54 protein-coding genes and 1 pseudogene (1 of these 55 only partly in view) are annotated in these 55,771 nt (G+C 72.1%); 16 read left to right on the forward strand and 39 right to left on the reverse strand.

The window, feature by feature from the left end; translation table 11 throughout:
• The 5 genes from IE140_RS12100 to IE140_RS12120 form a co-directional block, all read right to left on the reverse strand.
• Nucleotides 1–28 carry the 5' end (the start) of a type II toxin-antitoxin system VapB family antitoxin gene (locus IE140_RS12100; protein ID WP_003967677.1) on the reverse strand. The gene continues 269 nt to the left of window position 1, outside the view, so the window shows 28 of its 297 coding nt (coding positions 1–28); it begins with the start codon at nucleotides 26–28; its stop codon lies off the left edge, out of view.
• 193 nt (nucleotides 29–221) lie between these two features.
• Nucleotides 222–1,754 carry a M28 family metallopeptidase gene (locus IE140_RS12105; protein ID WP_150196903.1) on the reverse strand — a complete coding sequence of 511 codons (1,533 nt, stop codon included), beginning with the start codon at nucleotides 1,752–1,754 and terminating at the stop codon, nucleotides 222–224.
• Between the two features lie 308 nt (nucleotides 1,755–2,062).
• On the reverse strand, nucleotides 2,063–2,740 hold the full coding sequence (locus IE140_RS12110) for an HhH-GPD-type base excision DNA repair protein (RefSeq protein WP_373296158.1): 678 nt from the start codon (nucleotides 2,738–2,740) through the stop codon (nucleotides 2,063–2,065).
• Between the two features lie 85 nt (nucleotides 2,741–2,825).
• Nucleotides 2,826–4,112, reverse strand: a complete 1,287-nt coding sequence (locus IE140_RS12115; protein WP_150196902.1) for an RNA polymerase sigma factor — start codon at nucleotides 4,110–4,112, stop codon at nucleotides 2,826–2,828.
• Between the two features lie 18 nt (nucleotides 4,113–4,130).
• Complete coding sequence (locus IE140_RS12120) at nucleotides 4,131–4,541, reverse strand: YciI family protein (protein ID WP_093440861.1); 411 nt, start codon at nucleotides 4,539–4,541, stop codon at nucleotides 4,131–4,133.
• A 279-nt stretch (nucleotides 4,542–4,820) separates the two neighbouring features.
• Between IE140_RS12120 and cbiE the strand changes: the two genes are divergently transcribed.
• The 4 genes from cbiE to IE140_RS12140 all read left to right on the forward strand — a co-directional run bounded on the left by cbiE (nucleotide 4,821) and on the right by IE140_RS12140 (nucleotide 7,697).
• Nucleotides 4,821–6,092 carry a precorrin-6y C5,15-methyltransferase (decarboxylating) subunit CbiE gene (gene cbiE, locus IE140_RS12125; protein WP_150196901.1) on the forward strand — a complete coding sequence of 424 codons (1,272 nt, stop codon included), beginning with the start codon at nucleotides 4,821–4,823 and terminating at the stop codon, nucleotides 6,090–6,092.
• Nucleotides 6,089–6,838: a precorrin-4 C(11)-methyltransferase gene (gene cobM, locus IE140_RS12130; protein WP_150196900.1), complete on the forward strand. Its 750-nt coding sequence runs from the start codon at nucleotides 6,089–6,091 to the stop codon at nucleotides 6,836–6,838. Before cbiE ends, cobM begins: the two co-directional genes overlap by 4 nt.
• A 20-nt stretch (nucleotides 6,839–6,858) precedes the next feature.
• Nucleotides 6,859–7,110 carry a bacteriocin immunity protein gene (locus tag IE140_RS12135; protein WP_150196899.1) on the forward strand — a complete coding sequence of 84 codons (252 nt, stop codon included), beginning with the start codon at nucleotides 6,859–6,861 and terminating at the stop codon, nucleotides 7,108–7,110.
• Nucleotides 7,111–7,283: 173 nt separating this feature from the next.
• Nucleotides 7,284–7,697, forward strand: coding sequence for an SCO4402 family protein (locus IE140_RS12140; protein ID WP_150196898.1), 414 nt, complete (start codon nucleotides 7,284–7,286; stop codon nucleotides 7,695–7,697).
• Between the two features lie 106 nt (nucleotides 7,698–7,803).
• Here IE140_RS12140 and IE140_RS12145 read toward each other — a convergent pair whose 3' ends face one another.
• The 3 genes from IE140_RS12145 to IE140_RS12155 all read right to left on the reverse strand — a co-directional run bounded on the left by IE140_RS12145 (nucleotide 7,804) and on the right by IE140_RS12155 (nucleotide 10,464).
• Entirely contained in the window at nucleotides 7,804–9,249 is a 1,446-nt protein-coding gene (locus IE140_RS12145) for an SPFH domain-containing protein (RefSeq protein ID WP_032776656.1), read from the reverse strand.
• 109 nt (nucleotides 9,250–9,358) lie between these two features.
• Nucleotides 9,359–9,868: an NfeD C-terminal domain-containing protein gene (locus IE140_RS12150; RefSeq protein WP_032767129.1), complete on the reverse strand. Its 510-nt coding sequence runs from the start codon at nucleotides 9,866–9,868 to the stop codon at nucleotides 9,359–9,361.
• A gap of 104 nt (nucleotides 9,869–9,972) precedes the next feature.
• Entirely contained in the window at nucleotides 9,973–10,464 is a 492-nt protein-coding gene (locus IE140_RS12155) for a peroxiredoxin (RefSeq protein ID WP_150196897.1), read from the reverse strand.
• 163 nt (nucleotides 10,465–10,627) lie between these two features.
• Between IE140_RS12155 and IE140_RS12160 the strand changes: the two genes are divergently transcribed.
• Nucleotides 10,628–11,380, forward strand: a complete 753-nt coding sequence (locus IE140_RS12160) for an alpha/beta fold hydrolase (RefSeq protein WP_100559852.1) — start codon at nucleotides 10,628–10,630, stop codon at nucleotides 11,378–11,380.
• 88 nt (nucleotides 11,381–11,468) lie between these two features.
• Nucleotides 11,469–13,196, forward strand: a complete 1,728-nt coding sequence (locus tag IE140_RS12165; RefSeq protein WP_189460367.1) for a SpoIIE family protein phosphatase — start codon at nucleotides 11,469–11,471, stop codon at nucleotides 13,194–13,196.
• A gap of 57 nt (nucleotides 13,197–13,253) precedes the next feature.
• Here the strand turns inward: IE140_RS12165 and IE140_RS12170 are convergent, their stop codons facing one another.
• The 6 genes from IE140_RS12170 to IE140_RS12195 all read right to left on the reverse strand — a co-directional run bounded on the left by IE140_RS12170 (nucleotide 13,254) and on the right by IE140_RS12195 (nucleotide 17,796).
• Nucleotides 13,254–14,105 carry a GNAT family N-acetyltransferase gene (locus tag IE140_RS12170; protein WP_150196895.1) on the reverse strand — a complete coding sequence of 284 codons (852 nt, stop codon included), beginning with the start codon at nucleotides 14,103–14,105 and terminating at the stop codon, nucleotides 13,254–13,256.
• Nucleotides 14,106–14,210: 105 nt separating this feature from the next.
• Nucleotides 14,211–14,459, reverse strand: a complete 249-nt coding sequence (locus IE140_RS12175) for a hypothetical protein (protein WP_032767125.1) — start codon at nucleotides 14,457–14,459, stop codon at nucleotides 14,211–14,213.
• A gap of 130 nt (nucleotides 14,460–14,589) precedes the next feature.
• Nucleotides 14,590–15,261 carry a phosphatase PAP2 family protein gene (locus tag IE140_RS12180; protein ID WP_308438370.1) on the reverse strand — a complete coding sequence of 224 codons (672 nt, stop codon included), beginning with the start codon at nucleotides 15,259–15,261 and terminating at the stop codon, nucleotides 14,590–14,592.
• The gene (locus tag IE140_RS12185; protein WP_150196894.1) at nucleotides 15,258–16,529 is read right to left on the reverse strand and encodes an MAB_1171c family putative transporter; all 1,272 of its coding nucleotides are present in this window, start codon (nucleotides 16,527–16,529) and stop codon (nucleotides 15,258–15,260) included. The genes IE140_RS12180 and IE140_RS12185 overlap by 4 nt, the downstream gene beginning before the upstream one ends.
• 82 nt (nucleotides 16,530–16,611) lie before the next feature.
• A complete protein-coding gene (locus IE140_RS12190; protein ID WP_093440832.1) occupies nucleotides 16,612–17,199 on the reverse strand; it encodes a toxin in 588 nt (195 codons plus the stop codon).
• Nucleotides 17,200–17,238: 39 nt separating this feature from the next.
• On the reverse strand, nucleotides 17,239–17,796 hold the full coding sequence (locus tag IE140_RS12195) for a hypothetical protein (protein WP_150196437.1): 558 nt from the start codon (nucleotides 17,794–17,796) through the stop codon (nucleotides 17,239–17,241).
• A 428-nt stretch (nucleotides 17,797–18,224) separates the two neighbouring features.
• On the opposite strand from IE140_RS12195, the gene IE140_RS12200 reads away from it, so the two are divergent.
• The 4 genes from IE140_RS12200 (at nucleotide 18,225) to IE140_RS12215 (ending at nucleotide 21,124) form a co-directional block, all read left to right on the forward strand.
• Nucleotides 18,225–18,548, forward strand: coding sequence for a MerR family transcriptional regulator (locus tag IE140_RS12200; RefSeq protein ID WP_032767122.1), 324 nt, complete (start codon nucleotides 18,225–18,227; stop codon nucleotides 18,546–18,548).
• A 290-nt stretch (nucleotides 18,549–18,838) separates the two neighbouring features.
• Nucleotides 18,839–19,042, forward strand: coding sequence for a cold-shock protein (locus tag IE140_RS12205; protein ID WP_032767121.1), 204 nt, complete (start codon nucleotides 18,839–18,841; stop codon nucleotides 19,040–19,042).
• A gap of 190 nt (nucleotides 19,043–19,232) precedes the next feature.
• A complete protein-coding gene (locus IE140_RS12210) occupies nucleotides 19,233–20,828 on the forward strand; it encodes a DEAD/DEAH box helicase (protein WP_150196438.1) in 1,596 nt (531 codons plus the stop codon).
• An 80-nt stretch (nucleotides 20,829–20,908) separates the two neighbouring features.
• The gene (locus IE140_RS12215) at nucleotides 20,909–21,124 is read left to right on the forward strand and encodes a hypothetical protein (protein WP_032767119.1); all 216 of its coding nucleotides are present in this window, start codon (nucleotides 20,909–20,911) and stop codon (nucleotides 21,122–21,124) included.
• A 40-nt stretch (nucleotides 21,125–21,164) separates the two neighbouring features.
• Here the strand turns inward: IE140_RS12215 and IE140_RS12220 are convergent, their stop codons facing one another.
• On the reverse strand, nucleotides 21,165–22,256 hold the full coding sequence (locus IE140_RS12220; RefSeq protein WP_150196439.1) for an acyltransferase family protein: 1,092 nt from the start codon (nucleotides 22,254–22,256) through the stop codon (nucleotides 21,165–21,167).
• A gap of 86 nt (nucleotides 22,257–22,342) precedes the next feature.
• A pseudogene (locus tag IE140_RS12225) lies at nucleotides 22,343–24,608 on the reverse strand (MMPL family transporter).
• A 204-nt stretch (nucleotides 24,609–24,812) separates the two neighbouring features.
• Here IE140_RS12225 and IE140_RS12230 point away from each other — a divergent pair.
• Nucleotides 24,813–26,042 carry a cation:proton antiporter gene (locus tag IE140_RS12230; RefSeq protein WP_150196440.1) on the forward strand — a complete coding sequence of 410 codons (1,230 nt, stop codon included), beginning with the start codon at nucleotides 24,813–24,815 and terminating at the stop codon, nucleotides 26,040–26,042.
• A 110-nt stretch (nucleotides 26,043–26,152) separates the two neighbouring features.
• Here IE140_RS12230 and IE140_RS12235 read toward each other — a convergent pair whose 3' ends face one another.
• Entirely contained in the window at nucleotides 26,153–26,590 is a 438-nt protein-coding gene (locus IE140_RS12235) for a universal stress protein (RefSeq protein ID WP_032767115.1), read from the reverse strand.
• Nucleotide 26,591: 1 nt separating this feature from the next.
• Nucleotides 26,592–28,127, reverse strand: a complete 1,536-nt coding sequence (locus IE140_RS12240; protein ID WP_150196441.1) for an APC family permease — start codon at nucleotides 28,125–28,127, stop codon at nucleotides 26,592–26,594.
• A 193-nt stretch (nucleotides 28,128–28,320) separates the two neighbouring features.
• On the opposite strand from IE140_RS12240, the gene IE140_RS12245 reads away from it, so the two are divergent.
• Nucleotides 28,321–29,091, forward strand: a complete 771-nt coding sequence (locus IE140_RS12245) for a peptidoglycan recognition protein family protein (RefSeq protein ID WP_150196442.1) — start codon at nucleotides 28,321–28,323, stop codon at nucleotides 29,089–29,091.
• 33 nt (nucleotides 29,092–29,124) lie between these two features.
• Here IE140_RS12245 and IE140_RS12250 read toward each other — a convergent pair whose 3' ends face one another.
• From IE140_RS12250 to IE140_RS12315, 14 genes are all read right to left on the reverse strand, one after another.
• Nucleotides 29,125–29,490, reverse strand: coding sequence for a PH domain-containing protein (locus tag IE140_RS12250; protein WP_032767112.1), 366 nt, complete (start codon nucleotides 29,488–29,490; stop codon nucleotides 29,125–29,127).
• A gap of 107 nt (nucleotides 29,491–29,597) precedes the next feature.
• Complete coding sequence (locus IE140_RS12255; protein ID WP_150196443.1) at nucleotides 29,598–31,550, reverse strand: ABC transporter permease; 1,953 nt, start codon at nucleotides 31,548–31,550, stop codon at nucleotides 29,598–29,600.
• A gap of 80 nt (nucleotides 31,551–31,630) precedes the next feature.
• Nucleotides 31,631–32,446: a molybdate ABC transporter substrate-binding protein gene (gene modA, locus IE140_RS12260; protein WP_150196444.1), complete on the reverse strand. Its 816-nt coding sequence runs from the start codon at nucleotides 32,444–32,446 to the stop codon at nucleotides 31,631–31,633.
• A gap of 85 nt (nucleotides 32,447–32,531) precedes the next feature.
• Entirely contained in the window at nucleotides 32,532–32,927 is a 396-nt protein-coding gene (locus IE140_RS12265; protein WP_030075662.1) for a TOBE domain-containing protein, read from the reverse strand.
• Nucleotides 32,928–33,099: 172 nt separating this feature from the next.
• Nucleotides 33,100–33,903, reverse strand: a complete 804-nt coding sequence (locus tag IE140_RS12270) for a VOC family protein (RefSeq protein WP_150196445.1) — start codon at nucleotides 33,901–33,903, stop codon at nucleotides 33,100–33,102.
• A gap of 109 nt (nucleotides 33,904–34,012) precedes the next feature.
• A complete protein-coding gene (locus IE140_RS12275; RefSeq protein WP_093438471.1) occupies nucleotides 34,013–34,216 on the reverse strand; it encodes a hypothetical protein in 204 nt (67 codons plus the stop codon).
• A gap of 61 nt (nucleotides 34,217–34,277) precedes the next feature.
• Complete coding sequence (locus IE140_RS12280; RefSeq protein ID WP_150196446.1) at nucleotides 34,278–35,252, reverse strand: TerC family protein; 975 nt, start codon at nucleotides 35,250–35,252, stop codon at nucleotides 34,278–34,280.
• A 24-nt stretch (nucleotides 35,253–35,276) separates the two neighbouring features.
• Nucleotides 35,277–36,092: an enoyl-CoA hydratase/isomerase family protein gene (locus tag IE140_RS12285; protein WP_150196447.1), complete on the reverse strand. Its 816-nt coding sequence runs from the start codon at nucleotides 36,090–36,092 to the stop codon at nucleotides 35,277–35,279.
• Nucleotides 36,089–37,216, reverse strand: a complete 1,128-nt coding sequence (locus IE140_RS12290; protein WP_150196449.1) for a cytochrome P450 — start codon at nucleotides 37,214–37,216, stop codon at nucleotides 36,089–36,091. Before IE140_RS12290 ends, IE140_RS12285 begins: the two co-directional genes overlap by 4 nt.
• Before the next feature lie 269 nt (nucleotides 37,217–37,485).
• Nucleotides 37,486–38,895 (reverse strand): cytochrome P450 family protein, encoded by a 1,410-nt coding sequence (locus tag IE140_RS12295; protein WP_150196448.1) that lies wholly within the window; start codon nucleotides 38,893–38,895, stop codon nucleotides 37,486–37,488.
• 103 nt (nucleotides 38,896–38,998) lie between these two features.
• Entirely contained in the window at nucleotides 38,999–39,589 is a 591-nt protein-coding gene (locus IE140_RS12300) for a GTP-binding protein (protein WP_093438481.1), read from the reverse strand.
• Entirely contained in the window at nucleotides 39,564–39,938 is a 375-nt protein-coding gene (locus tag IE140_RS12305; protein WP_032767104.1) for a DUF742 domain-containing protein, read from the reverse strand. Before IE140_RS12305 ends, IE140_RS12300 begins: the two co-directional genes overlap by 26 nt.
• Nucleotides 39,935–40,339 (reverse strand): roadblock/LC7 domain-containing protein, encoded by a 405-nt coding sequence (locus tag IE140_RS12310; RefSeq protein WP_010063113.1) that lies wholly within the window; start codon nucleotides 40,337–40,339, stop codon nucleotides 39,935–39,937. Before IE140_RS12310 ends, IE140_RS12305 begins: the two co-directional genes overlap by 4 nt.
• The gene (locus IE140_RS12315) at nucleotides 40,336–41,634 is read right to left on the reverse strand and encodes an ATP-binding protein (RefSeq protein WP_093438484.1); all 1,299 of its coding nucleotides are present in this window, start codon (nucleotides 41,632–41,634) and stop codon (nucleotides 40,336–40,338) included. Before IE140_RS12315 ends, IE140_RS12310 begins: the two co-directional genes overlap by 4 nt.
• A gap of 488 nt (nucleotides 41,635–42,122) precedes the next feature.
• Here IE140_RS12315 and IE140_RS12320 point away from each other — a divergent pair, with 488 nt between their 5' ends.
• From IE140_RS12320 to IE140_RS12335, 4 genes are all read left to right on the forward strand, one after another.
• Nucleotides 42,123–42,773, forward strand: a complete 651-nt coding sequence (locus tag IE140_RS12320) for a response regulator (RefSeq protein WP_150197056.1) — start codon at nucleotides 42,123–42,125, stop codon at nucleotides 42,771–42,773.
• A gap of 23 nt (nucleotides 42,774–42,796) precedes the next feature.
• The gene (locus IE140_RS12325; protein WP_229826754.1) at nucleotides 42,797–43,933 is read left to right on the forward strand and encodes a sensor histidine kinase; all 1,137 of its coding nucleotides are present in this window, start codon (nucleotides 42,797–42,799) and stop codon (nucleotides 43,931–43,933) included.
• Nucleotides 43,934–44,225: 292 nt separating this feature from the next.
• Entirely contained in the window at nucleotides 44,226–44,855 is a 630-nt protein-coding gene (locus IE140_RS12330) for a response regulator transcription factor (RefSeq protein ID WP_162600187.1), read from the forward strand.
• Between the two features lie 31 nt (nucleotides 44,856–44,886).
• Nucleotides 44,887–45,084: a hypothetical protein gene (locus IE140_RS12335; RefSeq protein ID WP_032767164.1), complete on the forward strand. Its 198-nt coding sequence runs from the start codon at nucleotides 44,887–44,889 to the stop codon at nucleotides 45,082–45,084.
• 131 nt (nucleotides 45,085–45,215) lie between these two features.
• Here the strand turns inward: IE140_RS12335 and IE140_RS12340 are convergent, their stop codons facing one another.
• The 7 genes from IE140_RS12340 to IE140_RS12370 all read right to left on the reverse strand — a co-directional run bounded on the left by IE140_RS12340 (nucleotide 45,216) and on the right by IE140_RS12370 (nucleotide 55,680).
• Entirely contained in the window at nucleotides 45,216–46,145 is a 930-nt protein-coding gene (locus tag IE140_RS12340) for an ABC transporter permease (RefSeq protein ID WP_150197057.1), read from the reverse strand.
• Nucleotides 46,142–46,909 (reverse strand): ABC transporter ATP-binding protein, encoded by a 768-nt coding sequence (locus tag IE140_RS12345; protein WP_150197058.1) that lies wholly within the window; start codon nucleotides 46,907–46,909, stop codon nucleotides 46,142–46,144. Before IE140_RS12345 ends, IE140_RS12340 begins: the two co-directional genes overlap by 4 nt.
• A gap of 19 nt (nucleotides 46,910–46,928) precedes the next feature.
• Complete coding sequence (locus IE140_RS12350; protein ID WP_150197059.1) at nucleotides 46,929–49,082, reverse strand: peptidase domain-containing ABC transporter; 2,154 nt, start codon at nucleotides 49,080–49,082, stop codon at nucleotides 46,929–46,931.
• Between the two features lie 11 nt (nucleotides 49,083–49,093).
• A complete protein-coding gene (lanM, locus tag IE140_RS12355; RefSeq protein ID WP_150197060.1) occupies nucleotides 49,094–51,958 on the reverse strand; it encodes a type 2 lanthipeptide synthetase LanM in 2,865 nt (954 codons plus the stop codon).
• Between the two features lie 98 nt (nucleotides 51,959–52,056).
• Nucleotides 52,057–52,257 (reverse strand): class II lanthipeptide, LchA2/BrtA2 family, encoded by a 201-nt coding sequence (locus tag IE140_RS12360; protein ID WP_032767099.1) that lies wholly within the window; start codon nucleotides 52,255–52,257, stop codon nucleotides 52,057–52,059.
• Between the two features lie 99 nt (nucleotides 52,258–52,356).
• Nucleotides 52,357–55,422, reverse strand: coding sequence for a type 2 lanthipeptide synthetase LanM family protein (locus IE140_RS12365; protein WP_150197061.1), 3,066 nt, complete (start codon nucleotides 55,420–55,422; stop codon nucleotides 52,357–52,359).
• Nucleotides 55,423–55,494: 72 nt separating this feature from the next.
• Nucleotides 55,495–55,680 carry a lichenicidin alpha family lanthipeptide gene (locus IE140_RS12370; RefSeq protein ID WP_030075698.1) on the reverse strand — a complete coding sequence of 62 codons (186 nt, stop codon included), beginning with the start codon at nucleotides 55,678–55,680 and terminating at the stop codon, nucleotides 55,495–55,497.
• Nucleotides 55,681–55,771: the final 91 nt, after the last annotated feature.

Consider the following 55,771-nt stretch of genomic DNA (forward strand, 5'->3'; position numbering starts at 1 on the left):
TCCCATTTCCGATGCGCTTGAAGATCACACGGAAAGCCTACCGGTCAAGAGCCACCGGGCGCAGCCACGGAAGCCCGCCGCTATCCCGGTGCAAAGGGCGTATAGCGCTGGATAGGGCGGGATACCGGGGCAGGGGACCTCCCTGCGGTGCTTACGGGCTCCGGTGCCAGGTGCCAGGTGCCGGACGCCAGGTGCCGGGTCCGGAGCCCGCAAGGCCGTCGCTACTCCGTCACGCGGCCGTGGCCCTCGCGCAGGCCGCCGCCGCTGCCGCCGCTGCCGGGCGTACCGGTGCCGGTGTCGGGGTCTACCGGGCGGGTCAGCGAGCGCAGGTCGTGCGCGTACGTCCCGACGGCGTTGGCGATCACGTCGATGTTGGTGTCGAAGTGACCCATGTCGATGTTGTCCAGGTCGTCGCAGGCCGAGTGGTAGCAGGGGTCGTACGCGATCCCCGCCTCGCCGCCGAAGACCTCGGCCTGGGCCGCCGTCTTGATGCCTTCCGCCCCGGTGTCCGTACCGCCGGACGGGATGCCGACCTCGATGAACGGGCCGTAGTCCGAGCGGCCGGTGAAGTCCGTGCCCTCGTGCGGCTTGCCCTTGCCGTCGAGGAACTCGTTGATGTCCCGCTCCAGTTGGGCCGAGCCCTCCGGGCCCGGACCCTCGCCGACCTCGTCGGAGTTGTCGCCGTCGAAGACGAACTGGACGCCGTTCGGCGAGGCGATCATGTCGAAGTTCAGATAGAGCTTGATCTGCTCACGCTGCTTCTCGGTGAGCGCCGCGACGTACTTCTCCGAGCCGATCAGGCCGTTCTCCTCGGCCGACCACCAGGCGAACCGCACCTTGTTGGCCGGCTTGCTCTTCGACTTCGCCAGCTTCAGGGCGACGTCCAGCAGACCGGCGGAGCCCGAGCCGTTGTCGTTGATGCCGGGGCCTTCGGTCACCGAGTCGAGGTGGGCGCCGAGCATCACGGTCTTTGCCGCGTTGCCGCCCGGCGTCTCGGCGATGACGTTGCGCGTGGCGCGGTCCTCCTGGAGCTCACGGATCTCGAAGGAGACCGTGACCTCGCCGGCCGCGAGGTCGGCGACGAGCTTCTCGCCCTCCTCCTGGGTGAGCCCGCCGGTCGGGATCCTCCCGGCGGCGACCTCGCCGAGCGTGCCGGACAGGGCGCCCTCGGTGTTGTTGTAGACGGCCGCTCCGGCCGCGCCCGCGTCGGCCGCGGCCGCCTGCTTCTCGGCGAAGGAGCAGCCGCCGCGCTTGATCAGCGCGATCTTGCCGGTGAAGTCCGCGGCGGCGTAGTCGGCGGCCTCGCAGCCGGTCGTCTCGTCGACGGGTACGGCGACGAGCTGCGCCGTCACACCGCCCTCCTTCGTCGACGGCGTGTACGTCATGGCCTTGATCGTCACGTCGCGGGGCGTCGGCGACACCACGGCGAGCTTTTCGGCCAGCGTTTCCGTGTAGGTGAAGCGGAAGTTCTCGTACGAGACCTTGTACCCGGAGCGCTGGAGCTGCCGGTAGACGTACGCGGCCGAGGCGTCGTGACCGAGCGAGCCGGCGGCCCGGTGGCCGTCGGTGGAGTCGGCTATCGCCTGGAACTGCTGGAGGTGCTGGTAGGCGTCGCGTGCGGACGCCTTCCTCACCAACTCCCGCGACAGCTTGGCCGCTTCCTTGCCGGGGTCGTGCGGCGCGGGGCGTCCGGGGTGCGGGGACGCGGCCAGGAGGAGCGGTGTGGCCAGGGCGGTGGCGGCCACGACAGCCATGGCTCTGCGACGTGTTGCGTGCACAGGAGTCCTTCCGGTCTGAACGGCTGGTGCCCCGAGCCGCTGGTACCTCGAACGGCTCGGTGACTGAACGGCTGAACGGCTGAACGAATGTGCTGCGAAAGCTAGCGAGTGCGGTGACGCCTGTGAACCGGTGTGGCTGATTCTGATCGGTGGGGTGAGGGTGTCGGCCTGTTCCGGTGCATGGTCATGTCACTTCCGCCCGGGGAACGTCCGCTTCCGTGTCCCTTGTTCTCAGTGACGTTCTCTCGGTGGCGTGCTCTTTGTGACGTGCTCTCTGTGACGCCCTACCTCTTCCGTGGCGTCCCGGGCTTCTTCGCCGCCTTGGCCGCCTTCGCCGCCGCCTTGGCCTCCTGTTTGTACGCACGTACCTCGGCCAGCGACTCCGGGCCCGTGATGTCGGCGACCGACCGATGCGATCCGGCCTCCCCGTACGGGCCCGCCGCCTCCCGCCAGCCCGGGGGACGTACGCCCAACTGCTTGCCGAGCAGCGCCAGGAAGATCTGGGCCTTCTGGGCTCCGAAGCCGGGCAGGGCCTTGAGGCGTTCCAGCAGGTCGTCGCCGGTCGCGGCGTCCCGCCACACCGCGCTCGCGTCGCCGCCGTACTCCGCGACCAGGAACTGGCACAGCTGCTGCACCCGCTTCGCCATCGAGCCGGGGTAGCGGTGCAGGGCGGGTTTGGTGGTGAACAGTTCGGTGAAGGCGTCCGGGTCGCAGGCGGCGATCCGCCCCGCGTCCAGGTCGTCGGAGCCCATCCGTTCCGCGAGGGTGTACGGGCCCGTGAACGCCCACTCCATCGGCACCTGCTGGTCCAGCAGCATGCCGACCAGGGCGGCCAGCGGGCTGCGGCCCAGGAGTTCGTCCGCCTCCGGGTTCTGGGCGATGTGCAGGGTGGTGGCGTTGTTCTCGCCCGGCCCCCTGCCCGGCCCTTTGCCCGTCTTTTCGCCGCTGTCGCTCGTGGTCATGCTGCCGATCATCGCGAGCGCGGCGGGCGGCGGCGACCGGGGCTGCGCCGATGGCCCCTTCCCTGTCGGCCGAAGGGAGTAACCCCTACGTGTCGGGCCCGTTCAGCCGGTCCGCGCGCCGGCGCAGGTAGCGGGCCTCGGGTTCGCTGAGGGTGGCGTCGGCGGCCGCGCGGTAGGCGGTACGGGCGGCGTCCGGGTCCCCGGCCCGTTCCAGGAGATGGCCGCGGACGGCGTCGAGCCGGTAGCGCCACTGCTCGGGGGCCCGCCCGGCCGGTCCGGCCCCCGCGAGCGCGTCGACCTCGGCCAGCCCTGCCCGGGGGCCGTGCACCATGGCCACGGCGACCGCCCGGCCCAGTGCGGCCGCGGGGTCGGGGGTGCGCCGTACGAGGACGTCGTACAGGGCGAGGATCTGCGGCCAGTCGGTGTCCTCGGCGCGCCCCGCCTCGTCGTGCAGGGCGGCGATCGCGGCCTGGAGCTGGTAGTCCCCGGCCGGCCCCTGGGCGAGCGCCTCCTCGGCCAGGGCGATGCCTTCGGCGATGGCCGTACGGTCCCAGCGGGCCCGGTCCTGTTCGTCGAGGGGGATCAGCTCGCCGTCCGGGCCGGTGCGCGCCGGGGTGCGTGCCTCGGTGAGGAGCATCAGCGCGAGCAGCCCGGTGACCCGCCCCTCGTGGGGGAGCAGCCGGCGGACGGCGCGGGCCAGCCGGATCGCCTCGCGGGCCAGGTCCGTGCGGTGGAGGTCGGGGCCCGCGGTGGCGGTGTACCCCTCGTTGAAGATCAGGTAGAGGACCTGGAGCACGGCGGCGAGCCGCTGGTCCCGGTCCCGGGCGTCCGGCTGCCGGAACTGCGTACCGCGCACCGTTCGCTTGGCCCGGCTGATCCGCTGCGCCATCGTCGCCTCGGGTACCAGGTGGGCGCGGGCGATCTCCGCCGTGGTGAGGCCGCCGACCGCGCGGAGGGTCAGCGCGATCTGGGCGGCGGGGGAGAGCGCGGGGTGGCAGCAGAGGAAGAGCAGGGTGAGCGTGTCGTCCTCGGAGGGAGCCCGGCCCAGGCTCGAAGTCCCGGGCCCTTCCCCGGGCGGCGGGGCGACGAACGCGTCGGCCGGGGTGAGGGCCGCCGCTGTCTCCTCGCGCCGGCGGCGGGCCTCGTCGCTGCGCAGCCGGTCGGTGAGGCGGCGGGACGCGACCCGGATGAGCCAGCCGCGCGGGTTGTCGGGGATCCCGTCCCGGGGCCACTGCTCGGCGGCCGCGATCAGGGCCTCCTGGACGGAGTCCTCGGCCGGGTCGAAGTGCCCGTACCGGCGCACCAGCGCGCCGAGGACCTGCGGCGCGTGGCGGCGCAGCAGGTCCTCGATGTCGTCGGACGCTCGGCCCACCTGGACCTTTCGGCTCGGTCAGTCGTCGATCCCGCCGCCGATCGGCCGGATCAGGACCGGGTACTCGGGCGCCCCGGCCGGCTGCGGACAGCGTGCCACGCGGGCGGCGATCTCGGTCACCCTTTCCAGGCTCTCGCAGTCGAGCACCCAGAACCCGGCGAGCAGTTCCTTGGTCTCGCTGTACGGCCCGTCCGAGATCACCGGGCGGCCCTCGGCGTCGACGCTGACGGCCCGGCCCGAGGCGGGATCGTTCAGCCCGTAGCCGGTGACCAGCTCGCCCGACTCGGCGAGGTCGTCGTTGATGCTGCCCATGTGGGCGAACATCGCCTGCATGGCCTTCTCGTCCCAGACCGGGCTGTCGGCGCTTCCCTTGCCGCTCTGCGCGTCGTAGTCCGCCTGGCTGCCCTGGACCATCACCAGATACTTCATGACTGTCGCCTCCGTGGTGGCTTCGCTCGTGGTGCGGTTTCTTCCTCCTGCACAGGGGACGTCGGGGCTGACGGGGGCTTCTCGACACCACGCGCGAAGTCTTTTCGGATTCACCCGGCGGGGTGGCGTTCCCCGGTGAGGTGGCGTTCCCCGGTGAGGTGGCGTTCCCCCGGCGGGGCGGGCGGGACGGGGCGTTCAGTAAAGTGCGGCTGCGCCTCGTTGCCGCTCGTTGCGCCCGCTTTCCACCCTCCTGAAACCCGAACGACGAGGTCCCGGCCCGTGCCCGCATCCCCCGCCCCGCGTCCGTACCCCGTCGCCGTCGTGGGGATCGGCGCGGACGGCTGGGCCGGGCTCTCCGGCACGGCGCGGGAGGCGCTGCGCGGGGCGGAGGTGCTGATCGGCGGGGCGCGCCAGCTGGATCTGCTGCCGCCGGAGTGCGCCGGGGCGCGGGTGGCCTGGCCGTCCCCGCTCCGGCCTGCCGTTCCCCGGCTGCTCGCCGAGCACGGGGAGCGCCCGATCGCGGTGCTGGCGAGCGGGGACCCGATGTTCTACGGGATCGGGCGGGCGCTCGCGGAGGAGCGGGGGCCGGAGGGGCTGCGCGTGTTGCCGCACCCGTCCTCGGTCTCGTACGCCTGCGCGCGGCTGGGCTGGCCGCTGGAGGACACGGAGGTCGTGACGCTGGTGGGCCGCCCGGCGGCGCGCCTGGCCGCCTCCCTGTACGAGGGGCGGCGGCTGCTCGTGCTGAGCGCGGACGCGGGCACTCCGGCGACGGTCGCGGCGCTGCTGACGGACCGGGGGTTCGGCCCGAGCAGGGTGCGGGTGCTGGAGCAGCTGGGCGGCGAGGACGAGGAGCATGCCGAGGGCGTCGCGGAGGCCTGGGCGCACGAGCCCGGGGACCGGCTGAACGTCGTCGCGATCGAGTGCCGGGCGTCGGCGGAGGCGCTGCGGCTCGGCGCGGTGCCCGGTCTGCCGGACGCGGCGTACGAGCACGACGGCCAGCTCACCAAGCGGCACATCCGGGCCGCCACCCTGGCCACGCTGGCGCCCGCGCCGGGGGAGCTGCTGTGGGACGTGGGCGGCGGCTCGGGCTCGATCGCGGTCGAGTGGCTGCGGGCACACCGGTCCTGCCGGGCGGTGAGCGTGGAGCGGGACCCGGTACGGGCCGAGCGGATCACCCGTAACGCGGAGCGTCTGGGCGTCCCCGGCCTGCGGGTCGTCACGGGCCCTGCGCCTTCGGCCCTGGCCGGACTCGACACCCCGGACGCGGTGTTCATCGGCGGCGGGCTGACCGCGCCGGGTCTGCTGGACGCGTGCTGGGAGGCGCTGCGGCCGGGGGGCCGGCTGGTCGCGAACACGGTGACGCTGGAGTCGGAGGCGCTGCTGGCCGAACGGCACAAGGCGTACGGCGGCGAGCTGGTGAGGCTGTCGGTCGCGCACGCCGTGCCGGTCGGCGGGTTCACGGGCTGGCGGCAGGCCATGCCGGTGACGCAGTGGTCGGTGACCAAACCCTCATCCTCAGAAGTGAGTTCGCACATGGGAGACAGACGATGACCGTGTACTTCATCGGCGCGGGCCCCGGCGCCGCCGACCTGATCACGGTGCGCGGCGCCCGGATCCTCGCCGCTAGCCCGGTCTGCCTGTACGCGGGCAGCCTGGTCCCCGTGGAACTGCTGGCCGAGTGCCCGGAGGGAGCACGCCTGATCGACACGGCGAACCTGGACATCGACCAGATCACCGCCGAGCTGGTCCGGGCCCACGCGGACGGCCACGACGTGGCGCGGCTGCACTCGGGGGACCCGTCGGTGTTCAGCGCGGTGAACGAGCAGATGAAGCGTCTGGACGAGGCGGGCGTGCCGTACGAAGTCGTCCCCGGCGTCCCCGCGTTCGCTGCTGCCGCCGCCGCCCTGAAGCGCGAGCTGACGGTCCCGACGGTCGGCCAGACGGTGATCCTGACCCGCATCGCCCAGCGCGCCACGGCGATGCCGGAGGGCGAGGACCTGGCGACTCTGGGCCGCAGCGGCGCGCTGATCGTGCTGCACCTGGCGGCGCGGTACGTGGACCGCGTGGTCGACGAACTGCGCCCCCACTACGGCGCGGACTGCCCGACGGCGGTGGTGGCGATGGCGTCCCGCCCGGACGAGATCATCCTGCGCGGCACCCTGGACTCGATCGCCGGACAGGTGAAGGCGGCGGGGGTGATCCGGACGGCGGTCATCATGGTGGGCCGCACGCTGGGCGCGGAGCAGTTCCGGGACAGCCACCTGTACTCCCCGGAGCGGGACCGGCACGTGTGCTGACGAAGGCGGGGGAGGGCGGCGTGCGAGGCGACGCGAGCGTGGGCACGAACGGCAGGATGAGCCGGGACGAGGCGCTGTCGTTGGTGCGGCGCCTGCGAGCCGAGTCCGGCGAGACCGGCGAGGCAGAGGTGGACGAGATCCTCGACGCCTTGGAACGCGGCCTCGCCTGCCCGCACATCAGCGACTACGTCTACTGGCCCCTTCCGGGCACCGACCCCACGCCTGAAGAGATCGTCGACCGGGCACTGGCCTATCGGCCGATCGCGCTCTGACACGGGGGGCCTCTTCCCGGTGGCCGGATTGGAGTGGACCGGGGCCGAGCCGGAGGTGACTGCGCGACGTGTCACGGACCGGTCCGAAGCCCCGTCGGAAGGCACGGTTGCTCGCGGGCGGTGAGCGGCACCGGAAAGGTTCGCGTCGCCCGGGTGCGCGTAGGGTCCCGTCCGTGGACGACGACAGGGTGATCATGGCGCGGGCCCGGATGCATCTGGTGCCCGCGGTGCTGGCGTTGGCGAATCCGCCCTGGCAGCGGGACGTGTGGCTGGATCCGGAGGTGTTCGAGGATCTGGAGTACGTCATCCACACGCTGTTCGACGACTTCTGCGATGCCGAGCATCCGGAGCGCTATCTCGGGATCGGTCTGCGCAGTGAGGAAGAGGTCGCGCTTCTGCGGGAGTTGGACCGTGCGCTGACCGTTGCCGAGGATCAGGCTCCGGGTGGTTTCGACGCGGAGATGCTGCGCGTCGAGGGGTGGGCGGAGGTGGTGGCCGTGGCCGGGCGGTTGGCGCAGGTCATGGTCGGCAATGACCTGCGGGAGGTCCTTGCGCTCCATGAGACTCGGGGTGTCGCCGAGGCGTAGGGCGGGCGGCCCGGTGGGAGTTCCGGGGGGAGTTCCGGTGGACATGGGTGTGCCCGGGGGCCACCGCGTGGCTCCCGGGCACACCCATGCGCGACGCGTGCTCGCGTCAGCCCTTGATCTCGATCTCGCCGTTCGCCGCGGAAGCGGAGGCGTCCGGGGTCGTGGTGGGGGCCGGGACCGTCGTTGTGCGGTTCTTCAGGTTCTCCAGGAGGGACGCGAGGTCCACGCCCGTCGTCGAGCTGAGCAGTTCCATGCCCTGCGAGACGTTGTCGGTGACCGTGCGGGCCAGCTGGCTCGCGCCGTCCGTGGAGATGACCGTCATCTTGTCGATGGCGCTCAGCGGCTCCGAGGCCTTCGCCACGACGCTCGGGAGGACCTCCACCAGCATCTGGAGGACGGCCGCGTCGCCGTACTGCGCGAACGCGTCGGCCTTCTTCTGCATGGCCTCGGCCTCGGCCGCACCCTTGGCGGCGATGGACGCGGCCTCCGCCTCACCCTCGATGCGGACCGCGTCGGCCAGCGCCGAACGGTGCAGCTTCTCACCCTGACCGGTCAGGCGCGAGCGCTCCGCGTCGGCCTCGGCCTCCTTGACCTGGGCGATGCGGCGGGCCTCCGCCTCCTGCTCGGCCTGGTAGCGGGCGGCGTCCGCGGGCTTACGGACCTTCGTGTCCAGCTCGCGGTCGGTCAGGGCCGCCTGGCGCTCGGCCACCTTCTCCTGCTCGGTGAGGACTTCCTGCTGGCGGGCCGCCTCGGCGAGCGGGCCGGCGGCGTTGGCCTTGGCGGCCGCGGCTTCCGTCTCGGCCTTGATCTCGGCCTGCTTCAGGTAGTACGTCCGCTCGGCGATGGCGATCTCCTCGGCCGCCTTCAGCCGGGCCTGCTCCGAGGCCCGCTTGGCGATGGCCTCGGCGATGTCCGCCTCCTGCTTGGCGCGGGCGGCCTCCGGGCGGCCGAGGTCCTCCAGGTAGGAGCCCTCGGTGGTGATGTCCTGGATCTGGAAGGCGTCCAGGATCAGGCCCTGGCCGGAGAGGCTGGCCTCGGCCTCCTCCGCGACCTGACCGGCGAACGCGGCCCGGTCCCGGATGATGTCCTCGACCGACATGCGGCCGACGATTGCGCGCAGCGCGCCGGAGAGCACTTCCTGGGTGAAGCCGACGATGCCGTCCTGCTGCTGGAGGAAGCGCTGGGCCGCCGCCCGGATCGCGTCCTCGCTGCCGCCGACCTTGACGATCGCGACACCTTCGAGGTTGGACTTGACGCCGCGCAGCGTCACCGCGCCGCGTACGGCGATCGGGATGTGCCGGCTGGACAGGTCCAGGGTGAACTTCTGCTGGACGAACGGCACGACGAAGACGCCGCCGCCCACGACGACCTTCTGGCCGCTGTTGTCGATGCTGGTCAGTCCGGTGACCGGGTCCGTCGACTTCTTGCCGCGGCGGCCGGTGATGATGAACGCCTCGCTGGGCCCGGCCACCTTGTAGCGCGTGATGACGACGAGGCCGAGCAGAACGAGGAGTACGACGATGCCGATGACGGCGATGACTACTGGACTCATGAGGTGTCCCCCCTGCCTCCCGTGGGGGACGGCAGATTGTTGTGGAGCGGGCCTTGCTGTGGAGTTGACCGACGTGGGGCGGTGGGGCGGGTGGAGGCGGTGTGCGTGGTCAGCGCTCCACCGGGCGGACCGCGACCGAAGTGGTCGACAGTGCCGCTTCCACCCAGATCTCGGTGCCGCGCGGCACGGGCGTCGCCGACTTGGCCGCGTACTTCACGGGCTGGTCGCCCAGCCGCAGCAGCACCTCGCCGTAGCCCTCGGCCGGGATGGCCGTCACGACGGATCCCGAGGTGCCCACCAGGTCGCTGTCGCGCGGCGTGGCGTGCGTCTGGTCGCGCATCAGGGCCTTGCTGAGCTTCCAGGTCAGCCAGCCCGCCACCAGGCCGGCGGCGACGCCGACGACGGTGGCCACGATCGTTCCCGCGCCGGTCGAGCCGAGCACGATCGCTCCGCCGAAGCCGAGCATCGAGATGAAGCCGGCGATCACCGGGAGCGAGAGCAGTCCGTCGAAGAGGCCGTCGAGCACGCCGTCGAGAAGGCCTTCGAGGACCCCGCCGAAGATCAGGGAGAGCGCGAGCAGCACGATCCCCGCAATGCCGAGACCGAGAAAGAAGGTCACGCGATCACTCCCCTGTTGTCGACTTCCCCCGAGTGTTTTCCGTCGATCTGGCTGGATGATCCCATACACCACCTGCTCCGGTCACTGCCGGGTTCCGGCAATCTTTACGCTTCTTTGATGCCGGACAGACGGTTCGTGAGGGTGTCGAGTGACTGGAAGGTCGCTCCGAGCAACGCCACGTGCTTCCAGCGCAGGATTCCGTCCGGCCCGATGAGGAACACCGCCCGCCGCACCCCGATGCCCGGCGCGGAGACCCCGTACGCCTTGGCGATCTCCCGGCCCTCGTCCGCCAGCAGCGGCATCCGCAGGTTGAAGGCGCGGGCGAACGACTCGTGGCTGTCCACACCCTGTGGACTGATTCCCCAGACGTCGGCGTCGAGGCCCTCGAAGGCCTCCATGCCCGAGGAGTACGAGCACAGCTGCTTTGTGCAGACCGTGGTGTTGTCCCCCGGGTAGAACGCCAGGACCACGAATCGGCCACGGGCGGCGGTCAGGCGGTAGTCGGCGCGCTCGAAGGTCTCGCCCGAGCCGGAGAGGACCCCGCCCGGGAGGGTGAAGTCCGGTGCTGCGCTGCCGAGTTGAGGTCCTGATGCCATGGTGGGCTCCTTCGGTGTCGTAGAGGGGGATGCCGGGTACGGACCGGATGGTTCCGTGGCCGTGACCGTACAGTGGACGGCACTTCACCCATCCGGAGCGGCCCCGGCGCCGAATACGGGGAGAGGGGACCACCGCGCCCCGCACCCGGACCTGGAGGTACGCGTGGCCCAACGACCGCCGTCGGCAGCGGTTCTCGTTCTGCACGGAGGGCGCGAGAACGGTACGGAGCCCCCGCCGCCGGGCCCGCTGAATCTGCCCGGCGTACGGATGCGGCCCTTCGTCCGGGCCGTCGGCCGGGCCGCCCGCGCCGCCGGCGGGAACGTGCTCGTGACGCCGGTGCGGTACGGCCACCGGGGCTGGAACGGCGACCGCGCGGACCCCTTCCACGACGCCGTGGCCGCCCTCGACGCGCTGCGGGAGGAAGCGGGTGACGACCTGCCGGTGGTGCTCCTGGGCCACTCCATGGGGGCGCGCGCCGCCCTCCGCGCCGCCGGGCACCCCCTCGTGCGGGGCGTCGTCGGACTCGCCCCCTGGTGCCCGCCGGGGGACCCGGTCACCCAGCTCGCCGGCCGTGACATCGTCCTCGTGCACAGCAACCGGGACCGGATGACCAGCCCCCAGGCCACCCAGTCCCTCACCGCCCGGGCCCGTCGCGCCGGCGCCCGTACGTGCATGGTCACCGTCCGGGGCGGCGACCACGCCATGCTCCGCCGGGCCTCCGCCTGGCACCGGCTCACCACCGGGCTGGTCACCGGACTGCTGGGTTCCGGCAGTCTGCCGGGTCCGGTCGGCGCAGCCCTCGCCCTGCCGCCCACCGCCGAGGCCACCGAGGGCACCCTCGACCTGGACCTCGATCTGGCTCCGGATCCCGGCCGGCTCCGGACCCGGGCCCGGACGCGCTCCCAGGCGTACTGACCGCGGGGACCCGCCTGCCGCCCTGCGGATGCGGTTCGGGAGGGGGCGGCCGACGATGGAGGCTCGGGAGCTTCGAACGGCGGGAGGCATGCTCTTGCAGGCCGACACGTGCGACGACGGCATGCCCTCGTTCTTCGACCCGAAGACCGTCGCGGCCCTGTTCGACGGCAATCCGGCCGCCGTCGCGGTGCTCGACCACGACCTCCGCTACACCTATGTCAACCCCGCCCTCGAACGGCTCAACGGCATCTCCGCCGCCTCCCACATCGGGCGGACCTTCTCCCAGGTGCTGCCCGGGCTGCACGGCCAGGCCGCCGCCCTGCGCGACGTGCTCGCCGACGGCAGTCCCCGGGAAGTGACGATCAGCGGGCGGACCTGGGCGCCGACCGAGGAGGAGCAGAAGCTCTGGCGGGCCACGTACCACCGGCTCGACGCGGAGGGGGAGGGCTGCGGGCTGATGGCGATCGTCGTCGAGATCACCGACATCGCCCGGCAGCGCGAGGAGCTGGAGCAGGCCCGCGGCCATGTCGCCCTGCTCTCCACCGCCGCCGTCCGGATCGGCACCACGCTCGACATGGACACCACCTGCCGGGAGCTGGCCGACTTCGTGGTGCCCGACTTCTCCGACGTCGCGGCGGTCGACGTGTTCCCGGCCGAGGTGGGGCACTCCGTACGCCGCCCGGCGCCCGGTGTCGTCCGGCTGCGGCGGGCCGCGCTGCGGGGCGACGGAGGCCTCGACGAGCAGGTGCAGCGGTTCGGCCATCCCGGGGAGTACGTCGACTTCGCCCCGGACTCCGCGGTGACCCGCTGTCTGCTGGACAACGAGCCGGTCGTCGACGACTGGGAGAACCACGAGCGCGGCCGCAGCACCGTCACCGCCGACCGGATCACCGCCTCCCTGGCGCTCGGGCTGCGCCAGGCACTCGTCGTTCCGCTGACCGCTCGCAGCCGGCCGCTCGGCGCGCTCACCCTCATCCGGGCCGAGGGCTCACCCCTCTTCGACGACCAGGACGTGGCCGTCGCCCGCGAACTCGCCGCCCGGGCGGCCGTCGACCTCGACCACGCCCGCCGGTACGACCACGAGCACAGCATCGCCCGCGAACTCCAGCGCTCCCTGCTCTCCGAGCCCTGGGGGCCCCACCCGCACGTCGAGATCGCCACCCGCTACCTCCCCGCCGACGAGGGCGTCCTGGTCGGCGGCGACTGGTTCGACGTCGTACCGCTCCAGGACGGCCGGCACCTCAAGGCGATGGGCGACGTGATGGGGCACGGGGTGGAGGCGGCCGTCGCGATGAGCCAGTACCGCTCGCTGCTGCGACTGCTGGCGGGCGAGGACCTGCCGCCGCACCGGATCCTGGAGCAGCTCGACACCATGGTGGAGCGGTCGGGGCTGGACCGGGCGGCGACCTGTCTGCTCGCCGTCGTCGACCGGTTCGGCGGGGTGTGCGAGGTGGCCAGCGCGGGTCATCTGCCCCCGGTCTTCATCGACCCGGGCGCCCGGGCCCGGGTGGTGCCGGTGCCGGTGGGACCGCCGCTCGGCACCGGGTTCGGCGGCTACCGGACCGCGTCCGTGCCCTGCGGCCCGGGGACCGTGCTGTTCATGTACACCGACGGTCTGGTGGAGCGCCGGGGCGAGGACATCGACGTCTCCGTGCAGCGGCTCGCCTCGCTGGCCATGCCGCCGGGCGGACGCCTGGAAGACCTGCTGGACCAGGTTCTCGACCGGTTCGGCGAGGACGCGGAGGACGACATCGCCGTCCTCGCGTCCCGGATCCGCGAGGGCCCTCCGGTGGTGCGGCCGACCCCGGCGGAGTGACGGCCGCCGTTTCCCTTTCCCTCGCCCCGGGCCCGGCAGGCTCCCCGGGCCCCGGTTTCAGCCCAGTTCCAGGCTCGTGATGCCGTACAGGCCCGGCCGGTCGATGGCCGGTTCCGGGCCGCTGTACATCCGCGCCGTGTCGAACGACGGGGTCAGGCCCAGCTCCCCGGCCAGCCGTACCGCGGGCGGGTTGACGTCGGGTACGTCGATGGCGACGGCGGTGTCCGGTGCGGTCGCCGCCAGCGCGCTGACCAGGGACGCCGCCACGGCGGGGGAGGCGGCGTACAGCGGGCCGATCCGGGACGCGGCGCGGCAGGCCCGCAGCACCCCGAGGCCCTGGAGCTCGCCGTCCCGGACCGCGGCGAGGGCCGTGCGGCCGGGGGCGGTGAGCCAGGCGGCCAGGAAGGTGTCCCGGGCGGCCGGGAAGTACCGCCGGTCGTAGGCGGCGAGCAGGTCGAACGGCACGCTCCGGGCGTCGATCAGGGAGGTGCCGGGCGGGGGCGCGATGTCCAAGGGGGGCGTTCCCTCGTACCGCGCGTTGCTCCAGCAGGTGCGGAAGCCGGAGCGGCGGTAGTTGTCCTGCTGCGCGGGCACCCCGTCGAGGCCGACGGTGCGCCCGGCGAGGCGGGCCGTGCCGGCCTGCCAGGTCCGCAGCCCGTAACCCTGTCCGCGCAGGTGGGGGCGGGTCAGATAGAAGCCGAGGAAGCCGTACGCGCTGCCGTAGCGGACGACGGAGACGGAGGTGACCGGTTCGCCGTCCAGCCGGCCGAACAGGAAGCCGCCGGGGTCGGTCGCAAAGAACACCCCGCCGTCGTGCAGGCCGGGGTTCCAGCTCTCCTCGTGGGCCCACGCGCCCAGCGTCACGATGTCCTCGGCGCGGGCGGCGGTGATCTCGAAAGGGTTCGGCACGGCACCTTCGTACCCCGGCAGGGCATCGTTCAGTGACCGACGACGGGGTGATTTCCGGCCTTTCGGGTGGGCTGCTGAGGAGTGGGCTGCCGAGGAAGGGTCCGCTCAGACCGCCTCCGGGTTCTCCTGCTTCCGGCCGCGCAGCTGTCGCAGGACGAGGGCGGCCGAGGTGATCAGCGGCAGCAGCCCCGCCACCGCGTCGGCGGTGTTGAGCTTGTCGTGCGTGCCCTTGGCGCGGCGGACCTGCTTGGACGCCCTGATGACCGCGAGCGCGCTGCTGCCCAGGCTCAGGACGAGCCCGGCCTTGCTGCCGCGCAGGCCCTTGGCGGACGTCGCGGAACGGTTCTTCGCCATCGGGGCACCTCCAGCCGGTGGGGCCGCCCGTTCGCGGGCGCGCCCTCCCCGTCCACGTAACCGGGTGTCCGCCACGCCCGCAAACGCGGGGCGGCCGCTGCGCGCTGCCCCGGCGTGGTCCGGTAGCTCCTCAGCCGAACGCGTACGCCACCGTCGTCGCCGCGCCCAGGCCCGCGCCCGCCAGGGTCTGGGCGACGGAGTGGTAGCCGAGGGCGACCCGGGACCAGCAGACCGCCGCGGTCAGCGCGTACGCGGCGGTCCACCAGGGGGAGTGCACGACGGCCAGGAGCGAGACGGCCGCCGAGGCCACCGCCGAGTCGACCGAGATCTTCCACATCGTGTTGACGGCCAGCAGGCCGATCGTCATCACCCACAGCGCGAGCATCGCGACGAGGATCCCGGTCGGCGCGTTCCCCAGCACCATCACCACCGAGCCGGCGCCGATCGAGCCCAGGATCACGAAGAAGATCGGCGCCCGCTTCGTACGGTCCACCACATGGCGGTCGCCCCAGGTGCCGCGCCCGCGCTCCCACTCGATGTACCCCGCCGGGATCAGCCCGGCGCAGAGCGCCCCGAGGAAGCCCCAGAGCAGCCCGGTCCAGTCGCCGCCCGCCGCCGCGAGGCCGATGCCGAGCATGCCCGCCAGCAGGACGTTGCGCGGCTGGAGGACGTCGGTGACGGTCCGGGCCACCGATGTCGCGGGCGCGGGCGTGTCGGTGCCCGTGCCCGTGCCCGTGTCCGTGTCTGTGTCTGTGTCCGTGTCTGTGTCCGTGGCGCCGGTGTCGTCGGTGGTGGTGCTCATGCGGTCTTCTCCGTCGTACGGGATGGGGCGGCCGGGTCGGCCGTGGCGGCGGCGAGCACCGCGCGGGCGCGGTCCTCGTCGACCGTGCGGTACGCGGCGGCGACCCGGACCAGCCGGGCCACCTCGCCGTCCTGGTCCGTGGCCTGCTGGGCGGCGACCGGCGAGGCGGAGCCGGCCGGGGCGCCGGAGGTCTTCGCGAGGAGGGCGGCCCTGATCCAGTACGCGTCGGCGAGGCCCTCCCGGCTCCGGGGGCCGGCGGCGGCGGTCCGTTCGGCGGCGGCGAGCAGCCCGTCGGGGGCGTAGTGGCGCAGCTTCTCCACCGCGTCCGCGATGTCGGCGGCCCAGCGGTCCACCCGCAGGTCGGCCGGGACGTTGAACCGGGTCAGCTCGCGGGCCAGCGAGGCGGGCGGGTCGAACGGCTGCTCCGGGAACGCGGTCATCAGCTCGTACCAGAGGGCGTGCAGGCGGATCTGGGCCCGCCACAGCCTGGCCCGGCGCTCCCCGGCCGCGAACGCCGGGACGGAGGCGCCGAGGGCGAAGAAGGCGAACAGCACCAGTTGCGCGGCCTCGGTGATCCGGTCGAAGCGCAGGGCGAACGCCTCGGTCGGCTCGTCGACCACGCTGATCCAGAGGAACAGCGTGCGGCTGACGGTGTAGCCGACGCCGATGAACATCGCGAACGTCATCATGCCGAGCCCGATGCGCAGATGGCGGCGGCGGGCGTCGAGGGTGGCCAGCGCCCACTGGAAGGCGCACACGGCGGACGCGGCCCCGAGGTAGAGGTAGAAGACGCTCATGTAGAGCGTGGCGCCCCACTCCCCGGCGTGGTCGGAGACGAAGCGGTCCGAGGGCTCGGAGCGGTCGACGACGGTGAAGAACAGGACGGTCAGCAGGATCAGCGTGGCGACGGAGGCCTTGGCCGCCAGTTTCTGGACCAGCCGCGCGAACCGTACGTGGCGCGGGACCGCGCCCTCTTCGGGGTAGCTGCCGTAGATGGCCACGATGTAGCTGAGGATGGCCAGAATTGCCACCGTGGCGGTGTAGTGCTTGATGAGGACGGCGAGGTCGGTGACGGCGCTGTTGTTGAGGCCGATGCGGACCGCCTCGGTCTTCGTCCACAGGGCCATGGCGAATCCGGCGTAGCAGCCCCACAGCGCCCGGCGTCTGCGGTCCTCCTCGTCGCCCCAGAGGGCAGCGGGCATACGCCACAGGGCAACGGCCGTCATCAGGCCCGCTATGAGGTAGCCGGCGAGATCGAGGGGGGTCACGGCGGGGTTCGTCCTCGGGTCGGGGTCGGGGCGGATTCGGGGGTGCGGGGTGGGGCCCGCGGGCGGGGACCGGTGGCACGTGTCAGGTATCGCCGGACCCTCTTCGGGGGAAGAGGCCGCGCCTCCGGTGGGCCACCGGGCGGGACAGGGAGTTGTCCAGCCGCCCCACCATGTCATCGGTGGTGAGGTCCCGCGCCATCCGGGGGATCAGGGAGGCACCGAATTCGGCCATGCGTTCGTCGTGGGTGTCGTACTGGGCACGGGCCTGGACGATGCCGCCGCCGGAGGCGAAGGACTCGGCGGCGGCCGGGGAGATCATCCGGGCGATCAGCGAGGTGTCGAAGACCGGGAGGAGCGTGCGCAGTTGCTCCGCGTCGAGGGTCGTGCCGTGGTCGAACCACTCGTGGCACAGCTCGTGCAGGATCACGTGCTGCGTCTGGTAAGCGGTCGGCCTGCGGCGGTAGAGGACGAGGCTGGTGGAGCCCGCCTTCAGGCGCAGCCCGCAGGCGGTGTTGACGCGGGCGAGGCGGTCCGGCATCTCGTGCAGCCGGATCGTGCGCCCGCCGGCCTCCTCCATGTTCGCGACGAGCCCGTCCAGCGTGAAGGGAACCGGGAGGGGAAGGTCGGCGAGCCCGGCCTCGCACTCTTTCCGCAGTTTCCGCAGGGACATGACGAAGACGCTACGCTGCCGGGCCCGCGGGATGGTGCCTCACCGCGGAATCTCTCCCACCGCTCCGCCCGCTCCGCCGTCCCCGGGACCGTCCTTCTCCCGGGCGGCGTCCTCCAGCAGGGACAGCGCGAACCGCAGCAGTTCCGGGGGAAGCCCGTCGTCGTCCAGGCCCCGGCCGGCCACGCCGCTGATCTCCCCGGTGCGCCGCTTGGCCAGGAACTGGAGCCCGGCGACGACGTCGTCGACGACCTCGGACTCCTCCTTGAAGAAGCGCCAGTCCACGCCGAACCCCAGCCCGAGGGCCTTGAGGATGTCCTCGGAGGGCTGGGTGACCTTGCCGGCCAGGATGTTGGAGAAGTAGCTGTGCGACAGCGAGCCGCCGCGGTCGCGGACCAGTTCGGCGAAGACCCGGCCCGAGATCTTCCGGCCGGGGAAGGTCTTCTCGACCATGTACTCGACTTTTTCCCGCAGCGAGTCGAGGCGGGGCAGCTCCTCCGGGCCGGGGGCGTCGACGGGTTCCGGACCGCGTTCGTCGCCGTCGTCCATGGCCATCCGGGCCTCCACGATCACCTCGGAGTCGGAACTGAGCTTGCGCAAACACTCTACGTCACTGTTAACTCGAAAAAACACGGGCAGGGGACCACGAGGGGAGTCCCTTGCCCGTGAACGAACCTGTGGGTCCCGCCCCGTCCGGAACAGGCTCCGGACAGGGGTGTAGCCCTTCACGACGGGGGATGCGTGAAGGGCTACGCGTGCATTATGGCCCCGCGGTGCTCCCGACGACAACTGACCGGTCGGTCAGTGATCGGCCGGAGGCCGACCGGTGATCCGCGGAAGGGCCGCGAGGGCAGATTCGCCCTGCCCTTCGCGGCCACCCGAATCTGTTCCGGCCGCGATAGACATGCCCTTGCCGGGCTATTAGGGTTTCTTGTGCAGTCACGTGAAACAGCGGTACGCAGCCGAGGCGCACCCCGCAGGCGTACGGCGCCCGGCTCCTCCGGTCGCGCGTGACGGAAGAGGTGCAGATGCCCCCGAAGACCCCCTCGCACGCCACCGACCGGCTCGACGACGACGATTACCCCGCTTACACGATGGGGCGGGCCGCGGAGATGATCGGTGCGACGCCGGGGTTCCTCCGGGCGATCGGCGAGGCCCGTCTGATCACTCCGCTGCGGTCCGAGGGCGGCCACCGCCGTTACTCCCGCTACCAGTTGCGCATCGCCGCCCGCGCCCGCGAACTGGTCGACGGCGGCACTCCCATCGAGGCCGCCTGCCGCATCGTCATCCTGGAGGACCAGCTGGAGGAGGCGCTGCGCCTCAACGAGGAGCTGCGCGGCCGCTCCGGCTGAATATCTGCATTCGCCGGCACAGAATTTCGCGCAATGTGCGACGAGGCTTTTATGGTCCGGTCCGGCCGGTGATATTGAGCACGGCCTCTCGCGGGTCACCGTGCTAGGCTTGATCGCAGTTGCAGTTGTGGTTCCCAAAAACTTGCAAGTGCCTCTGCCGACCGGATGTCGGCAGGTGCATTTTTGTCTTTCCGGTGTTCATGTGTTCTTCCGGACGGGGTAATCATCGCGGCGACGTTGGGTCCGTACAGTGCGGGCCCACGGGCTCTGCGCCCTTAAGGAGATATGACATGGCTACCGGCACCGTGAAGTGGTTCAACGCGGAAAAGGGCTTCGGCTTCATCGAGCAGGACGGCGGCGGCGCCGACGTCTTCGCCCACTACTCCAACATCAACGCCTCCGGCTTCCGTGAGCTGCAGGAGGGCCAGAAGGTCTCCTTCGACGTCACGCAGGGCCAGAAGGGCCCGCAGGCCGAGAACATCGTCCCCGCCTGATCACTCGGGCAGCACTGCGCAGCTGGGGCCCGCACCATGGGTGCGGGCCCCAGCTCGTTGTCGTTTCCGGGGCCAGGGCCTCGTTTTCTTTTGTCATTTCATCGGCTCGTTCTTGCGATTCCGGGTGCCGTTCACGGTCGCTTCCCGAAAAAGAATCCCTCGATACGCGCCCATCGAGGAAAGGTTCTGCATGAATCGCGAACGCACCCCCCGCTCGAACGACCGTTTCTCCCGGACCCGTTCCGGCGGAGCCTCCCGCTACTACGGCGGCGGCAGCGGTGGCGGCGAGCGCCGGGCCGCGGGCTTCGGCGGCGGCCCCCGGCGCTCGGGCGGCTCCGGTGGCTCGGGCGGCTCCGGCCGGTCCGGTGGTCACGGCCGCCGTTCCGCCTCCGGCGTCAAGGGCGAGTTCGCCCTGCCGGTGACGGTCACCCCGGCCCTCCCCGCCGTCGAGACCTTCGGCGAGCTGGAGATGCCCGCACCGCTGAAGCAGGCGCTGGCCACCGAGGGCGTGACCGTGCCCTTCCCGATCCAGGCGGCCACCCTGCCGAACTCGCTGGCCGGCCGGGACGTCCTGGGCCGCGGCCGCACCGGCTCCGGAAAGACCCTCGCCTTCGGCCTCGCGCTGCTGGCCCGCACGGCCGGCCGCCGGGCCGACGCCAAGCGCCCGCTCGCCCTGGTCCTCGTCCCCACCCGGGAGCTGGCCCAGCAGGTCACCGACGCGCTCACCCCGTACGCCCGGACGCTGAAGCTGCGCCTCGCCACCGTGGTCGGCGGCATGTCCATCGGCCGCCAGGCGAGCGCGCTGCGCGGCGGCGCCGAGGTCGTCGTCGCCACGCCCGGCCGCCTCAAGGACCTGATCGAGCGCCGCGACTGCAGGCTGGACCGGGTCACCGTCACGGTCCTGGACGAGGCCGACCAGATGGCCGACATGGGCTTCATGCCGCAGGTCACCGAGCTGCTCGACCAGGTGAACCCGGACGGGCAGCGGATGCTCTTCTCGGCCACCCTGGACCGCAACGTCGACCTGCTGGTGCGGACGTACCTGAAGGACCCGGTCGTGCACTCCGTCGACCCGGCCGCCGGCGCGGTCACGACGATGGAGCACCACGTGCTGCACGTCCAGGGCGCCGACAAGTACGCCACCACGACGGAGATCGCGGCCCGCGACGGCCGCGTGATCATGTTCCTGGACACCAAGCACGCCGTGGACAAGCTCACCGACCACCTGCTGCACAGCGGGGTCCGGGCGGCGGCGCTGCACGGCGGGAAGTCCCAGCCGCAGCGCACCCGCACCCTGGACCGGTTCAAGACCGGGCAGGTCACGGTCCTGGTCGCCACCAACGTCGCGGCGCGCGGCATCCACGTCGACAACCTCGACCTGGTCGTCAACGTGGACCCGCCGACCGACCACAAGGACTACCTGCACCGCGGCGGCCGTACCGCCCGTGCCGGGGAGTCCGGCAGCGTCGTCACCCTGGTGCTGCCGAACCAGCGCCGGGAGATGACCCGGCTGATGGCGGACGCCGGGATCACCCCGCAGGTCACCCAGGTCCGCTCCGGCGAGGCCGAGCTCAGCCGGATCACGGGTGCGCAGGCGCCCTCCGGTGTCCCGGTCGTCGTCACCGCCGCGCCCAAGGAGCGCTCCGGCCGCGGTGGCGGCGGCGCGTTCATGGGGCGCGGCACCCGGCGCGGCGGCGGGGCCCCGGCCCGGCGCGGCCGCCCCGGAGTGCCGACGCCCGAGGAGCGGGCGGCCGCGGCGCAGCGCCGGAAGAACCGCGCGGCGTGAACCCTCGGGGCCCGGTGTCCGCCAGCGGTTGACGTTCCGTAACCGATCCGGTGCTTCAGGTGAGCCCTACAATCGGCGCCATGAAGAGCAAGCTGACCGCGTTAGGAGTGACGGTGGTGGCGGCCGTGCTGCCCGCCACCGCCGCCGTGACCGCCGCCCACGCCGACGAGACGCACACCGACTCCCACAACGGCCCGCAGGTGGCGCTGATCGCGACGGGCCAGATCGACGATCCGCTGGAGGACGTCCTGGAGCATGTCGCGGTGCTCGGCCGGACCGTCGTGGTGGATCACTGAACCCTCCCCGCCTTCCCGCCTCCCGGCCGTCCGGTGTGTCTCAGGACGCCCGGGCGGCCGGTGGCTTCTGCCGGGCCCACGCCATGCGCGGCTCCAGCAGCGGGCGCAGCAGCCGCCGGACCGGGGGTGTGCAGAGCAGGGTGATGACGGCGATCGCGCCCAGGGTGACGGTGACCGTGCCCAGCGTGGTGCCGAAGAACGGGTCGTCGTAGAAGCCGCCGTACTTCAGGCCCCGGACGACGAAGCCGTGGAGCAGATACCCGTACAGCGTGCAGGTGCCGAGCGCGGTCATCCAGCTCTTGCCCTTGGGCACCCAGGCGAGGAAGCAGGCGCCCAGCACGATCGCGGCCACGAACAGCAGCACGGTGACGGTCGGTCCGGTCCACTCGGCCATGTCCAGCCGGTCGGTGCTGCTCTTGCGGTAGAACCACCCGGTGGACGTCCGGGGCACCAGCCAGTACGCCACGAGCAGCCCGACGGCGAACACCGGCACCGACACGATCCGCACCCAGGTGGAGCGCAGCAGCCGGAAGTGTTCCGGGCGCAGCCGCAGGCCGAGCACGTAGAACGGCAGGAACTGGAGGATGCGCTGGATCTGGAGGGACCCGTCGGCGGCCGGCGACAGCGTCGCGAGGGCGGCGATCACGAGGGAGACCAGCACCGGGAAACGCACGGCCTGCCAGAGGGGGGTGGACAGCCGCCAGAGGAAGAGGGCGGGCAGGAACCACAGCAGCCAGTAGGGCGACAACGGGGAGAGGGCGTAGTCCGGCTTGTCGGCCACCCGCTCGAAGAGCGTGTAGAGCACCTCGAACAGGACGTAGGGCGCCAGGAGGCTGGTGACCAGCTTCCACACCCGGTCCGGCCGCAGCTCGAAGTTCCGCGAGAAGTAGCCCGCTATGAGGATGAACACGGGCATGTGGAACGTGTAGACGAAGGTGTACGCCGTTTCCACGAGCCGGCCCGACGGCAGCGGCTCCCACGCGTGTCCGATCGCGACCAGCACGATCGCCAGGTACTTCGCGTTGTCGAAGAAGTGGTCCCGGCCGTCGGAAGGCGGCTTTCCGGTCTCCGGGGCGCCGGCAGCGGCGCTGGGACGCGACTGCTCGGAGGTGGTGAGGGGCAGCTGAGGCATCCTGACACCCTAGAGCGCGGAGGGGTTCCCTCCATCCACTGTGTCCCGCATCACCGGTCCCCGGCGGCGCCCGCACCCGGATCCCGTCACCCGGCCCGCTCGGGCGGAGGGTGGGCGCTGCCCTCGGCGTCCAGGTGCGGCAGGATCCGGTCCAGCGGGCCGGGGATCCACCACGCGGCCCGGCCGAGCAGGGTCATCACCGCCGGGACCAGCAGCAGCCGTACGACGGTGGCGTCGATGAGCACGCTGGCGGCGAGCCCCAGGCCCAGCATCTTCACCACGATGTTGTCGCTGATGACGAACGCGGCGAAGACACTCACCATGATCAGCGCCGCGCAGGTGATGACCCGGGCGGTGATCTCCAGCGCGTGCGCCACGCTCGCGCGCGGGTCCCCGGTGCGCACCCACGCCTCGTGGATGCGGGAGAGCAGGAAGATCTCGTAGTCCATGCTCAGCCCGAAGACGATCGCGAACATCATCATCGGCACGTAGCTCTCGATCGGGACCTCGCCCGACACCCCCAGCGCCGGCCCGCCCCAGCCCCACTGGAAGACCGCGACCACGACGCCGTACGAGGCGGCGATCGACAGCACGTTGAGCACGGCGGCCTTCACCGCGACGAGCAGGCCCCGGAAGACGGCCAGGATCACCAGGAACGCCAGGCCCACGACGACGGCGATGATCAGCGGCAGCCTGCTGGAGACGATGTCCAGGAAGTCGACCTGGGCGGCGGTCGTACCGGTGACGTACGTGCTCGCGTCGTAGCCGGAGACGGCCTGCGGCAGGACGTCGTCGGTGAGCCGGTTCGTCAGGGAGGTCGTCCGCCCGTCCTGCGGGGCGGCCACCGAGTAGGCGGTGGCGGTCAGCACGTCGCCGTCCGACGTGGCGGTCAGCGGGGTGATCACCTCGGCGTCGCGCACCCCGGTCAGCGCCTTCTGTGCCTGGTCGGCGAGGGCGGAACGGTCGCCGGATGACACCTTGCTCTGGTCGATGACCAGGGTCAGCGGGCCGTTGGAGCCGGGCCCGAAGGCGCTCGACATCAGGTCGTAGGCGCGCCGGTCCGTGAACGACTTCGGGTCGGCGCCGTCGCCGATGTGACCGAGCTGGATGAAGAGGAGCGGGAAGGACAGGACGGCCAGCACCACCACCCCGCCGGCCAGGAACCACCAGGGCCGCCGCTCCACCCGCTGCGCGTACCGGTGCCAGCCGCCGGGCTCCGCGCCCTCGGGCGCCGGTACGGTCTCGGCCACCGGTCTCCGTACCCGTACGCGGTCGATGCGGCGGCCGAGCAGACCGAGGACCGCCGGTACGAGGGTGAGGGCGCCCGCCACGGCGGTGACGACGGTGACCGCCGCGGCCAGGCCCAGCTTGCCGATGAACCCGATCCCGGAGACCCACAGGCCCGACAGCGCGATGATCACCGTGCAGCCGGAGAGCAGCACGGCGTGCCCGCTGGTGGCGGCGGCGTTCCCGGCGGCGGTCACCGGGTCCTGGCCGTCGACGAGGTTCTGCCGGTGCCGGGTGACCAGGAAGAGGGCGTAGTCGATGCCGACGCCGATGCCGATCATCGTGGCGAGCGTCGGGGAGACGGTCGCGAAGGTCGCGGCGGCGGCCAGCAGCCCCAGCAGCGCCAGCCCGCACAGGGCGCAGATCAGCGCGGTGACCAGCGGCAGCACGGCGGCCAGCAGACTTGCCGAAGCCGATCAGCAGGACCACGATCGCCACCCCGAAGCCGATCGCCTCGCTGGTGCGGTCGCTCGGTTCGGGCCGGGCCAGTTCCCCGAGCGAACCGCCGTACTCCACCGTCACCCCGGCCGACCGCAGCGGCTGCACCGCCTCGTCGACCCCGTCCAGGTAGGACGGGTCGAGGGTGGAGGGCTGCACGCTGAACCGGACGGTGATGTAGGCGGTCTTCTGGTCGGTGGAGAGCGGTCCGGTGTTCGGGTCGGGCGGCGGGGGCGGGGCGGAGCCGGACGACGGCAGCGGGCTCTGCGCCGAGAGCACGTCCGGGAGCTTCTGGAGGTCGGTGACGGCGGTGGCCACCTGGTCCGAGACGGAGGTGAGCGGCTTGTCCGGGTCGTGCAGGACGACCTGTGCGCTGTAGCCGCCCGCCTGCGGGGCGTGTGCCTTCAGCACGTCCAGTCCGTCCTGGGACTGGGTGCCGGGCAGCGAGAAGTCGTCGGAGTAGTCGCCGCCGTAGGCGTGCTGGAGGACCTGGAGCCCGGCGAGCGCGGCCACCCACAGGACGAGGACGGTCACGAAGTGCCGGGCGCACCATTCGCCCGTGTTGCGCAGCGCACCCCGGCGGCGCGGGGCGGTATCCGTCCCCGTGCGGGCCTGTGACGACGGCATGCGGTCGCTCCTGCCTCCCGCCCCGTTCGCGGACCGTGCTCCCGGCAGGATGCCTTCGAGGGGTCGCGGACTTCGCATTCAACGGCCCCGGCCGCCGCCCGGCACGCCGGTGCGGGGGAACGGGTGACGGGAGCCGGGAACGGGCGGTCCGGCCGAGAGTGTCATAGCGGATGATTTCGGGGCGTTCCTTGCTATACACGAGCGATGGAGTACCCGGGCACCCTTGTTCTGATCATGGCCCTGGCGGTTCTCGCCCCGCTGCTCGGTTACGCGACCGGGCGGTGGCTGCCGGTCCCCGTCGTCATCTTCGAGATCGTGCTCGGGATCCTGGTCGGGCCCGACGTGCTCGGCTGGGCCCACCACGACCAGGTCATCGACACCCTGTCCGACCTCGGGCTCTCGATGCTGATCTTCCTGGCGGGGTACGAGATCCGGTTCGCCGAGGTCCGCGGCGACACGTTGCGCCGGGCCGGCGGGGCCTGGGTGCTGTCGTTCGCCGCCGGGCTCGGTGTCGCCCTGCTGCTGAGCGGCGCGGACCTGGCGAAGAGCCTGGTCATCGGCACCGCGCTGACCAGCACCGCGCTGGGAGCCGTGCTGCCGATCCTGCGGGACTCGGGGCGTCTTGAGGGGCGGTTCGGCTCGGTGGTGATGGCGTTCGGGTCGGTCGGGGAGTTCGGGCCGATCATCGCGATGGCTCTGCTGTTCAGCGGGCGCAGCCCGGGGGCGGCGAGCGTGGTGCTGGCCGTGTTCGCGGTCGTCACGGCGGGCGCGGTGTTCTGGGCGTTGCGGCCCAGGCCGCCGTGGTTCGCGCACATCGTCGCCGCGACCCTGCACTCCAGCGGCCAGTTCGCCGTGCGCTTCGTGATGTTCCTGCTGGCCGGCATGCTGGGGCTCGCCCATGTCTTCGGCCTGGACACGCTGCTCGGCGCGTTCGCGGCGGGGATGCTGACCCGGCTCGTCCTCCAGGGGTCGGTGCCCGAGCGCAGCGACGCGATCCTGGAGAGGGTCGAGGCGATGGGCTTCGGCTTCCTCGTGCCGTTCTTCTACATCGTCACGGGCATCGACTTCGACCTCGCGGCGCTCCTGGACGACGGCCGCCCGCTGGTGCTCCTGCCGGTCTTCCTGCTGCTGTTCCTGCTGGTGCGCGGGGTTCCGGCGTATCTGCTGGCCCCGCGTGACCTGAGCGGGCGCGCCCCGCGGGCCGCGCTCGGGCTCTTCTCGTCCACGTGTCTGCCGCTGGTGGTCGCGATCACCGCGATCGGCCTGGACGACGGGGTGATCGGAGCGGGGGAGGCCGCGGCCCTGGTCGCCGCCGCGATGGTGTCGGTGCTGGTGTTCCCGCTCCTGGCGTTCCGGCTGCTGCGCGGCGAGGAGGGCGGGGACGGGGGCAGGGCCGTGCCGGGGCGGACGGCGGAGAGCGGGGAGGCGTGGTGACCCGCTCGCCTGTGCCTGCGGCTGCTCCGGGCCCGTAGGGCTGTCTACGGCTGCGGCTGCTCCGGGCCCGGCCGTCTACGCTGCGGCTGCTCCGGGCCCCGTACGGCCGTCTACGGCTGCTGCTCCGGGCCCTCCTCCGTCGGGACGCACAGCACCGGGACCGTCGACATGTGCAGCAGCTTGTGCGGGGTCGAGCCCAGCAGGGCCCCGCGCATCGGGCTCTCGCCCCAGGTGCCGACCACGATGACCCGGGCCCCGTGCCGTTCGGCGGCGTCCAGCAGGGCCTGGGCGGGCTTCTCGTCCAGTACCTCGACCGAGGCGGGTACGCCCGCCTCCTCGGCGGAGGTGAGCGCGTGTTCCAGGCCGGTGCGCCCGGCCTGCCGGATCGCGTCGTAGTGGCTGCGGTACTCCGCGCCGTCACGCAGCCCGGGAGCGGCGGCCCCGTAGACCATCACCAGCTCCTCCCCGTACGCGGCCGCCACCTCGATGGCGATGCGCAGGGCGCGGGCGGCGCCGGGGGACTCGTCGTAACCGAGGACGACCGACATCTCACGGCCCCTTTCCGGCACCGGAGTCACCGGGGCCGTCCGTCCGGGTGACCGTGGCGTGCACCAGGTCCGGGTCCGCGACCCCCGGCCGCTCCTGCCAGAACACCGCGTCGCGCAGCCGCCACACCACCATGAGGACCACGCCGACCAGGGCGATCACGATGCCGATGACGAGCGGCGGGCCGAGCCCGAACCAGGAGGTGCCGCTGTAGGAGTTGGCCGGGTCGGACATGTCGATGACCGAGCGCACCAGCAGCCAGGTCAGCAGTCCGGCGCCGACCACCGGGCCGAGCCCGATGAGCAGGAAGTTGCGCAGGCTCTCGGTGAGATGGCGCCGGTAGTAGACGGCGCAGGCCACCCCGGTGAGCGCGTAGTAGAAGGCGATCAGCAGGGACAGCGCGGTCAGGGAGTCGAAGAGGGCGTCGGTGGAGATCTGGTTGACGATCAGATACCAGGCGATCGCGATCCCGGCGACCCACCACGTACTCACGTCCGGGGTACGGAACCGGGGGCTGATGTGCCCGAAGTGCTGCGGCAGCGCCTGCCGGCGGGCCATGGACAGGGCGGTCCGGGACGCCGGGATGATCGTCGTCTGGGTGGAGGCGATCGCGGAGGTGGCCACCGCCAGCAGCAGGATCCAGTCCCAGCCGCCCAGGACGTCCCCGGCGAGCTGGGCGAAGATGAACTCCTCCTCGCCCGCGTTCTCCGCCAGGAACGCCGTACCCGCGAAGGCGACGACCGCGATGGCGACCGACAGGTAGGTCACCAGGAGCACGACGGTGGACCACAGGCCCGCCCTGCCGGGGGCGCTGGCCGAGTCCTCGGTCTCCTCGGTGAGGTTGACCGCGGACTCCCAGCCCCAGTAGATGAACACCCCGAGCAGCAGCCCGCCGGTCAGCGCGGCACCGCCCGCGCCGAACGGGTCGAGCCAGCCGAAGGACGGCTCGATCGAGTCGAAGCCGGTCGTGCCCGCGTACACCCGGTAGAGCGCCACCGCGACGAAGACCAGCAGGAAGGCGATCTGGAGGAGGATCAGCACGTTCTGCACCTTGGCGGAGAGCTCGGTGCCGATGACGCAGAGCCCGGTCATCACGATGATCAGCAGCACGGTGAGGAACTGGCGCGCGAAGTCGTTCTCGACCCAGCCGTCCAGACCCACCGCCAGCAGGGTGAAGCTCACCGCCACATCGGCCAGCGAGCCCACCACCAGGACACCGGTCATGGTGATGGCCCAGCCGCCCAGCCAGCCCGCCCACGGGCCCATCGCCCGGGTCACCCAGGAGAACGTCGTACCGCAGTCCTGGTCGACCTTGTTCAGGTAGTAGAACGCCGAGGCGATCAGCAGCATCGGCACGAACGAGGCGAACATGACGCCCGGGGCGTAGATCCCCACCAGGGCGACGATCGGGCCGATGACGGCGGCCAGCGAGTACGCCGGAGAGGTCGCGTTCAGACCGATGACAAGGGCGTCGACGAACCCGATCGCGTTCGGCTTGAGGCCGACATCCGGTTCGTCCCGCACACGGTCGTGGGCCATGGTTCCTCGCTCCGCCGGGCACCGCCGCCGGGAGCGGGCGATGATCCGGATCTCATCGTAAGAAGACCCGGCGAAAGCCGCATTCCGGGCGGTGCGTCCGGGCTGCGGGGAGGGCCCGGGGAGGTCCGGCCGAACGTCACCCGAACGGCCCGCTCCTCTGCGAACCCCGAGGCCGGGGCGCAGGCTGGAGTCCATGTGGTCCCGCCGACTCGTCCTGGGCGTTCTGCTCCTGCCCCTGGCCCTCCTGGTGCTCGGGGACGGTCCGGTGTTCCGCGCGCCGGGGGCGGAGCTGGCCACCGGGCCCCGCCCGCCGCGCGGCCTCCCGCAGCCGGCCATGGTCAGCCGCCGGGACTGGCACGCGGACGAGAAGCTGGTCCGGGAGGGGCCGCACTACACGGGCGCGGCCCGGGCGGTCTTCATCCACCACACCGGCAATCCCAACGACTACGACTGCGCGGACGCCCCCGAGCTGATCCGGGCCGTCCAGCGCGACCACATCCGGCAGGACGGCTGGGACGACATCGGCTACAACTTCCTCGTCGACCGCTGCGGCACCATCTACGAGGGCCGGGCCGGCGGCGTCGGCCGCTCGGTGCTGGGCGCGCACACCAAGGGGTTCAACGCCGACACGGTCGGCATCGCGGCGATCGGGAACTTCGGCCCGGGGGCGGAGGTGCCGAAGCCGATGCTGGACGCGCTGGTGCGGCTCGCCGCCTGGAAGCTGCGGCCCGGGGCGGATCCGCTGGGCAGCGTAGACCTGGTCTCGACGAACGACGAGAGCCGCTTCGACGAGGGGCAGGTGGCCCGGCTGCACGTCATCTCCGGCCACCGCGACAGCTTCGAGACCCGCTGCCCCGGCGACGCGCTCTACGCGCTGCTGCCCGAACTGCGGGAGCGCGCCGCGAAGCTGCGCGCCACCGTCCCCGGCCACTCGGCGGCGGCCCGGCTGCGCCCGTCCTTCTGAGCCCTGTCCTTCCGAGCCGGGCGCCGCGAGGGGCTACCGGGCGACGAACTGCGTGAGTATCGCCTGCACCTCGTAGATGTCGACGCCCTTGGTGAACGTCTTCTGGAGCGGGGTCGGGTTCCCCGAGATCCAGATCTTCAGCTCGGCGTCGAGGTCGAACGTCCCGGCCGTCTCGACCGCGAAGTGCGTGATGCTGCGGTACGGCACGGAGTGGTACTCGGTCTTCTTGCCGGTGATGCCCTGCTTGTCGACCAGGATCAGCCGCCGGTCCGTGAACAGGATCGTGTCGCGGATCAGCAGGAACGCGGCGTGCACCTGCTCGCCCTGTCCGAGCAGCTTCGCGTAGTCCTGCTGGGCGGTGGCCGGGTTGATCGTGTGGGCGTTGCCGAACAGTGCCATGGGTCCCCGTTTCTCCGAATGTGCGTCAAGAGTCGTAAGAAGTACGTCCGCGGTGGTGTCTCCGGTTCCCGCGGCCGGCCTGCCGACACCTCCCGACGCCCTTCCCGCTACAGCGGTACGACCGTCGCCTCCGTCGCCTTCACGCTGGTCCAGACGGCGCTTCCGTCGGCGATGCCCAGTTCGGCCGCGGCCCCCGGGGTGATCTCCGCGACCAGGTCCGGGGCCTCGGCGGAGGTGATCAGCAGCCGCAGCCGGCTGCCGGCCGAGGTGATCTCGCGGACCGTGCCCGGCCAGACGTTGCGCGGCGATCCGGTGGGCCGCTCCCGGTGTACGGAGACGGCTTCCGGCGCGATGACCGCGAGGGCGTCCGTGCCCGACGGGAGGGGCTCGGCGACCACGAGCCGGCCGCCGCCCTCCAGGGCGAGCCCGTCGGCGGTGGCGGTGCCGGGCCAGGCGTTGCGGCCCAGCATCCGGGCCACCCAGGGCGAGCGCGGGTGCCGGGTGACCTCGGCGGGCGGCTCGTCCTGGAGGGCCCGGCCGTCCTCCAGCACCAGGACCCGGTCGGCCAGCGAGACCGCCTCGACCGGATCGTGGGTGACGATCAGGCAGACCCCGCCGAACTCCGCGAGGTGCCCGCGCAGGGTGTGCCGGACCCGGGCCCGGGTGGTCTGGTCGAGGGCGGCGAGCGGTTCGTCCAGCAGCAGCAGGCGCGGGCGGGCGGCGAGCGCGCGGGCCAGGGCGACCCGCTGGGCCTGGCCGCCGGAGAGCTGGGCGGGCCTGCGGTGGGCGAGGTGGCCCACCCCGAGCCGGTCCAGCCAGCCCTGGGCCTCGCGGCGGGCCTCGGCGCGCGGCACGCCGTGGGCGCGGAGCCCGTACGCCGTGTTGGTGAGGGCGCTCAGGTGCGGGAAGAGGGCGCCGTCCTGGGGGACCCAGGCCACGCCCCGGCGGTGCGGGGGGAGGCCGGTGACGTCGTCGTCGCCGAGGCGGAGTTCGGCGCGGGCGCGGGGGGTGAGGCCGAGGAGGGCCCGCAGGAGCGTCGTCTTGCCCGCGCCGTTCGGGCCGACCACCGCGATGGTGGTGCCGGGGCCGGCGTCCAGGGTGAGGCGGGTGAAGCCGGTGACGTCGGCGTGGAGCGGCCAGGGTTCGGGGACGGACGTGTGCGGGAGGCCCGGGGGCGGTTCGGGGAGCGGGGCCGTCGCGGCCGGGTCCTCCGGGCGGGCCGCCGCACGGCTCGCGGGGTCCCGGTGGTCGCCCGGGGTGCCGGTCCAGCGGCCCCGCAGCGCGACGAGCACGATCATCGCGATGGCCAGGAGCAGCAGCGACACGGAGGTGGCGGCCTCCGGCGAGTCCTGGAGCAGCAGATAGACCTGGAGCGGGAGGGTCTGCGTGGTGCCGGGGAGGTTCCCGGCGAAGGTGATGGTCGCGCCGAACTCGCCGAGCGCCCGCGCCCAGGTCAGTGCGGCCCCGGCGATCAGCCCGGGGGCGACCATCGGCAGCGTCACGGTGAGGAACACCCGGATCGGGGACGCCCCCAGGGACGCGGCGGTCTCCTCGTACCGGGGACGCAGTCCGCCGAGCGCGCCCTCCAGCGAGATGACCAGGAACGGCATCGCGACGAACGTCGCCGCGAGCACGGCCCCCGAGGTGTGGAAGGGGAGCGTGATGCCGAAGGTGTCCTCCAGCCAGGGGCCGAGCAGCCCGCGCCGCCCGAAGGCCAGCAGCAGGGCGACGCCGCCGACCGTGGGCGGCAGCACCATCGGCAGCAGCACCAGCGAGCGGACGAACGCCTTGCCGGGGAACGGGACCCGGGCCAGCAGCCAGGCCAGCGGCACCCCGAACAGCAGCGAGAGTCCCAGCGACCAGAGCGAGACGAGCAGCGAGAGCCGCAACGCCTCGGTGGTGGCCTCGGCGGTGAGGTGGTCGCCCAGCTCGCCCCAGGAGGTGCGGGCCAGGATCCCGACGAGCGGCAGCATCAGGAAGGCCACGGCCAGCAGCGCGGGCACCGTCAGCAGGAGCGGGGCGCGGGCCCCGGGTGTACGGCGGCGGACCGGGCGTTTCATCGGTGACCTCGTCGTCCTGGAAGTGCGGTGCCCGGCGGGCCCGTCGGACGGTACGGGCCCGCCGGGAGCGGTGTGAGCGGTTACGGCTGCTGGAAGCCCGCGGCCTGGAAGATCTTCTGCGCCTCGGGCGTGGAGAGCCAGGCGACGAACGCGGCGGCCGCCTCGCTGTGCTTGGACGCCTTCAGTGTGGCGGCCGGGTAGGAGGCGATGGCGTTCTCCGCGTCCGGGATCTCGATCGCGTCGACCTTGTCGGTGGCGGTCGAGGCGTCGGTCCTGTAGACGAGCCCGGCGTCCGCCTCGCCCAGCTCGACCTTGCTGAGGACCGCGCGGACGTTGGGCTCCTCGGAGACCGGCTTCACCTCGATCTTCTGCGCGTCGAGGATCTGCCGGCTGTAGCGGCCCACCGGCACCTCGGGGGCGGCCAGGACGACCTTCAGCTTCGGGTCGGCGAGGTCCTTGAGGTTCCCGACCTTCTCCGGGTTGCCCTCGCCCGTGGCGATGACCAGGCGGTTCTTGGCGATGACGGTGGGCTTGCCGGTGTCGCCGGAGAGTCCGTCCATCGTCCTGGTGTCGGCGGTGACCACGGCGTCGGCGGGGGCGCCCTGTTTGACCTGGGCGGCCAGCTCCTGGGAGCCCGCGAAGGAGAACGTCACCTCGGTGCCGGGGTTCTTCGCCTCGTACGCGGCCCCCGCCTCCTCGAAGACGTCCGTCAGGGAGGACGCGGCCAGCACGGTCAGATCGGCCTGCGGGGCGCCGGACGCGGTCCCCGAGTCGCCGGACGTGCCCTTGTCCTTCGCGGTGCCGGAGTCGTCGTTGCCGCAGGCGGCGAGCGGCACGAGGAGCGCGGCGGTCAGGGCGGCGGCGGCCGCGCGGCGGCGGGTGAGCAGGAGGGACATGAGGGTGCGGCTCCTTGGAAGCGTGGGCGTGAGGCCATGGGGCGTGGGCGTACGCGCGGATGCGGTCCGGGAGTACGGGGCGGGCTCAGGTGCGGTCGATGTGCACGCTGGTCGACTTCACGCGGGCGGTCGCCTGCATGCCGACCTCCAGGCCCAGCTCCTCCACCGCTTCCCGGGTCAGGAGCGAGACGAGCCGGTGCGGCCCGGCCTGGATCTCGACCTGGGCCGCGACGTCGCCGAGTTTCACCGCGGTGACGATGCCGGGGAACGCGTTGCGGGCCGAGGTGTAGGGGGCCTCGTCCTCGCCGCCCGCGCTCTGGCCGACCTCGATCGAGAAGGCGGCCAGCGCGCGGCCGTCGATGAGACGGCGGCCGGCCTCGTCGCGATGGGTCGCGACCCGGCCGGCGTCCGCCCAGCGGCGGGCGGTGTCGGGGCTGACCCCGAGAAGTCGTGCTGCCTGACCGATTGTGTAGGACTGCATGTGCGACACGCTAGGCCAATCAGGGTGGCATGTGCCATTCTCTGGACGATGTTCCATCGCAGATGCGAGGGGCGTTGGAGGAATCCACGAGGCCGGCGGCGGGGTGCGCGGGCAGTCGGACGGGCCGCGCCCGTTCTCCGGTGCGCGGCCCGTCGGGGGTGATGAGCCCGGGTCAGGTCACCGGACTCATCTCGGGCATCTCGCCCTTGGTGGTGGTCACGTCGATCACGGAGAACGCGGCGCCCTGCGGGTCGCCGAGCACCGCGAACCGGCCGAACGGGCTGTCCATCGGCCCGAAGTGCAGCACTCCGCCGCGCTCGGTCGCCCTCGCCACCGCCGCGTCGCAGTCCGGGACGGCGAAGTACACGTTGAGGTACGACGGCACCTCGGGCGGGAAGTCGCTGTCCATCACCATCCGGCCGAGCACCGGCTGCGCCTGGACCTGGAAGACGGCGAAGTCCATCGACGCCTCGTCCATCTTCTGCTCCGTGTACGGGAAGACCGCCGGGTAGAACGCGTCCACCGCCTTCGCGTCCCGGGTGAACACCTCGGACCAGCAGTACCCGCCGGGTGCGCCCATCTCCGTCTCGAACCCCTCATGGGTGTTGCCCTGCCAGATGCCGAACACGGCTCCGCCGGGGTCGCGGGCCAGCGCCATCGTGCCGAACACGCCGACCTCCATCGGCTCCACCAGCACCTCGCCGCCGTTCTCGCGGACCTTCGCGACGGTCGCCGCGGTGTCCTGCGAGGCGAGGTAGAGGCACCAGGACGAGGGGTTTCCCTCCTCGCCCGGCATGGGCGGCGAGACGGCGGCGGCGGCCTTGCCGTTCGCGTACGCCTGTGTGTAGTGGCCGAACTCCGCCAGGCTCTCGCCGAACGTCCAGCCGAGCACGTCCGCGTAGAAGCTCTTCGCGCCCTCGACGTCGGCGAACATGGCGTCCGCCCAGCACGGGGTGCCCTCGGGTTGTACAGCCATGGCGCGCCGGTCCTTCCCTGAAGTCCCCGAACTCTGCCGTACGGCCAACGCTAGTCACCCGGGGGCCGGTCCGCGCGTCGGGCGGCCCGGAGAGGACCGGCCGGGAGCGTCAGTGGCGTGAGCGGTGCCGGGCGCGCCACTCCCGGGCGGCGGCGTACTCCAGGCAGTCGGGGTTCTCGCAGGGGCCCGCGCGCCACACCGGGACGAAGATCCCCAGGGACTTGTGGCGGTGGATCTCGGAGGAGACGGGCTGTTTGCAGGTGGGGCACATGAAAGCGGCCCGCTGATGAAGGTCACGCTTTTTGCTGTCCATTTACTCACGATAGGCCCGGCAGGGGATTTGGGAAAGTCTTTCCCTTTGCTTTGCCTCTGCCTTACTTGTCGGTATGCGTGCCGGAGGCCTCTCCACCGTCCTGGTCCTGCGGCGGCCGGCGCATGCTCAGGGTCACCGACACCGCCAGGATGACGACGATCACCGCGAGGCTCACCGGCGACGGAATCTCCGGGATCGAGGTGCTGATCATCTTGTGGCAGGCCTGGAGGACGAGCTTGACCGCGATGAAGGCGAGGATGATCGCCAGCCCGTGGCTCAGGTAGTGGAACCGGTCGAGCAGCCCCGCCAGCAGGAAGTACAGGGCCCGCAGCCCCAGGATCGCGAACGCGTTGCTGGTGTAGACGATGAACAGGTCGTCGCTGACCGCGAGCACCGCGGGCACGCTGTCGACCGCGAAGATGAGGTCGGCCGCCTCGATCGCGGCGACCACCGCGAGCAGCGGCGTCGCGATGCGCCGCCCCTCCTTGCGGACGACGAAATGCGTGCCGGAATACTCGTCCTGGACCGGCATGATCTTCCGCAGCAGCCGTACCGCGAAGCTCTTGCCCGGGTCGAAATTCTCCTCCTGGCCGCTGAGGATTTTGTAGCTGCTGTAGAAAAGGACCGCGGCGAAGAGGAACAGGACGAACGTGAAGCGGTTCACCACCGCGACACCGGCGGTCAGGAAGAGCGCCCGGAACACCAGGGCGCCGATGACCCCGTAGAAGAGCACCCGGTGCTGATACTCCCGGGGCACCTTGAAATACGCGAAGATCAGCGCGAAGACGAAGAGGTTGTCGACCGAGAGGCTCTTCTCCAGCAGCCACGCGGTCGTGTACTCCGTTCCGGCGGTCGTCCCGAGCGTCAGGAAGACGACCCCGCCGAAGACCAGCGCGAGACCCACCCACAGGGCGCTCCACAGCCCGGCCTCCTTGAAGCCGATGACATGCGCCTTGCGGTGCGCCAGGAGGTCGACCGTCAGGGAGACGACGACGGTCACGCCGAACACGATCCACAGCCACACCGGTACGTCCACGCCGGAGACCTCCCACTCGGGTTTTTACGAGTGTGACCCGCTCGTCCCGTTGCCGCCCGCCGGGGAGCGCCGGGTGGCGGCCGCGACCGAGGCCATCAGCTCCGCGTCGAGGAACGAGGGATCGGCCAGCCGGGTGGCGGCGGCGTAGGAGTTCAGCAGCGCCTTGGTCACCCGCAGCGCGGCCTCCGGGCGGCGGACCACCGGCTTCGCCCAGGCGGCGACCGCGTCGTCCAGCTCCGCCTCGGGCACCACCCGCTGGAGCACGGACAGCTCGCGGGCCTCGGCGGCGCCGAAGGCCCGGCCGGTCAGGATCAGCTCGCGGACCCGGGCCGCGCCCACCTCGTGGATCAGCCGGGGCAGCAGCCCGCCCCAGGCGGTGGGCAGCCCGAGCGCCAGCTCCGGCAGCCGGAAGGAGGCGTTCTCCGCGCCGACCCGCAGATCGCAGGCGAGGGCCAGCGCGAACCCCGCGCCGACCGCCTTGCCCTGCACCCGGGCGATGGTCACCGCCCGGCCGCCGGAGAGCGCCTCGCAGACCCGGCGGGCCTTCTCCCCGGCGACCCGGATGCCCCGGCCCGTCGGGTCCTCCTCCAGCCACTGGCCGAACTCGGTGCGGTCCCCGCCCAGGCAGAAGTCGTCCCCGGCCGCGCCGAGCACCAGCACCCGTACCTCCGGGTCCGGGACGGCGACGATGTCCAGCAGCTCGTCGAGCATCGCCTCGGTCACCGCGTTCCCGCTCGCGGGCGCGTTCAGCTCCACGTGCAGGACGGCGCCCTCGCGCCGGGTGCGTACCGTCGTGGAGCGGTCGTTCGAGGTCAGGAAGTCGGGCAGCGAGAGCTTCACAGCGCCACGCCCAGCGAGGTGATCCGGCGGAAGACCATCCGGGGGGCGTACTGCGGCGGCGTGACCGTCCGCAGGGTGGGGAAACGATCCAGCATCCGCGCCAGCAGGGTCCGCGCCTCCAGCTTGGCCAGCGCCGCGCCCAGGCAGTAGTGCACCCCGCCGCCGAAGGTGAGGTGGCTGCCGCCGCGCAGGATGTCGAAGCCGGCCGGATCCGGGTTCCGCCGCGGATCGTGGTTGGCCGCTCCGTACAGGACGTGGATCATGCTGTCCTTCTTGATGGGCACGCCGGCCAGGACGGTGTCCTCGGCGGCGATCCGGGTGTTGATGTGGATGGGCGGGTCGTAGCGCAGCACCTCGTCCACGGCCGCGTCGATGTGCTCCGGGTACTGCCGCAGCCAGGCCCAGCGGGTCGGCTCGGTCAGCAGGTGGACCATCGAGGTGAGCAGCGTCGCCGTGGTCTCCAGCGAGGCGATGGTGACGAACATGGTGAGCCGGTAGAGGATCTCGTCCGCCTTCTCCCGGTCCGGCTCCATCGCGTCCCAGGTGTGGATCCAGCCGGTGAGCACGTCGTGGCGGGGCTCGGCCCGGCGGCGGGCGACCAGCTCGGTGAAGTAGGCCCGCAGCGCCAGGGTCGCCTCGGCGGAGACGGCCAGCTGCGACTTGGCGGGCAGCAGTTCCTGGGCGAACACCTGGTTGTGGGTGATCTCCAGGATGTGCGGATAGTCCTCGGGCGGTATCCCCAGCCAGGAGCCCACCGTGCTGACCGGCAGCTGTTCGCTGACGGTGGAGACGAAGTCGGCCTCTCCCCAGCGGAGCTTCTCCGCCAGCTCGTCCAGCAGCCGGTCGGTGTCGCGCTCGACGTCGGGAGCGAGGCGTTCGATGGTGGAGCGGTCGAAGAGGTTGCCGAGCGAGCGGCGCTGGCAGGTGTGCTCGGGGGCGTTGAGCCGGGCGAGGGTGGTGGTCATCTCCCGGGTCGCGACCGCGTCCCACTGCTTGGAGTCGTCCTGCCGCTCCTGCCAGGCGAGGTCCGGGGCGAGCCAGTTACGGCCCCGGAGAACCTGGCTGCAGGTGTCGAACCCGGTGACGAAGTACCCGTTCCACGGAGCCCGGACGACGTCACCCATCGTCCGCAGCTCCGCGAGTATTCCGTACGGGTCGGCCTGGCCTTCGGGTGAGTTGAGTCTGCGGAGCAGACCGATGACCGCGCGCCGGCCGTCCGGGGTCCTGCCTGTACCACCAGTGATGCTCACGCAGAGTTCCTTGACCTAGGCCCGTGGTTACCGACCTGAACCTACCCCTCCGGATATCTGCGCCAAGCATCGATCTTTGTTGCCCCCGTCACATGCAATCGTCACGAATGCCCGTTCTCACCAGCGAATTGTCGGGCTGTGAGTCATACGCGGAACACGTCCAGGAACGAACTCCACCAGCCCTTCTGCTTCTTGGCCGGCTCCGGTGCGTGACGGGGTGTCACCGGCGTTGCGGTGGGGGCGTTCCGGTACGGGTCGGGAAGCTGGGCCGAGGTCTGGGCCGGCGGCTGCACCCCGGCCGACGCACGCCGCGCGGCCGTCGGCGTGAACCGTACGGGCAGCGCGATCAGGGCCCGGTGGAACGGGCCCGGACGCCAGGCCACCCCCGAGGCGGGCACGGCCAGCGAGAGGTCCGGGACGGTGTTGAGGATCTTCTCGATCGCGGTCAGCGCGATCAGCGTCGCGGGCGATTTGGCCGGGCACACGTGCGGGCCCGCGCCCCAGGCCAGATGGGCGCCCTTGCTGAGGGTCTGGCGGGCGTCGGTGAGCCCCGGGTCGCTGTTCGCGGCGGCGAAGCTGATCAGGACCGGGGTCTCCGCCTTCAGCACCACCCCGTCCAGCTCGATGTCCCGTACCGGGTAGTGCGTGGCGTAGTTGGCGATCGGCGGGTTGTTCCACAGGACGTCGTCCAGCGCGTCCTCGACGAGCATCCCCGAACCGCGCCGCTCGGGCGCGCCCGGCTGCTCCCCGGCCAGCATCAGCAGCAGCGCGTTGCCGATCAGATTGCGCTCCGGCTCCACGCCCGCGCCCATCAGCATCACCAACTGGTCCTTCAGCTCCTCGTCCCGCAGGCCCGCCGGGTGCTGGATGAGCCAGGAGGTGATGTCGTCGCCGGGCTGGCGGCGCTTGATGGAGACCAGCTCCATCAGGCACTCGGTCAGCTCGGCGTTGGCGCGCAGCACGTCCTCGCCGTCGAAGATCGCGGACATCGAGCGGGTCAGCCGGTCGCCGATGTCACCGGGGCAGCCGAAGAGCTGGTTGAACAGGAGCAGCGGCAGGAGCTTGGCGTACTCGTTGAGCAGGTCGGCGGTGCCGCGCTCGATGAACTGGTCGATCAGGTAGTCGGCGATCCGCTCGACGTCCCGGCTCAGCCGGCTGCTGTTGAGCCGGGCCAGCGACTCGGTGACCGCCTTGCGCAGCCGCAGGTGCTCCGCGCCGTCGGTGAACAGGCAGTTGGGCCGGTAGATCATCATCGGCAGCACCGGGCTGTCCATCGGGACGGCGCCCTCGCGCAGCGCGGCCCAGCGCCGCGAGTCCCGGGCGAACAGCGCCGGGTTCTGGAGGACCCGGAGCGCCGCCTCGTGCTGCACGATCAGCGTGGCGTCCACCCCGGGGGCCAGCTCGATGGGCGCGGCCGGGCCGTGGGTGCGGGCCGCCTCGTAGAAGCGGTGCGGATCGGCGGCGAACTCCGGTCCGTACAGCGACGTCTGCTGCTGGTGCATGGGGCACCCGGCGGGGGCGCTGTACGGGGTGGCTCCCGGCTGCGGATCCATGTCGGCTTCCTCGGTGTGATCGCGGGGCCGTCGGGGCCCCGGCTTCGTATACGTCTACGTCGTGGTGGGCGCCGGACCGGGTGGGCCTCGGGCCGTGTGCGCGTCAGGTCGCGTGCGTCAGGAGGTGGCGGACCAGGGTGATCAGGGCGTGCGCGGACGACTTCTGGTCCCGGGCGTCGCAGAAGACGACCGGGGTGTCCGGCAGCAGGTCGAGCGCCTCGCGCAGTTCGTCCTCGGCGTGCTGCGAGTGCGGGTCGAAGCTGTTGACGGCGACCGCGTACTCCAGCCCGTACGTCTCGACGAGGTCGATGACCGGGAACGTGTCGGCGAGCCGCGCCGGATCGACCAGGAGCAGCGCGCCCAGCGAACCGCGCGCCATGTCCTCCCACAGCTCCACGAACCGCTGCTGCCCCGGCGTGCCGAACAGGTAGAGCACCAGCTCGTCGCTGAGGGTGAGCCGCCCGAAGTCCAGGGCGACCGTCGTCGTCTTCTTGTCGGGCGCCCCGCGCAGGTCGTCGACCTGGGCCGCGGCCTGGGTCATCCGCTCCTCGGTACGCAGCGGCGTGATCTCGGACAGGGTGCCGATCAGCGTCGTCTTGCCCACCGCGAAGTGTCCGACGACGAGGATCTTCGCCGCGCGCTGGACCGCTTCCGGCACATAGATGCTCTCAGCCGAACCGGACTTGGAGTCCATGCAACACCTCTTCGAGGATCTTCCTGTCAACGAGCTGGGCCGGCGGCGGCGCCTTCCGGCGCAGCAGGTGTCCCTGCTGGTGTAAATCCTGGAGCAGGAGACGGGCCACCCCGACCGGCAGGCCGAGGTGGCCGGCGACCTCGGCCACCGAGAGGTAGCCGCCGGAGCACAGCTCCCAGATCGCCCTGACCTCGGGGCTCGGGTTCGGCGGCGGCTGGCTCTCGGGGGCGAGGGTGACCAGCGTGACGAGGGAGAGATCCTCCGCGTCGGGCAGCCCCCGCCCGCCGGTGATGACATAGGACCGGACGAACCCGCTGCTGACCTGCTGCTCCTCGCCCGGCGCCGTCATATCTCGCTGTCCGCAGTGCGGCGGGGCGGCGTGGTCATCGCCTTGCCCAGCGCGGTGACCTGCTGCTGCATCCGGAAGGACATCGCCTCCATGTCCACATCGGCGGCGGCGGTGGCGGCGAGGTAGGCGCCGGTGCCGGCGGCGATCAGGAAGATCCAGCCGTCCTCGTACTCCAGGAGCGTCTGCCGCCATCTGCCCGGGTCACGGGTGCCGATGAAGGGGGCGACGGCCCGGCTGAGGGACTGCATGGAGCTCATGGCCGCGGCGACGGTCTCCGCGTCGTCCCGGCCGATCTCGCTGGAGTTGGCGAGCAGCAGGCCGTCGGCGGACACCAGGATCGCGTGCCGGGCGCCGGGTACCTGGAGCAGGTCGTTGAGTACCCAGGACAGATCGGGGTTCACTGGAACTCGGGTCCTTCCGTCGTCGTCGTGTCGCGCCCGGACCGGGTGCCGCGCTGGAACGCGCCGAGCCGCGACGCGGTCTCCTCGTTGCTGCGCGCGGGTCCCGCATCGGCCGATGGCACCGCGGCGACCGGGCTCTTGCGACGACGCTTCGGCAGACCGCCGGCGGTGGTGGTGATCTGGGCCAGCGGCTGGGTGGCGGTGTCCGGCTGGGGGGCGGGCGGGAAGAGCGGGGTCGGCGCGGGGGCCGGGCTCGGGGCCTGCGCCTGGTGCTGGGGGTGAGGCAGGTCCTGGGACTGCGCGCGGGCCTGCCACTGGTCCGGCTGCCGGACCTGCGGCGCCGGGGGGAGCGCCGCTTCGGGCGTCTCGGCCGGCGCGGCGGCGGGCGGCGCCTCGGTGGTGAGCAGTTCGTCGGGGATGAGGACCACCGCGCGTACGCCTCCATAGGGGGAAACGGAGTCCACCGAGACCCGGAAGCCGTAGCGGGCGGCGAGCATCCCGGAGACGGCGAACCCGAACTGCGGCGGAATGCCGAGGCTGGAGACGCTGATCGCGGCCTGGGGGGAGAGGAGGGCCGCCGCGCGGTCCTTCTCCTCCTGGCCCATGCCGAGACCGGCGTCGTCGACGATGAGGCAGACGCCCGTCGGCACGGCCTGGATGTTGATCTCGACCGGGGTGCCGGGGGCGGAGTAGTTCGTGGCGTTGGCGAGCAGCTCGGCGAGGACCACGGCGACCGGTTCGACCGCGCGGCTGACGACGGAGAAGTTCACCTGGCCGTTGACCCGGACCCGGTCGAAGTGCCGGATACGGCCCTGGGCGCTGCGGGCCACGTCGAAGACGGAGGCCACGGTCTCGCGCCGGCCGAGCCAGCCGCCGCAGAGCACGGCGATGCCCTGGGCGCGCCGGCCGAACTGGCTGTTGGCGTGGTCCACGGCCATCAGGTCGGCGAGGATCCCGGGGTCGTCCCCGTACTTGCGCTGGGCCTTCTCGATCACGACCTGCTGCTCGTCGGCGAGGCCCTGGAGGGTACGGACGGCAGCCTTGAGGACGGCCTTGGTCTCCTCCTCGGCGTCCTTGCGGACCTCCGCGAGTTCGGCGGACTGCCGCTGGAGCAGAGTGTTGTGGACGACGTGGAGTTCGTCCCGCTGGTGGAGGAGGGCGTCGCGCTCCTGGCGCAGCTCGGCGTGGTTCCTGCGGAGCTTGACGTTGATCGCGCGAGCGCGCAGAACGGCACCCACGGCGACCAGGGCTACGACAACCAGCGCCCAGAGGACAGGGCCCTGTGCAAATGTCATGAGACTCACTTCAAGTGCCATGGCGGAAACGGCTTGACACCCCGTCAGGCGGCACGCAGCCAGGGCTCGTTCGCCACGGACCGTGCGCCGCTTCGGGAGGTGCCCCTCCGAAGGTGGGGCCGAGGAATCCATTCCTCCCGGAATGCCCCCATACGCCATCAGCCCACTGGAAGTAAGATGATCTTACCATCGGCCGCGCGACGAAATGTCAAGGCCGCCACGCCCGTTGCCACTTGACGCAGAATGTTCACGTTGCGGAGATGTGAGGGAGGGGCTCCCGAGGGCGTCCGTACGGCTTCCGAGGTCGCCGGCGTGACGGGCGGGGGCCGTCGGCGGACCCGGAGAGGTGCGGCCGTCGGCGGTCCCGGAGCCGCAGCCGTCGGCGGCCCCGGAAGGTCTGGAATTCAACATTCCGCTTCCCTTGGAGCGCTCCCCGCTCCTGCCGTACCCTTCGGTGATTCCTGATCGGCCGGGCGAGGGGGCGCATCGTGATTCGGGTTGCCGTCGTGGACGACGAGCAGCTGGTCCGGTCCGGGCTGAAATTGATCTTGGGGACGGCGCCGGACGTCGAGGTGGTCGCCTGCTGCGACGGGATCGACGCCGTCGATCGCGTACGGGAGCTGCGCCCCGATGTCCTGCTGCTGGACATCCGGATGCCCGAGGTCGACGGGCTGACCGTGCTGCGGCGGGTGGGTGCGCTGACGGCGCCGCCCGCCGTGGCGGTGCTGACCACCTTCGACGCGGGCCGGCACATCGACGACGCGCTGCGCTCGGGGGCGGCCGGTTTACTGATGAAGAACACGGCCCCGGAACAGCTCGTCCACGCGGTCCGGGTGCTGGCCGCCGGCGGCCGGATCCTGGCGCCCGAGGCGGTGGGCCCCGTGATCGAGGGCTATCTCGCCGCGGGCCGGGACAGCGGTGCGGCCGACCGCACCGGGAGCCTGACCGACCGCGAGGGCCAGGTGCTGGCCCTGGTGGGCGCGGGCCTGTCCAACCGGGAGATCGCCCGTGAGCTGCGGCTGTCCCACGGCACGGTCAAGGACCACGTCAGCTCGGTGCTGTCCAAGCTGGGCGGGGTCAACCGGGTCCAGGCGGCGGTGCTCGCGGACCGGGCGGGTCTGACCTGCGGGACGTTGTGATCCGGGCCGGCCGGTGGGGCGGGATGACGCACGTCCGCCGTACTCCTCCCACCTCCCGCCGGATGCGGGCGGTCGCCCGTGGCGCGGTGCCGGTCGGGATCGCCGTGGTCGACGGCCTCCTCGTCAACGGCTTCGGCGCCGGACCCGGCCTCTGGATCGCGCTCGCCGCGGCGGGCGCGCTGGTGCTGCGGCGGCGCTGCCCCGAGGTGGTGCTGCTCGTCGGCCTGCCCGGGATGTACGTCGGCCACCTGGCCTTCGCCCCGCTGATCGCGCTGTACTGCCTCGCCGACCGCCGCCGCAACGTGGTCGTCGGAGCCGTGGGGGCCGTCGCGGTCGCCCTGGCCCAGTTCCTGCCGTACCCGGTCACGGACCTGCCCGAGCTCGCGGTCGACCGGGAGACCCTGATCGTGGCGATGGACTCCTGCGTCCTGGCCGCCGGGGCGCTGGTCCTGGGGCGTACGGCCCGGGTGCGCCGCGAGCGGCAGCGGGAGCTGGCGGAGGGCCGGGAGCGCGAGCACCGGCTCCTCGCCGAGCGGACCCTGTCCAACGAACGGGCCTGGCTGGCCCGGGAGATGCACGACGTCGTCGCCCACCAGGTCAGCCTCATCAGCCTGCAGGCCGGGGCGCTCCAGGTCGGCGAACCCGACGCGGCCACCGTACGGTCGACCGCCGGGATCGTCCGCGAGCTCTCCGCGAAGACCCTCACCGAGCTCCAGCACATGGTGGGCGTCCTGCGCGCGGCCGGCGGCCCCGCGCCCGGCCTCGCCCCGCAGCCCCGGCTCACGGACCTGCCCGCCCTGGTCCGCGACTCCGGTCTGCGCGTCACCCTCGCCACCCCGGACACCCCCGGCCACTGGTCCCAGGCGGTGGAGCGGGCCGCCTACCGCACGGTCCAGGAAGCCCTCACCAACGTGACCAAGCACGCCCCCGGCGCCGAGGTGGACATACGGGTCCAGCCCCTGGAAGGCGGTCTGCGGGTCGACGTCCGCAACACCGCCGACGACGGCTCCACCGCCCCCCTCGACCTGCCCGGCGGCGGCCACGGCCTCATCGGTCTGCGCGAACGGGCCCTGCTGCTCGACGGCACCTTCGACGCCGGGCCCGAGCCGGACGGCGGATTCCGCATACAGGCGGTGTTTCCGTCCCGGCAGACTTTCTGAGGGTGTGTCGGCGGGCAGGGAAAGCGCCTTTCCGGTCCTTCTCCGGGAGGAGATCGAGGACCTCTGACCCCGCCGACCGGCGGGGGGTGACCCCGTCAATTGGCCGGATAATTCGGACCCGCCCGCCTTTAATGTATGGCTGCTTGCCGTCATTTCCCTGGGAAAGATAGGATCGCCGCGCGCCTTGACCAGCGCACGCCGTGCGGGGGCCGTCGTGACGGATCCGCCCTGCAGGCGGCCGTACGGGGGAAGTAGGGCAGAAATGGCAGATGACTGTATAGCCGTAGGGCTGATGGTCGCCAGATTGTCGTTGCGGCGGAGACTCACCAGACTCTTCGCCCATCGTGGATGGAACGCCGTCGCGTGCGAGGGGGCCGGGGGGCCTCTTTCGTCCGACGACCGGTCCCGGATCCCGTCCGGGATTTCTTCCGACGTCCTGGTCGTCGACATCGACCGGCTCGACGAGATACGGGACGCCGCGCCGGTCGTGGCGCTGACCTACGGCTCGGAGATAGCCCATCTCGGAGCGGTGAAGGCCGACGTCCGCGCGGTCGTGGACCGGGACGACCTCGACGAGGCCTTCCTGGAGGCCGTGCAGGAGGTCGCCGCCGGGCACGGGTGGATATCGCCCACGCTCGTCCGCCCGCTGCTGCGCGGGCAGCCGTCCGCACCGGCGGGGGCCGTCCGGCCGGCCGTCCCTCCCGCACAGCCGCACCGGCCGGGGCGGCCGCACGATCCGGCCCTGACGGCACGGGAGTACGAAGTGGTCTCCCTGGTGTCGAAGGGAATGAACAACAGCGAGATCGCCGGTGCCCTCTACATAGCGGAGAGCACCGTGAAGTTCCATATGTCGAACATTCTGCAGAAGACCGGATTCCGTAACCGCGGTCAGCTCGTGGCGCGTATGCCGGTGGCCGGCTGAACCGGCCGCACACAACATGAAGGAGACCGTCATGGGAAACGTCGTGGGGAAGAAGAAGGAAGCCCTTCGCTGGGCGCCGGTGGCCATTCTGCTGGTGCTCGCGCTGATCGCGCCGCTCTTCGGGGACAACCCGACCGGTGTGGTGATTCCGCTTCTGCTCGCCGTGATGCTCGCGGGTGTCAATGTCACGATGCAGAAGAGGGAGCGCTCGACCCGCGGCGCGGAGTGATCCGCGCGGGGGAATGACGACGCATGCCGGGGCCCGCCGCACCTGACCAGTGCGGCGGGCCCCGGCATTGGGTCGCTCATGGAGTGCCGGTCACGGAGTCCCGGTCATGGCGTTCTCGTCACGGGACCCCGTCACGCGACCTCGTACCGGGTGAAACGCACCGCGCCCACCACCCCGATCGCCACCGCGTAGAGGAACAGCACCAGGAAGCCGAGGCCCTGCGAACCGCCGTCCGCCTCCGCCGCGGCGGTCATGATCGTGCCGCCGCCCGCCAGGTCGCCCGCCCCGCCGGGCAGCAGGTTGCCCAGCTCCGCGTTGCCGAGCGAGGAGGCGAGGATCCGCAGGGTCGGCTCCAGGAACTGTGTCACCAGCAGGATGCCGACGATCGCCGCCACCTGGTTGCGCACCAGCGCGCCCACGCCGACGCCGATCGCGCCCCACAGCGTCAGCACCAGCACGCTGCCGCCCAGCGCGCCGAGCACCGTGCCGTCCGTGAGGTACGTCGGCTTCCCGTGCCCCGACAGCAGGGCCGCCGCCACCAGAGCGCCGGAGAGCACCGCCGACGCCCCGTAGACGAACGCCGTACCCAGCCCGACGAGGAGCTTGGCCCCGTAGACGCGGGCCCGGCGCGGCTCGGCCAGCAGCGTCGCGGAGATCGTGCGCGCGTGGTACTCCTGCGTCACCGTGATCACCCCGATGGCCAGCGGGAAGACGTACGCGAGCGCCACCGCCAGGTTGTACGCCGGTACGGCGTCGCCCGCGGTGCCGAAACTCAAGGGGCTGCGCGGGGCGTTGAGACCGCCGAAGACGATCAGCGCGGTGAAGCCGGCGCTGCACGCGACGACCGCGAGCAGCAGGATCCACCACAGCCGGGTCGTGGTCAGCTTCAGCATTTCGGACCGCAGGAGATCGGCCGTGGAGACCGCGCCGGGGGCGGTGGCGGGGCCCGCGCCGTTGCCGGCCCGCTCGACGACGCCCGTGCTCGTACCCGTGTCGCTGATACCCGTACCGCTCATGTCCGTGCCGCTCGTACCCGTGTCGCTGATACCCGTGCCGCTCATGTCCGTACTCCGTTCCCGGCCCGTGTCAGCCGCAGGAAGGCCGACTCCAGGCGCTCGCCCGGCTCCAGCAGACCGTCGAGAGGGCCGCTGCTCAGCAGCCGCCCGTGATGCATCAGCAGGACGTCGTCCACCGTCTGCTCCATCTCGCCGAGGAGATGGCTGGAGAGCAGCACCGTCCGCCCCGAGGCCGCGAAGTCCCGCAGGAACTCCCTCAGCCACAGCATCCCTTCGGGGTCCAGGCCGTTGGCCGGCTCGTCCAGGATCAGCAGCTCCGGATCGCCCAGCAGCGCCGAGGCCAGGGAGAGGCGCTGCTTCATCCCGGTCGAGTACCCGGCGACCGGGCGGTCCGCCGCCCCGGACAGGCCCACGTCCGCGAGCAGCCGTTCCACCCGCTCCGGTCCGCAGCCGGCGGCGGGGGCGTAGCAGCGCAGATGGCCCCGCCCCGTACGGCGGCCGACGAACGCCCCGCCGTCCAGGCCTACCCCTGTGCGCCGTGTGGGGGCGGCGAGTTCGGCGTACGGGCTGCCCCACAGCAGTGCGCTGCCGCCGGTCGGGCGGATCAGCCCGAGGATCATGCGCAGGGTCGTCGTCTTGCCCGCGCCGTTGGGGCCGAGGAAGCCGGTGACCCGGCCGGGCCGAACGTCGAAGGAGACTCCGTCGACGGCTCTCGTGCCCCGGAACTCCTTCCGGAGATCCCGGACCGAGATCACCTGCTGTCGATGTGCGTGCTGTTCGTCCCGCGTGGTTCGCGCGTCCTGTGCCATGCGTCGGCTCCTCCTTCTCCTACCGGACCGTCGTGAGGTCGACCTGGGAGCGGACCAGGTCCCGGTACGGGCCGGGTTCGCTGATCAGCTCCTCGTGGCGGCCGGTCTGGACGACCCGGCCGTGTTCCAGCACCACCACGAGATCGGCGTTCACGATCGTCGACAGCCGGTGGGCGATGATGATCCGCGTGCACTCCAGCCGGTCCAGCGCGGCGGCGATCCGGGACTCGGTGACGGTGTCCAGGGCGCTCGTCGCCTCGTCGAGCACGAGGACGCGGGGGCGGCGGGCGAGTGCGCGGGCGAGCGCGATCCGCTGGCGCTGGCCGCCGGAGAGGCTGCCGCCCATCTCGCGGACCGGGGTGTGGTAGCCCAGCGGCATCGCCGCGATGTCGTCGTGCACGTGCGCCTGGCGCGCGGCGTCGACGACCGCCTCCATCGTGGCGTCGGGGACCCCGAACCGGATGTTGTCCGCGATGCTGCGGTTGCTGAGGACGATGTCCTGCGGGACGTACGCGGCGCTCCGGTAGAACGCGTCGGCGTCGATCTCACCGATCGACACCCCGTCGAAGAGGACGTCACCGGACCGGATCGGGTACAGCCCCATGAGGAGCTTGCCCAGCGTGCTCTTGCCCGAGCCGGAACTGCCCACGATCGCGACCCGTTCGCCGGGCCGGATGTCGAACGAGACGTCCGCCAGGGCCGGGGTGCGGGAGCCGGGGTAGGAGAAACCCACGTTCCGCAGCCGCACCGCGCCCCGCACGACGGCCGGCCGGTCGCCGAACGCCCCCGGGTCCTCCGGCTGGTGGAGGATGTCACCAACCCGCGCCACCTGCGCGTTCGCCGTGATCAGCTGGGTGAACGCGCCGGACAGCGACATCACCATGCCGAGGCTCGTCGCGGTCAGCGTCTGCGCGGCCACCGCCGAACCGAGGTCCAGCGAACCGTTCAGCACCAGCCACAGCCCCACCGCCAGCACCAGCAGCGGCCCGAACACCTGGAACACCGCGTAGCCGCTGGTCGCCACGCCCTGGAGCACGATCCGCCGCCGGGTCTGCTCCATCCCCGCCGCGTAGACCCGCTGCCAGTCCCGGAAGAACGTGCCGGTCATCCCGGAGACCTTCAGCGTCTCGATCGAGGACAGCGCCTCCATCTGGAGCGACGAGGACTTCGTCGTCTCGCTGATCTCCCGCTCGGTGATCCGCCGGATCGGCCGGTACGTCCCGACGGCCACGGCGAGCATGGTCAGGAAGACCGCGAACGCCGTCGCGCCGAGCGTGAACGAGCGGTAGAACATGTAGCTGAAGATCGCGATCAGACTGCCGAGATCGAGGAGCACCACCGACAGCTGGCTGGAGATCATGTCCCGTACGGACGTGATGCTGGAGAGCCGGTAGAACAGCTCCCCCTGCGAGCGGTTGGCGAAGTACTTGTAGGGCAGGTCCAGCAGCCGCCGGAACGTCTTCCCCATCATCGCCTCGCCCAGGCTCCGGATCACGGACGCCAGGGCCACCGTTCTGAGCAGCGAGAGCAGGAAGAACACCGTCATCGGGGCGAGGAACGCCACCAGGACGAGGGCGATCGGGGCCTTCTCCAGATAGCCCGCGTAGTCATTGACCGCGTACTGGGTGGCGATCGGCATGAAGATGGTGAAGGAGTACAGCACCAGGGACATCAGGAACGCCTGGACCAGTGGCCGCCGGGCACCGGTCAGCGAGCGCAGGAACTCCCGCCAGACGCTGGGCTCCCGGTGCCGCTCGGGCCGGTGCTCCGGCGTCGGTACGGCTTCGAGCGCGAGGCCGGAGTAGTGCTCGGCGAACTCCTCCGCCGGGTACTTCCGCCGCCCGCCGCCCGGATCGACGACGGTCACCTGGTGCTCGTCGATCTCCTCGACGACCACGACATGGCTGTCGTCCCAGTACGCGATGAGCGGCAGCTCCAGCTGGTCGAGCCGCTCCACTCCGGCCCGGAACGCCCGCACCTCGAAGCCCCGGCCGCGCAGGATGGCGGCGATCTGCTTGATGGTGAGGCCGTCGCGTCCCACCTCGTGCTCCCGGCGCAGCCCGGCCACCGAATCGCGGGAGCCGTACGCCGAGAGGATCATCGCGACGCAGCACAGGCCGCATTCGGCCTGGGCGAACTGCTGGACCTCGCGGACCCGTCGGACTCTGCGCATACGCCATGCCATCAGCGGCCTCCGAGGCAGCGGGGAAGGCCGGTTCCGGGGTGGTCGAGCATCGCCTGGGCGGCGAACCAGCCGGAGAGGCCGAGGAAATAGGACGGCAGGAGGGGTTCGGTGCCGATACCGCAGGACCAGCCGCCCTTCCCGTACCGGTCGACGAAGGCGGAGTACAGCGCGGCGGCCCCGTCGCGCAGGTCGGGCCGGGCGAGCAGGTCCGCCAGGTGGCACAGGACGGCGATCCGGCCGGCGAGCCCGTGGCAGAGGCTGAGGTCGGGGGCGATCGCGGTGTCCTGCGCGCCGCCGGCGGGTTCCAGGACGCGGTCGATCTCCGGGGCCACGGCTTCCGCGATCCGGCCGGCGGGTTCGCCGAGGGCGGTGAGCAGTGCGGCGTGCGCGTACGCGATGCCCGCGTACCCCTTGCACCAGCCGGAGTTGCCCGCTCCCGTCCCCCGGTCGCGCAGGGCCGCGTCCTGCCAGCGGTGGCGGCCGTACGCCTCGGCGAACCGCTCCAGATGGGGGCGGGCGCCGCTGCCCTCGTCGAGGCCCGCCGCGACCATCGCGGACAGTGCGGTGATCCGGCCGAACCTGCCGTGAGCCAGGCCGAGTTCACCGCCCTCGGGGTGCTCGGCCGGGTTGCCGTCCACCGTGACGAGGCGGCGCAGCAGCCGCTCGGCCCCGGCCCCGGTCACCTCGGTCGCGCCGTGCTCGGTGTGGGCGGCGAGGTGGACGAGGTAGCCGCCGTAGCCGTTGAGGTGGTCGAAGTCGGCCGCGGAGAGCCCGTCGACGTCGAACCCGCCCTGAGCCGGGCGGAACCGGACGTGCTCCTCGCCCGCGCGGAATCGGGCGTCGGGCGCTGCCAGCCGCCGGATCTCCCAGTCGGTCACCAGGTCGGAGAGCGCCCCGGTGAACGGCGACATCGACAGCGGTGTCCCGTCGAGGACGGCCGGCCGGGAGCGTGCGGCCGAGGCGCAGACCCGCTCCGGGTCCACGCCGACGGGGGCCGTGCCCGTGCGGGCCGCGTCCTGCGCGAGGTGCAGCAGCAGCCCGCCGCCGTCGTACAGGGTCGCGTCGACACCGCCGAGGCGCAGCCCGTCGCCCCGGAGGCGGGGCGTCAGCCAGGTCGGGGCGTCCGCCTCGCCGACGACGAGGTCGCGGAGCAGGGCGTGCCAGCCGGCCGGGTCGGCGAGGTGGACGGGTGAGGCGGCCGGGGCGGACCCGGGGGCGGGCTCCCGCCGCTCCCACACGTCATCGGCGGAACCGGCCAGGGCGTACCGCAGATAGAGCGGGTCGCGGTCGGCGGGCCGGGCGAAGAACGACCCTACGGCGGCGAGCGCGGACTCGCGGGGCGTGAGCCGTGCGGCGCTGCGGATCTCCTCGTCGAAGTCGCCGCGCAGCAGCCCGGAGTCGCAGTCCACGGTGAAGAACGGCACATCGAGGTCGAGCAGGGCGGCGACCTCCTCCCGGTGCACCGCGTCGGCCGATTCGGCGGCGGTGCCCCGGTAGTGGCGCGGCAGCTTGCCGAGCAGCTCGGCCCGGTCCTGCCGGCTGCCCAGGTGCACGGGGTGCGTGGAGGCCTCCAGGAACCGGGCGTAGACGTAGGTGGGGCGGACGACCTGGCGCACGGCCCAGCCGGCGGAGTCCCGTACGGCCGCTTCCACGGCGTCGCGGTGGGCGGCGAGCAGGGTGCGGGCCTCGCGGAAGCCCGCGACCAGCTCGTCCGTCCAGCGGCGCGGGTCCAGCGGCTCGCCCGCCACGGTGGCCATGTTGCCGCCGTGCTCGACGACGACCTGGCTGCGGTCGAAGCGGATGTCGTCCGTGCCCGCGTCCACGACCAGGTACGACTGGAGGCTTTCGGAGGCCCCCGGCCGTACGCAGCCGATCCCGGAGATGTCGACGTCGAGCTTCGCCCCGGCGTAACGGGCGGGAAGGAGAAGGGTGTTGAGCACCGAGCGCTCGATGTCGAGATTGAGGGCGGCGGCAGCCGGTATCGAGGCGCCCTGCTCGACGGCGGAGTTGGGCAGCGACACCAGCGTCTCGGTGTCGATGACGACCGGGCCGTCCGGGGTGGCGATGATGTTCTCGTGGTGCAGGTCGGTGGCGCCCAGCATCGACAGGAGAGCGGCGGACCGGCCGAAGCGGCGGAAGTAGCGGGCGCTGTGTTCCGCCGTCCCGTCGAGGTCGGCGTGGACCACGTACTCCTGCCAGACGTGCGCGGGCCGGACGAGCGTGCGGGGGTGCAGCGGGCCGAAGAACGAGCCGTCCGTGTCGAGGAGCGTGCGCAGGGCGGTCAGGAGCTGCTGGCAGTTGTCCTGCTGCGGCTTGTACACGGTCCGGGAGCCGTCGTCCCGGACCACCAGGCAGACGGTCCGCCCGCCCCGGTGGGCGTCGCCGAGTCCCGGGGTGACCGAGACGATCCGGCCGGGCCCGCCGAGGAGCGCGTCCAGCTCCGCCCGGTCCGCGACGGCGGCGTGCAGCACGTCGGACACCGTCCGTGCGGTACGGGCGGTGGCGAGGCGCAGCAGCCGGTCCAGCTCGGGGAACCGGTCGAGCACCGCCTGGCGGCCGGGGGCCTGGGCCAGGCGGGCGTGGAACGCCTCGTACCCGGTGTCCTGGGCGCGGAAGGAGGCGATGAGGGTGCGGACACCGGTCTCGACGCAGAGGCCCATGAGGGAGCGGAGCGCGGACTCGGCGACCCCGGCGAGGTCGGCGACGTCGTCCACCGCGTCCGGACTCCGGAGGGAGGCGGCGAGCCCGGCGATGCGCTGGGCGCCGTCCCGCAGATACGGCGTGTAGAACGCGCCGAAGACGTCTGACCTCTCGTCGGTGATGCGCCGCACCAGGTCGTCGAGGAACGCGTCGCTCAGTTGCACTCGGGGACTCTCTTGCCGTCGTCGAAGGTGGGAGGGTGGGGGCGGGCGCCCCGGAAGTACCAGTTCCGGGGCGCCCGCACCACACCGGCTCAGCGGGTTCAGCAGCGCTTGGTGCAGCCGCTGGTCGGGCAGCCGCCCTGCATCGCGGCGCTGGCGCCGACGATGACGGTGGTGACGGCGGTGGCCGGGATGATGGTGGGCGTGAAGCCCGCGGCCAGCGAGTCCGGCGCGTCCGCGAGCTCGACGAGCTCGTCGGCGCTGACGTATCCGGTGGCGTCGTTCATGGCGATGTCGCCCATGACGGTTCCTCTCTGTTCTTCCTGCGTGGATGGGTGGTGCAGGGCCCGGCAGGATGCGGGCCCGGTTCGTGGGTGCGCCGTCGTGCCCCGGGCGTGGCCCTAGGCGAAGCGCAGCAGGGAGGGGTGGCTCCCGGGGTCCAGGTGGCGGAGGACGGACCAGGCGAGTCCGGCCTCCCCGACCATGAGGCTGTTGGTGTACGCGTATTTGGTGTCGGAGCGCTGCCCGTACCGCTCCACGACCTCGTCGAAGAGCCGCGGATAGAGGTCGTCGAGGCCGTCGCCGGTGCCGTCGCTGCCGCCGTCGCCGGCACCGGTCCGGGCGGCCGCGCCGAACAGGCCGGGGACCAGCTCCTGGCCGAGGCCGACGATCTCCGCGCAGGCCAGGTCGCCGTGGCAGTACGTCGGGTTGTTGCCGAAGCCGCGGGCCAGGGTCAGCCCGGCCAGCCGGTCCAGGACCGGGCGGGACACGGCGCCGGGTGCGTACGCGTTGCTCATCAGCGCGCCCAGCAGCATGCCGGGGGCCCCGTGGCACCAGCCGTACGAACGCTCCGGCTCGCCCCAGACGCGTGGCCAGTCGCGGTCGCCGTCCTCCTGCGCGTCGAGGACGGCGCCGAGGATCCGCAGCCCGAGCCCGTGCACGGCCGGGTCGTCGAACTCGGCCCCGTAGCGCAGCAGTACGGGCGCGATGCCCATGGCCCCGTGCGCGTAACCGGTGTACGGGGTGACGCGGGCGTCCTCAAGGCCGAGGCCGCCGAGCGCCTCGGTCTCCCGGGCGGCGATGGTGCGGACCGCCTCGGCGACGACCGCCCGCTCGGCCGGGTCGGTGGCACGCTCGTGCAGCGCGAGGCAGACGGCCAGCGCGCCCGCCATGCCGCTGAGGAAGTCGGTGCCGGCCTCGGCCCCCGAGCACCTGGCCAGCTCCCGCGCCAGCTCGCCCAGACGCCCGGCGTCCGGCTCGTCCAGCAGCCCACGGGCGACGACGAGGGCGTACGCGGTACCGGCCATCCCGGTCATCCCGCCCACCGAAACCCCCTGCTCGGCGAGTTGCCCGCCGCGCAGCTGCTCCTCGACGGGGTCCAGCACGCTGCGCGCCGCCGCGGCGAAGTCCGCCCGGCCCGTCTCGCGGGCGAGCCCGGCGAGGACGAGGGCGGGGCCGGGGCTGCCGCCGTACAGGTCGTAGCCGAGAGTCCCGGGGCTCCACTGGCTCTGCGAGTCGGTGGTGACCTGCGGGGCGATCCAGGTCGCCGGGTGACGCGGCTCGGTGCTCGCCACCCGGGTCGCGAGCAGCCGCTCCCCGATCCGTACGGCCTCGCCGACGAACCGGCCCCGGTCCACGGCGACGGCGGGCCTTCCCGCCGGGCGCACGGGGACGAACCCGGTCTCCTCCTGGTCGGTGGGCAGCTTGTTGACGAACGAGAAGTCGATCAGGCGCAGTTCGCGCTCGATGACGGTCTCGTTCAGTCCGTGGATGCGTTCGCGCACGGTCGTCAGCGGCGGTTCGGCCAGGGCGTCGGCCCGTACGGTCCCGTCCGTCGAGCCCAGCGCGCGCGACCTGGCGGTGTACGAGAAGTACGGCACGTCGCCCCGGGCCATCTGCCGGACCTCCGCGTCGGCGATCGCGGGGGAGTCGCCGGTGCGCAGGACGACCCGGTTCAGGACGGCGGCGCGGACGACCGGGTCCGCCATGGCGTGCGGGTGGGTCGCCATGCGCAGCAACTGCGTGTAGAAGATGGTCGCCTGGTTGACGTGCCGGAACTGCACATCGCCGAGGAACTCCTCGACTGCGTCGACGACCGCGTCCGGGTGGTCCGCCGCGTACCGCAGCACCCGGCCGAACTCGCGCTTGATGATGTCCCGTTGGTCGTTGACGGGCAGCTGGGTGGCGCGCTGCACGGCGAGGTTGGCGTTGGCGGCCGTGGTGGTCGTGGTCACCATCCCGACGAACATGTCGTCGCGTCCCGGGTTCTGGAGGCTCAGAGACTTGTACGGGGACCGCTGCCCGGTGTCGTAGCCGATCGCGCCGATGTCCATGCCGTGGTCGTCGTCGCCCGAGCGCACGACGAGCGGCAGCAGCCCCGAGCCGATGATCGACTCCCGGAGCGTGAGCGCCCCGGCCTTCGAGGCCGCGCCGTCGTCGTACGCCTCGGGGAGGTTCAGCCGGGGCGACAGCAGGGTCTCGGTGTCGATGACGACGGGCCCGGCGGCGCAGGACACCATGTTCTCGAAGTGGATGTCGGTGGCCCGCAGCAGGAAGAGGATGCCCGCGAGGGTGCCGATCCGGGCGAAGTAGTCCTTCTGCTCGCCCGCGTACTCCTCGGTGGGGATGAACTCCACGAACCCGCCGTGCCCGGTGGGGACCACGGCGACGGTCGGCAGGTCGGTGCCGAGCCGGCCGTTCATCCAGGACACGAAGGAGCTGTAGCCGGCCTCCGCGCCGATGGGGTGCGGCTTGTAGAGCACCCGGGCGCCGTCGGTGAACAGGACCTGCGCGACGGAGCGGCCGCCGTTGTGGGTGTCGCCCTCGCCGAGGACGAGGCGGTCGACGCGGAGGTGTTCCGGGCCGCGACCCGGCACGAGAGCGCTCAACCGCGGTGCGACGGTGTCGAGTTCCTCGATGATCTCGACGACGTACCGTGCCGACGCCTCGACCTGGCGGCCCACCGTCGAGAAGAGGTGCGGATAGCGGCCGGTCAACTCGTCATGACCCTCCGGGCTGTTGGTCCACCGCCGGAAGGCGGCGTACCGCTCCTCGGGGGTCCCGCCGTCCAGCAGGCCCGCCGTGCGCCGCCGGTGGAGCTCCTCGACCAGGGTCCGGATCATCAGCCGGGAGACGAGACCCGTCTGGTGCACGACGAAGTCGTCGACGATCCGTTGCGGCGCGGCGATCGTGGGCGACTGCGCGGCGGCGTGGCGCACGAGGCCGGTCCCGGGCGCGACGAAGTGCCGGAAGTAGTCGTGGAAGAGCCCGTCGGGATCGAGGGAAGGGTCGTAGGCGGCGGGCGCCTCGGGCAGGTCCGGGTTCTGTTCGGCGCTCTCGCTCTCGTGCGCGGTCGCCGCCGCCCGCAGCCGTTCCTCGACGTGCGCGATCAGCTCGGGGTCGGTGAGCTCCGGCAGATAGGTCCGCAGCGCTTCGGCGGTGCCGGGAGAGACGTCGTGACTGTTCATGAACACCGGATCCAGGACGGGGCGGGGAGGGAGGGGAGGTGACGCCGGGAGGTGGGTCCCGGCGTCATACGGTCACTTGCAGTTGTTCTGGCACTCGGCGGTGGCCGTGCAGAAGTTCCCGTTGTTCCCCAGGACGTAGCTGGCGCCGTAGCAGCTGAGGGAGGACACGATGGTTCCCCAGCCCTGGCCGGCGGCGCTGACGGCGTCGAGGTTCTGGTCGTCGATCTCTTCGAGGATGCCGACGTTGGGGTTCGCCATGAGGCTCACACCTTTCACGCGAGGAAGCGGCGCGGCTGTGCGGCCGGGCCGTTCCGAATGGATCTTGACCCCTTGAACGCTAGGGATCCGA

Origin of the sequence: Streptomyces parvus, from assembly GCF_014648875.1 — a bacterium.
GTDB lineage: Bacteria > Actinomycetota > Actinomycetes > Streptomycetales > Streptomycetaceae > Streptomyces > Streptomyces parvus.

Bases quoted from the DNA above. Each gene is read 5' to 3' on its own strand.
- IE140_RS12105 (WP_150196903.1), bottom strand. From the start codon at position 1,754: ATGGCTGTCGTGGCCGCCACCGCCCTGGCCACACCGCTCCTCCTGGCC.
- IE140_RS12110 (WP_373296158.1), bottom strand. From the start codon at position 2,740: ATGACCACGAGCGACAGCGGCGAAAAGACGGGCAAAGGGCCGGGCAGG.
- IE140_RS12120 (WP_093440861.1), bottom strand. From the start codon at position 4,541: ATGAAGTATCTGGTGATGGTCCAGGGCAGCCAGGCGGACTACGACGCG.
- cobM (WP_150196900.1), top strand. From the start codon at position 6,089: ATGACCGTGTACTTCATCGGCGCGGGCCCCGGCGCCGCCGACCTGATC.
- IE140_RS12145 (WP_032776656.1), bottom strand. From the start codon at position 9,249: ATGAGTCCAGTAGTCATCGCCGTCATCGGCATCGTCGTACTCCTCGTT.
- IE140_RS12155 (WP_150196897.1), bottom strand. From the start codon at position 10,464: ATGGCATCAGGACCTCAACTCGGCAGCGCAGCACCGGACTTCACCCTC.
- IE140_RS12165 (WP_189460367.1), top strand. From the start codon at position 11,469: ATGCTCTTGCAGGCCGACACGTGCGACGACGGCATGCCCTCGTTCTTC.
- IE140_RS12175 (WP_032767125.1), bottom strand. From the start codon at position 14,459: ATGGCGAAGAACCGTTCCGCGACGTCCGCCAAGGGCCTGCGCGGCAGC.
- IE140_RS12180 (WP_308438370.1), bottom strand. From the start codon at position 15,261: ATGAGCACCACCACCGACGACACCGGCGCCACGGACACAGACACGGAC.
- IE140_RS12190 (WP_093440832.1), bottom strand. From the start codon at position 17,199: ATGTCCCTGCGGAAACTGCGGAAAGAGTGCGAGGCCGGGCTCGCCGAC.
- IE140_RS12200 (WP_032767122.1), top strand. From the start codon at position 18,225: ATGCCCCCGAAGACCCCCTCGCACGCCACCGACCGGCTCGACGACGAC.
- IE140_RS12205 (WP_032767121.1), top strand. From the start codon at position 18,839: ATGGCTACCGGCACCGTGAAGTGGTTCAACGCGGAAAAGGGCTTCGGC.
- IE140_RS12210 (WP_150196438.1), top strand. From the start codon at position 19,233: ATGAATCGCGAACGCACCCCCCGCTCGAACGACCGTTTCTCCCGGACC.
- IE140_RS12215 (WP_032767119.1), top strand. From the start codon at position 20,909: ATGAAGAGCAAGCTGACCGCGTTAGGAGTGACGGTGGTGGCGGCCGTG.
- IE140_RS12220 (WP_150196439.1), bottom strand. From the start codon at position 22,256: ATGCCTCAGCTGCCCCTCACCACCTCCGAGCAGTCGCGTCCCAGCGCC.
- IE140_RS12230 (WP_150196440.1), top strand. From the start codon at position 24,813: ATGGAGTACCCGGGCACCCTTGTTCTGATCATGGCCCTGGCGGTTCTC.
- IE140_RS12235 (WP_032767115.1), bottom strand. From the start codon at position 26,590: ATGTCGGTCGTCCTCGGTTACGACGAGTCCCCCGGCGCCGCCCGCGCC.
- IE140_RS12240 (WP_150196441.1), bottom strand. From the start codon at position 28,127: ATGGCCCACGACCGTGTGCGGGACGAACCGGATGTCGGCCTCAAGCCG.
- IE140_RS12245 (WP_150196442.1), top strand. From the start codon at position 28,321: ATGTGGTCCCGCCGACTCGTCCTGGGCGTTCTGCTCCTGCCCCTGGCC.
- IE140_RS12250 (WP_032767112.1), bottom strand. From the start codon at position 29,490: ATGGCACTGTTCGGCAACGCCCACACGATCAACCCGGCCACCGCCCAG.
- IE140_RS12255 (WP_150196443.1), bottom strand. From the start codon at position 31,550: ATGAAACGCCCGGTCCGCCGCCGTACACCCGGGGCCCGCGCCCCGCTC.
- modA (WP_150196444.1), bottom strand. From the start codon at position 32,446: ATGTCCCTCCTGCTCACCCGCCGCCGCGCGGCCGCCGCCGCCCTGACC.
- IE140_RS12265 (WP_030075662.1), bottom strand. From the start codon at position 32,927: ATGCAGTCCTACACAATCGGTCAGGCAGCACGACTTCTCGGGGTCAGC.
- IE140_RS12270 (WP_150196445.1), bottom strand. From the start codon at position 33,903: ATGGCTGTACAACCCGAGGGCACCCCGTGCTGGGCGGACGCCATGTTC.
- IE140_RS12275 (WP_093438471.1), bottom strand. From the start codon at position 34,216: ATGGACAGCAAAAAGCGTGACCTTCATCAGCGGGCCGCTTTCATGTGC.
- IE140_RS12290 (WP_150196449.1), bottom strand. From the start codon at position 37,216: ATGGGTGACGTCGTCCGGGCTCCGTGGAACGGGTACTTCGTCACCGGG.
- IE140_RS12295 (WP_150196448.1), bottom strand. From the start codon at position 38,895: ATGGATCCGCAGCCGGGAGCCACCCCGTACAGCGCCCCCGCCGGGTGC.
- IE140_RS12300 (WP_093438481.1), bottom strand. From the start codon at position 39,589: ATGGACTCCAAGTCCGGTTCGGCTGAGAGCATCTATGTGCCGGAAGCG.
- IE140_RS12305 (WP_032767104.1), bottom strand. From the start codon at position 39,938: ATGACGGCGCCGGGCGAGGAGCAGCAGGTCAGCAGCGGGTTCGTCCGG.
- IE140_RS12315 (WP_093438484.1), bottom strand. From the start codon at position 41,634: ATGACATTTGCACAGGGCCCTGTCCTCTGGGCGCTGGTTGTCGTAGCC.
- IE140_RS12325 (WP_229826754.1), top strand. From the start codon at position 42,797: ATGACGCACGTCCGCCGTACTCCTCCCACCTCCCGCCGGATGCGGGCG.
- IE140_RS12330 (WP_162600187.1), top strand. From the start codon at position 44,226: ATGGTCGCCAGATTGTCGTTGCGGCGGAGACTCACCAGACTCTTCGCC.
- IE140_RS12335 (WP_032767164.1), top strand. From the start codon at position 44,887: ATGGGAAACGTCGTGGGGAAGAAGAAGGAAGCCCTTCGCTGGGCGCCG.
- IE140_RS12340 (WP_150197057.1), bottom strand. From the start codon at position 46,145: ATGAGCGGCACGGGTATCAGCGACACGGGTACGAGCGGCACGGACATG.
- IE140_RS12345 (WP_150197058.1), bottom strand. From the start codon at position 46,909: ATGGCACAGGACGCGCGAACCACGCGGGACGAACAGCACGCACATCGA.
- IE140_RS12350 (WP_150197059.1), bottom strand. From the start codon at position 49,082: ATGCGCAGAGTCCGACGGGTCCGCGAGGTCCAGCAGTTCGCCCAGGCC.
- IE140_RS12360 (WP_032767099.1), bottom strand. From the start codon at position 52,257: ATGGGCGACATCGCCATGAACGACGCCACCGGATACGTCAGCGCCGAC.
- IE140_RS12365 (WP_150197061.1), bottom strand. From the start codon at position 55,422: ATGAACAGTCACGACGTCTCTCCCGGCACCGCCGAAGCGCTGCGGACC.
- IE140_RS12370 (WP_030075698.1), bottom strand. From the start codon at position 55,680: ATGGCGAACCCCAACGTCGGCATCCTCGAAGAGATCGACGACCAGAAC.